Raw genomic sequence first — 57,671 nt, 5'->3', positions numbered from 1 at the left:
ATTTGATCAATTTTACGTTCTTTTGTAATAACTGTTTGTGCAAGTTCAGTATCAAAGTTTGTTAAAGCATTAATTGCATCTTGCAATGTTGAAGTTGTTAGTTCAAGCATTTCATTTAGTTCCGCCATTGCTTCATCTGATAGTGTAACGCGATTAGATATTTGGGTGTCCACAAGCTCTACAACGTTTTCTACATGGTCTCCAACACGTTCGATATCTCCGACAACAGATGCTAAAACAGAATGTTTTTCTGAATCCATTGGTGAAAGTGGTTTTTCAGAAAGTAACACTAAGTAATCAGTAATTTTTCTATCTAAATTGTTAATAGCACTTTCTAATTGAGCTGCCATATCAGCATGTTTCTTTTCTTTTGTATTTAAAAATTGAGTTGCTTCTTTTAGTCCATGTAATGAGAACTCTGCCATACGAATAATCTCTTTTTGTGCCTCTGTTAAAGCAATGGCAGGAGATTGTTCAATAAAGATTGGATTTAAGTGCTGCGGTTTAAAGTCAATAGCAGCATCTTCTCCGCGAATAATTTTTGTTACAATCCATGCTAGAACTGCAATGAATGGGAACTGAATAATTGCATTCGTTACGTTGAATGTTCCGTGAGCAAAAGCAATTGTCATTTCTGGATTTAAGTTGAATGACGTTTGGAAATATTGAATCAAACTTGTAAATGGTACTAATAAAATTGTGAAGATGATCGTACCAACGATGTTAAAGATAACGTGTACTAATGCTGCACGTCTTGCCGCAATAGAAGTACCAATTGCTGCTAATACAGCTGTAATTGTTGTTCCGATATTATCACCAAATAGTACAGGTAGAGCAGCTTTTAAATCGATTGCACCTTGGCCGAATAATTCTTGTAAGATTCCAATTGTTGCACTAGAACTTTGTACAATTAATGTAAATACTGTACCTACAATAACTCCTAGAATGGGACTATTACTCATACTAATCGTTAACTCTTGGAATGATTCTAAAGAGCGTAGTGGTTTCATTCCTGTGCTCATTAATTCTAAACCGAAGAATAACATACCAAATCCAAATACGATTTGTCCGAGAGATTGTACTTTTTTATTTTTAAAGAAGAATAGCAAGATTGCTCCAACTGCCATAATTGGAAGAGCATATTCTCCAATTTTAATTCCGATAATAAATGCTGTAACGGTTGTACCAATGTTAGCACCCATAATCACACCAATTGCTTGTCTTAGTGTCATAAATCCAGCACTTACAAGTCCAACTGTTAAAGCGGTTGTTCCTGAGCTAGATTGAATCAGTACGGTAACTAACATACCTGCTAGTACGCCCATGAGTGGGTTAGTTGTAAAGCGATCGAGAATGTCGCGTAGGCGATCACCAGCTGCTTGTTGCAGTCCGTCTCCCATGTACTTAATCCCGAATAAGAAAATACCTAATCCACCAATAAACTGGAAGATCATGTCTTGAACATTAAATTCCACGCATTTCACTCCTTAAATTTCATGTACGGTGTAATTATTAACTAAAATTTGAGGTACTGTAAACGGTTTGCTGATAAAATTTACACTAAATTTACAAAGTGATAAAAAGTTTACATTTATTTAAAGAGATACTTGGATTTAATTGGTTTTAATGAATTATTTAGGTATTTAATGTAAAGGATAAACAGGGAATAGAGTCCTGTTTATCTTGCTATTTGTGTGCAATAATATGTCCGCCTCAAAATTGCATAAAAGCAAAGAAGACAGGTGGAGAAGAAATCCTCATTTTATATCATTTGAATAAGAATAGAAAATATGCAATGGAATCTAAGGTTTGTTTTTTTATATTTGATGTGAAATGAATTGAAAATGAGAAAAAGCTACTGATTATTATCCAGCAGCTTTTTCTCGTTTTTTATCCAGTTGTTTTTGCTTTCGTACATTTGTAATGTAAATACAAAGAAACGCGATAAGTAACACAGAGGAATAACGATATACAGTTGCATAGTCTGTAAAGTGTGCGATGAATCCGAAGATAATTGCACCTGCTCCAATGCCAAGGTCAAATGCCGAAAAGAATGTTGCAGTAGCAACGCCGCGGCGATGCGGAGCTACACGGTCAATCATCCATGCTTGTAAGGCCGGCTGAATAGCGCCGAATCCACTTCCATAACAGCTTGCTGCAATAATTAAACTTGGTATTGTTGTTGTATACGATAACAGGATAATGCCTGCAAATGTTAAGATAACACCAGGAATAATAACAAATGCATGGCCTTTTACATCGTATAGTCTTCCGGAGAAGGGGCGTGTTACTGCGATGGCAAGGGCATTAAATAAGAAGAAAAGGCTAATATCAGCGATACCAACTTGCGTAGCAAATAACGTGATAAAGCTACCGATCCCCCCGTACATTAATGTAATACATAATATTAATAATGAAGGAAGTAAAGCTTTCTTTTCGATAAATCCATCTAAAAAGGATTCATGTGCTTGATGAATCGGTTGTTCAGTTGCTTGAATTTTGAGTAGTTTTGTTAATATTAATGAAACTACTGTGCAAGATAACGCACATAAAAAAAGAATCGTGAAGTTATATGTTTGCATGAGCCACAGTCCGATAAGAGGACCAAGTGCCATAGCGATCGTTCCAGAGAGACCGAAATACCCCATACCTTCACCACGGCGGGCTGCAGGAATTAAGTAGGAGACTACAGTCCCATATGTTGTGGTTGTAATCCCAAAACCAGCTCCGTGTAAAATCCGAACAGCAAGAAGAAGGAAGATAGTAGAGGCAAATAGGTAGCTGCCCATGGCAAGTAGGCAAATAGCAGTTCCAGTCATTAAAATGAGTTTTTTACTAAATTTTTGTAGTGCATTCCCAGTGAGCGGCCGAATAATTAAAGCTGCTACTGTAAACATTCCAACAACAAATCCAATGTTTGAGCTCGTGCCGCCAATTTCTTTCACGTAAACAGGTAAGGTTGGAATTAACATTTGAAATCCCAAAAACATACATAAGTTTGCAAAAATGAGCGCAATAAATTCTTTTGTCCATAACGGTTCTCGTTTTACGAGTGCTGCTTCTCCCATATATTCATCCCCTAAATATTTTTCTCTGTTCTTTCGAGTATATGTAGTGGTCAATGTAACAGTCAAGAAAGGTGAACTGAAATGATGTAACAATTTTTAGGTGAAAAATTTACAAATTTGTGTAAATGCTACACAAATGCTCTCAAAAAAGGTAAAGTATAGATGTATAGTCTGCTAGTTGTTATGAATGATAGAGGTTATTTTTCTCTAATAAGAAAGCGGATTCAAAAAGTGTAGTTGAAATAGAAGGGGATTTCAGCTATTTCACTACATATGTTTGAAAAGGTTTACAAAATGATGAAGAAAGAGGCGCATACGCATGAGACGATTAGGTATTTCTATTTATCCGGAGCATTCGACAGTAGAGAAAGATAAGGAATATTTAACATTAGCACATCAATATGGTTTTACACGTGTATTTACATGTTTATTATCAGTGGATGGAGAAAAAGAGAAAATTGTTAAAGAGTTTAAGGAAACGATTTCGCATGCGAATGAATTAGGTTTCCAAGTACTTGTTGATATTAGTCCAGCCGTTTTTGAACAGCTAGGTATTTCTTATAACGACCTTTCATTTTTCCACGAATTAGGTGCATATGGTATTCGTTTAGATGTTGGTTTCTCAGGATTAGAAGAGTCTATTATGACGTATAACCCATATGGATTGAAAATTGAGATTAATATGAGTAATGGTACGAAATACGTTGATAATATTATGAGCCATCGTCCGAACCGTGAAAACTTAATTGGTTGTCATAATTTTTATCCACATCGTTATTCTGGTCTTTCTTATGATCATTTTATAAAATGCTCAAAACAATTTAAAGATTACGGCATGAGAACGGCTGCTTTTATTACATCATTTGATGCAACATATGGTCCATGGCCGGTAACGGAAGGACTATGTACGATTGAACAACATCGTGAGTTGCCAATGACAACGCAAGCGAAACATTTATTTGCAACAGAATTAATTGATGATGTAATCATTGCGAATGCATATGCATCAGAAGAAGAATTAAAAGCGCTTGGAGAAGTAAATAAAGAAAAGCAAACGTTTGATGTAGAAATTTATGAAACAACGACAGAGTTAGAAAGAAAAATTGTCTTAGAAGAACCACATTTTTATCGTGGAGATGTGTCTGAATATATGATCCGTTCAACACAAAGTCGTGTGAAATATAAAAAAGAAGAGTTTAAACCTCATCATACAAGACCGATTAAACGCGGTGACCTTCTTATTGATAACGAACAATATGGTCAATATAAAGGAGAATTACAAATCGCTTTAAAAGATATGGTTAACACTGGAAAAACAAATGTAGTTGGCCGTGTTGTAGAAGAAGAAATTTTCTTATTGGATTATTTACAAGCTTGGGATAAATTTGAGTTTGTATTAAAGAAATAATAGGTTGATATGTATGAAGCCATCATGTATACATGATGGCTTTTTTGTCGAGAAAAATCTAGAGGAATGTAAGTAGAATATATGTTAACGGAACAAGATTTTATAGCATTTAATCTGCATTATGCAAAGCATTCTAAAACAGTAAAGCGTTCTTTATTTCTTCAACGTTATATTGTAGCTATTATTTTTTTTTGCTGTTCCACTTAGTGTTTTTTTGATAGGACCGCCGGGGCAGGTATATACGGGGTTACCTGTTATTTTTTTATTGGCAGGTGTTATATGGATCTTATTCTATCCTAAATATTTCTATAATCATATTAAAAGGAACCTTGAGAAGATGCTTCGGGAAGGAAGTTATAGCAATTTACTAGGTAAGCACAAGGTACAAATAACAGATGAGGGAATTATTGAAACAAATAGTGGTGGAGAGACAAAGCGGAAATGGAAAGGGATCGAGAAGGTAGAAGAAAATGAGGCATACATTTTTATTTATGTGAGCTCGATGAGTGCAAATATTGTTCCTAAAACTGCCTTTGCCCGCGAGAATAGTAAGAGTGAGTTTATAAAAAAATTGCAAGCCGGTATGGTATCTTCAATAATATAAAAAAGGTTGCCTTATAATGGGCAACCTTTTCCTATTATTCATATCGTAAGCATTCAATTGGATCCAGTTTCGCAGCTTTGTTAGCTGGTAGTAACCCGAATAGAATACCGATTAACATAGATAATGCTACTGAGATTAAACCTAATTTTACAGAAACAACAAGTGGCCATCCCGCAAAGATTGCGACAATCCAAGCGAAGAAGATACCGAGCATAAACCCGATGAATCCGCCTAATGCTGTTAAAATACAAGATTCAATTAGGAATTGCATTAATACTTTCCCGCGCGTTGCACCAAGTGCTTTACGAATACCAATTTCACGCGTACGCTCTGTTACAGAAACGAGCATGATATTCATAACACCGATACCACCAACTAAAAGGGAAATTGCTGCAATCCCACCGAATACGCTTTTTAGTATACCTGTAAAGCTATCAACTTCTTTTAACATTTCTTGTGGGTCTGGTACTTCGAATTTCCCTGTATGTTCTGGTTTTTTTCCATCATTTAATGATTTTACAACTGCATCTTGCACAGTTTGCTTATCTTGACCTGGAGCAAGTTTGACTGTAATACCATCATAGTTGTTTTTACCGAATAAAACAGGCCAGTTTTCTGCGGAGATAGCACCTTCTTTAAATTCCATGCCACCCATCATTGCTGTTGATTTAGTAGAATATACACCCATTACTTTATAGGGAGTACCCTTTATATCAATATATAAGTTTGGTTCCCATGAAGAGAATAATTTATCAAATGCATCTTTGTGTAACACGATTGTATGCTGAGGTTTATCTAAATCAGTGGCAGTGAACAACCTACCGTGCTCAAGTTTGAAGCGAGATGTATCTTCAAAGTAATCGCCTTTTACACCAGTTATGTCAATATCCAATTCTTTTTTTCCTGCATACACTTTTTCTTTGCCTCTCACATCTGGATACACATCTTGAACACCAGAGATTTTTGAGACGTTGTCATACATGCTTGAAGATATTTTGCCGTCCATATCAGCATAATCTTCTGTTGTATAGTTTACTGTAAATTGATCTTTCTTTTCTTTCCCGATTTGTTCACGGAACTTGGCATTCGTTCCGTCTCCAATAGAGATGATTGTAATAATCGCACTAACCCCAATAATAATCCCTAGCATCGTTAAAACAGAACGCATTTTATGAGCAAAGATAGAGGAAAGGGCCATGCGTATATTTTCACTTGTGTTCAAAATTAACCTCTCCAATCTTGGACAATATTTCCGTCACGAATTACAATTTGGCGTGCTGCCGCTTCCCCAATTTCACGATCATGGGTAATCATAATGATTGTGGAGCCTTGTTTGTTTAATTCGTAAAAGAGGTCCATAATTTGTTTACTTGTTTTTGTATCAAGTGCACCGGTAGGCTCATCGGCCAAAATGAATTTCGGGTTATTTACAATCGCACGGGCAACAGCAACACGCTGTTTTTGACCACCAGATAATTCGTTTGGTAAGTGAGTTGAGCGGTCTGCTAAACCTACTTTTGTTAGTGCAGCTAATGCACGCTCACGTCGTTCTTTCTTATCTACCCCAGCGTAAATAAGGGGGAGTTCTACATTTTGCAGTGCATTAAGGCGAGGGAGCAACATAAAGTTTTGAAATACAAATCCGATTTCTTTATTACGAATATGAGCGAGTTCTGTTTCCGACATATTTGAAATATTTTGTCCGGCTAACGAATAAGTACCGTCTGTCGGTTTGTCTAAGCAACCGATAATATTCATTAATGTTGATTTACCAGAACCAGATGGTCCCATGATAGAAGTGAATTCGCCCTGATTCAGAGTTACATCAATACCGTGTAAGATTTGAACTGTTTCTTCACCGTTTTGAAAGGATTTCGTGATGCCTTTTAAATCGATCATTGGGCATTAACCTCCATGCCATCTTTTAAGTCTTTTTCTGGTTTAGAGATGATTTGGTCACCTTTCTTTACGCCAGAAACTTTCGCTTCGCCATCTGTTTCAAATTCAACAGTAACTGCTTGTTCTTTTGCTTTCCCATCTTTCACGATGAAGACAACATTTTTATCGCCTTTTTTCACAATGCTGCTTTTTGGAACAACTATACCAGTTGCTTCGCCAGACTTGCTTGTTACGTATACGTGGAATCCAGTTTGTAGTTCTTCATTATTATCTAATGTAACAATAAATTGATAGTTAGAAACTGTCTTGTTTTCATCCATGCTTTTTATTGGTGTTGTACCGATTTCTGTGACTTTTCCAGTCCATGTTTTTCCTGGTACAGTTTTTGATGTGACAGTTACTTCTTGCCCAACTTTTACGTTAGCTAGTTCATATTCTGATAGCTGTCCTTTTACTTTTAATGGACCAGCGTGACGAATAGTAATACCGCTCATACCTGTTTTTTCGTCTGCATTTTTTGTAATATCATCAATTACGCCATCAACAGGGCTTGTTACAGAAAGAGTAGTTAATTTCTCTTTGCTTGTTTGAATCATTTGATCAGCTTTTTCAACCTCAAATTTTTTCATTTCAAGCTGTGATTCAAGCTGTGCGATTTCAGTTTCTGTTGCTTTTAGCATTTCAGCAGGCGCACCAGCGTTTTTATCTTTTTGTAATTTTTGTTTTGCTGCATTTAGTTGTTTGTTTAATAATTCTACTTCTTTATTCGCAAGTTTTTTTTGCATTTCTGCTTCCGTTACACCTAATTTCATAGTAGGGTCATTGTATTTAAAGAGTAGCTGTCCTTTTTTGACTTCATCGCCTTTTTTTACAGCTAGTTCATATGTTCCTTTTGATGGATCAAATACGATTGTTTCAATTCCATTTGGAATGACTTCACCGCCAAATTTTTGTGCATTTTCAATTTGTTTTTCTGTTACTTTATAACTGCTGTATGCCATAGCTACATCAGAACCGCCACCAGCAAAAGCAAAATATGAACCTGCTGCAATCCCAATTGCTACTACACTCGTAATTAACACTTTATTTTTCTTCTTCATCTATTTATCACCTTTTCGTTCGTTTTTGGTATCTGTTTTTAGTATAGAAGAGAAGGAAAATGTGACAAATCGTTTTAGCTTACAATAACATTACAGTTTTGTAAGGTTGGCGTATTGAGATAAATGGGATTGAGATTTGTATATATGAGGTCTTTTCATTTAGGGGAAGGGTAGATTGGTTGACGAGCCTTTTTGTTCTTACAATAATATAAAGTTTATCCCCCTATTTTAGGTCAGTAAGACCACCACCTCAAGATTCAGAGAAAAACGAGGAGGAGTCTTGAATATAGATGGAATTCTTGAAAGGTTTACATACCGATTTGGTCACGACATCTTTTCCTTTTTATATTATTACAGATTACCTATTGATTTTTCGGTATAGAAAATATTTACAATTCTGAAAATTATTTATAAAATAAAGCAGAGTATAAATAGAATGGAAATTTGTATAGAGAGAAGGGGAAAAATGGCAAGAAAGGTGATTTCAAATGGAATAGAGATTACAGTGCAATTTATTCTTTCCATCATTGGTATTATTTGTTTAGGCGCTCTTCCAAAACTATTCGAAGACTTACATATTAATTTTTCGCAGTATGTACAGGCTTTAAAGATGTTAGTTATGAAGCTGATAGATGTTCCAAACTTAACGTATGGGATGAATCGGCCGTTATTTCCGCAACTATTTATTCATTACAAAGAAACGATGATTATTTTTTTAGCTTCATTTTTTATCTCATTATGTATAGCTTTTTGCATTGTGTATATGATGATGAGAAGTCGCCCGCACATACAGCGGCGCATTAAAACATTTCTGCTTTTTCTTGAGTCCATTCCAGACATTCTACTTATTATTGGATCACAAATTCTTGTCGTATGGTTTTTTCAAAAGACAGGTTTTTTACCTATTAAGATTGCTGCACTAAGAGGAGAGTCTATTCGGGGCTTACCTATTATTTGTTTAAGTATTCCCACTACGATTATGTTTGTAAAGTTATTACTCCTTCGTTTTGAAACTGAATTAGAAAAAGATTATGTGTTATTTGCACGGGCGAAAGGGTTTGATCGCTTTTATATTTTAAATCGCCATGTATTGCGGAATGTGTTGCTTAGTACATTGTTTTTTGCGAAAACAAATATTTGGTTTATGTTATCAAATTTGTATATTATAGAGTGGCTTTTTAACACACATGGTATTTTTGTATTCATTAAAAATTATCAACCGGTTGAAGTTTTTACAGTGAGTATCTTACTTATTTATATCCCGATCTTTATTCTATTTAAGTCGTTTCATTATTTCGTTCCAGATGCGATGAAAGAGAGGGCATAAGAGATGTGGAAATATATAAAGCGCGATAAAAAGTTTTGGTTTAGTATTTTATTTCTTGTTGTGTTAGTTGGACTTAGCATTGGGAATACGTTATGGAATGGAGGACATATTCGCCAAGTTTCAATACAATATGATGCGCAAGGAAATGTAGAAGCTCCACCATTTGCGCCTTCATGGCAATTTTTACTTGGTACAGATCGAAAAGGTTATGATTTGTTAAATCTAGTTATTGAAGGAGCAAAGTGGACCATTGGTATATCCGTTTTTATTGCGATGATGCGGGTGGCTTTAGGTGTCTTTTTTGGTGTTATATTAGGAACCTATGTAAAAAAAGGTTTTTCAAAAATTGAAGCGTTTTTTGATAGCTTTACAGTTATTCCCACTGTTATGATTGCGTATTTTTTTCTTCAGTTTGCAACTAGTTTTGTGAATGGCGAAGCGACGACCAGTTTTTTTGAGAGGGCATCATTTCAGGTCATATTGCTTATTGTCCTGGCAGTTCCGACAATTTCTCTTTATGTTGCAAATGAAGTGCGGAAATTACGAAAGGAAGAGTTTATAGATGCTGCTCGTATATTAGGCGGAAGTAGACGGCGTATTATTGTGAAACATTTATTTCCGCACTTATATATGACATTTGTACTTGTATTGATGCAGCAGTTTATTCAAACGCTTATTATCTTTCTTCACCTAGGATTGCTTCAAGTGTTTTTTGGAGGGACAGTGAGTTTTGGGCCAATTGAGGTAGATTCTTACACACATGAATGGTCTGGTTTAATTGGCGTATATTTTCGTTCTTTAACAGTGCATCCATGGATTCCGCTCGTACCAATTACTTTTTTTGGACTCACTATCTTCTCAGGAAACATGATTGTAAGAAGTATAGAGGATGCGATAGCAAAAGTGAGATTAGGAGAAATGAAGAAAGACGAGGAAGTAGAAGAAGTGAAGTCTATTTCACTTCCTAAAGAAGAGTTATTTACATTTAAACATACGATGTAAAGAGCCTAGGAAACTAGGCTCTTTCTTCATTTTCTCATTACAAGATTGTAAGAATCATGTAATGAAAATCGATAGGGGGAATGTCATATTTTCGGTACACTGTGTATATCGAAATGTACGAGAGCAGGTGAGAATCAAATGGATTTTTTGGAAGTATCGAAGCGAAGTATAAAGAGGAATATTCGTGATTATTTACTATATTTTATATCTTTAGTAGGTAGCATTGTTATTTATTTTACATTTGTCTCAATTAAACAAAATGAAAGTGTAACCGCACTTTTAAAAGAATCAGATAAGATCGAAACGACATTTACGTTTGCACAAATTTTGTTAATGATTTTTTTAACGATTTTTATCTTTTATTGTAACGGATTCTTTTTACGAAAGAAGAAAAAGGAAATTGCTTTATATAGTTTGTTGGGAATCCGAAATAAAGAAATCGCTCAGTTATTATTTTATGAAACGTTGTTACTTGGTATAGGAGCGAGTATTGTCGGCATTATTATCGGTATTTTTGTCGCAAATATTTGTGCTGGACTACTTGTGAAATTAATGGGAAGTGCTTTTACTTTCACGTTTTCAGTTTCATTTTTATCAATAGTAGAGGTACTTGTAACATTAAGTATTATTTTTGTTATTGCATCATGGAAAAGCAAGAAACTTATCTATCAACATCGTTTAGTTGAATTGTTATATGGTGAAAATCAAGAAGAAGAGACACCGACCTTTACAAATAAGAAAGCAAAACAAGCAATTGTATTCCTTGTAGCAGGTTATGTTGTTGCATTATTAACACAGCTGTTTGGATTTAGTGCCGTTTTTATAACAGGACTTATCATTTTTGTATTGATCGTAAAAGGGACATTTTTATTATTTGAACAATATACAGTTAGATTCTTGCACAAAATAAAAGAAGATAAAGGGAAGTATTGGAATGGAATAAATATTTTATCGGTTTCTTCCTTATTTTTCCGTATCAAAGGAAATGTAAAAATGCTTGCGCTTTTGTCTCTCTTAAGTGCGGTGACGTTATGTACGATTGGGATGAGTTCTAGTATGTATTACGGCGCGAAGAAAACAGCAGCAACGATGAATCCGACAAGTTATGAATATGTAACGAATGGAAAGCATTTAAATGAGAGAGTAAAACAGACAATTCAAGACTCTCATTATGATATAAAAGGAGAAACATCAGTAGCACTACTTTCAGCGGAAGGGCGTATCGATGGATCATCAATTTTGACAGGTTACCAAGTTGGCGATGGAAATATACAAATTATAAAGGAATCGGATTATATTAGAACATCTGCCCAATTAAAAAATGAAGCAGTTACACTTCGTTCTGAAAAAGATGCTGTTTTATTAGATCCGTATAAGTCATATAACTTGGAAAATACATCTTTTAAAGGAAGAACAGCATCGATTAATAATGAAACAGTGACATTTGTTGATCATAGAGAAGAGACGATTGTAAGTGCGAAATTAGCTCCAATTGGAATTGTTGTTAAGGATTCATTGTTCAAGAAAGTCCAGCAAGGAAAGGCCGTATCACGCGTAAATGGACTTATCGTGGATGGAAATGGGGATGCAAAGTTAACGGAAATGTTAATAAATATTGTCCCAAAGGAAGCAAAACTCCAGTCATTTGAACAGGCCAGTCAATCTGAACTACAAGATGGAGCGGTACTGTTATTCGCAAGTGTATTTTTAGGAATCGTATTTATCTTAGCAACAGGTTGTATTCTATACTTTAAGCAAATAACAGAAGCGATGGCAGAGCGCCCTGCTTATGAAATGTTAAAGAAGATTGGGTTAACGAAGCAGGCGGCTAAGCAATCTGTAAGAAAACAAGTAGGAGCTATGTTTTTTGCACCATTACTATTAGCAATTTGTCATATGTTCTTTGCCTTTTTAGGTGTAATGGGTTTCAAAGGGATGACGGAATATATGGTGCCGATTTTAAGCAGCATTTTCGCGTATATTGGTATTTACTTCTGCTACTACATGTTAACAGCTCGCTCTTATACAAACATTGTATGGAGTGATAGAAAATAAAAAGAAGCAAGCATTTTATGGAATGCTTGCTTCTTTCATTATTTCGTAGAAACTTCACCTTCTGTTTGTGTTTGCGGGATAAAGTATCCGACAATACCTCCAATGATTGCCGGGATGATCCAACCAATTCCTAATTTGTAAAAAGGAATTGTGCTTACAATAGATGTAATAGCAGCTGGCATCATTCCCACATTATCAAGCGCGTGAATACAGCTAGTGACGAATGCAGCAATCATTGCACCGATGTATACAGATGGTTTACGCTTCGTATATTTATCAATAAATGATACGAAAATTAAAATGATTGTAATTGGATAAAGAATAATTAACACAGGTAATGTAATTTTGATTAATAAGCTTAGTCCTAGATTTGAAATGATAAAGCTGAAAATACAAACATATAATACAAGCTTTTTATAAGAAACATTTGTTAATACATTTGTAAAGTAGTTAGCAAATGCACTAACGACACCAATAGCTGTCGTTAAACAAGCAAATATAATTGCGATGCTTAGCAAAATATTACCGCTTGTCCCAAATAATTGGTACATAATGGTTGCTAATAGCTGACCGCCATTTTCAAATTGTCCAAGGTTTCCGTTTGATGCTCCGATATATCCAAGTAAGAAATAAACGATTGTTAAAAAGAAAGCAGCAATGCTTCCACAAATAATCGTATATTTTGCGATAGATTTTTTTTCTGTGACGCCATTTTGACGGATAGCATTTACGACAATTGTCGATAAAACGAGAGCGCCAATCGCATCTAATGTTAAAAATCCTTCTAAAAACCCTTTGAAAAATGGAATTTCTTTATAGTCGCCGACCGGGGGTGTAAATGATCCAGTTGGTGAAAGGATTGCTTTTGTCGCCATAACAGCAATAATCCCAAGTAAGATTGGTGTTAATATTTTTCCAATATGATCAACTAATTTGGATGGATTTAATGATAAGAAGTAAACAATCGTAAAGAAAATAAAGCTAAATAGTAACATAGAATACCATTGATCCTGAAAAAGTGGTGCGATTCCAATTTCATAAGAAACCGATCCAGTTCGTGGAATAACAAATAGTGGGCCGATTGAAAGATAGATAATGATAGCTAGTACTGCTGCGAATTTTGGATGAACACGGCTCGCTAAGTTTTTAAAACTACCACCTGCAAGGGCGACAGCAACGATTGCTAATAATGATAAACCTACGTCTGTAATGACAAATCCTGAAATAGAAACCCACATGTTTTCTCCTGAAGAAAGTCCAAGAAGGGGCGGGAAAATCATATTACCAGCGCCGAAAAAAACTGCAAATAGCAATAAGCTAATGGAGAGAATTTGCGATGGCTTTAAAGTTGTATGCATGTATAGAAAATCCTCCTATCGATATTTTTGTCGAAAATTCAAATAATTTGTCGAGTAACTGTTATAATTTTAATCGTCTGATGACTAGAAAGCAACAGGGAATTTTAAAAAATTTTAAAAATAATGCGTTAAGTTGGATAATTATACGTTTATACTTTTCTAATCTATGGTGGCATACTACATGTAAAGATGTTTCGGATTAAGAAAGTAAAACTTTAACCAGTAAAGGGTCCTTTTCTTAAATCATGAGGTGAAGGTCTTAATGCCTGCGAATAGCGAGATAAAAATGTGTGAAGTAAAGAAAGGTGAAATAGTATGGATTATGTAGAGATTTTTTTTGAACTACTATTTGGCTATGCTGTGTTGTTTTTAGTCGTTAAAATCCTTGGGAAAACACAAATGAATCAAATTACACCATTTGATTTTATTTCAGCACTCGTCTTAGGAAATTTTTTAGGGAACGCTGTTTATAATAAAGAGGCTCATATAGGAAGGATGATTTTTGTAGTTGTTGTGTGGGGAGCTTTTATACTCATTACAGAGATTATCACCCAAAAATGGAGAAAAGCACGTTTATTTCTTGAAGGAAAACCAGCTATTTTAATTGCAAATGGAAAGCTAGATTGGAACGAAATGAAGAAAAACCGTTTAGATGTTGATCAGCTTCAGCATTTGCTTCGGGCAAAGGATATATTTTCTCTGCAAGATGTAGAATTTGCAATTTTAGAAAATGATGGGTCGATAAGTGTGATGAGAAAATATGATGTAGATATACCAACAAGAAAAGATTTGAAAATAAAGGGGCAGGAAAAGGTATTGCCGGTTGTTCTTATTAGCGATGGGGAGTTCATTACATACAATTTAAAAAAGTTTGGATTACAGGAAGTATGGTTGCGAGAAGAGCTAAAGAAGCAGAGAACAGAATTGAAAGAAGTATGTTATGCAGAGTGGAGTAAAGGAGGGAGCCTTTTTATTCAAAAATATTAGTATTAAACGTGCACATACCGTTTCGGTATGTGCACGAAATATTTAAAAGTATATTTTTCTATCGCGTTCTTCTTTTAAAATTTCAACAGCTTCGCGGAAACGCTGGGAATGAACAATTTCACGCTCGCGTAAAAAGCGTAGACTATCATTTATATCAGGATCATCTGATAGATCGATTAGCCACTGATAAGTTGCTCTTGCTTTTTCTTCTGCAGCAATGTCTTCATATAAATCTGCAATTGGATCACCTTTTGCTTGTATGTATGTGGCTGTAAATGGAACACCGCCTGCATTGTGATAAAATAGTGCACTATCATGATTGGCGTACTGAGCATCTAGTCCAGCTGCTTTCATTTGTTCAGGTGTGGCATCTTTTGTTAATTTATACACCATTGTGGCAATCATCTCAAGATGTGCAAACTCTTCTGTACCGATATCTGTTAATAAACCGACTACTTTATCAGGAATGGTGTAACGCTGATTTAAATAGCGGAGAGCGGCAGCCAATTCGCCATCTGCACCACCATACTGCTCAATTAATAATTTAGCAAGCGCTGGATTACAAGTACTTACTTTCACAGGATACTGCAATTTTTTTTCATAGATCCACATATTTTATCTCCTTTATATTTGCCATGGCCAAGGACCTTTGCTCCATTCCCACGGAGCATTAGAGTAACTATTTCCAAACTGCTGGAGTGGACCATATTTTTCCTCGATTTTTTGCTTTTGCAATCTTCTTTTATAGGAAAAATCATTAAATTGATTGATAGCTGCGGCGTCATCTGGATGGGTATCTAAGTAAAGCGTGAGTTCAACTAATACAAAATCGAGTTCTTGCAACTCTTCTATCCACTTATAATATTCATCTGGCAATGTTTGAGCCACGGATTTCCTCACCTTCCTTTCTTATAGGGGTTTTCATAAAAATCATAGAAAGCAGGCCATAAAGTGCCTTTTCTTAATGCTTCGTTAGGCGGGAATTGAGGCAAGTTTGGTGGTTGGAATCCCATGAATAAATGAGGAGGAGTTGAATAAAATTTCTTTCCAATCGGCGGACAAGGATCGTTTGGACCATGGAAAGGTGTGTAAGATCTCATAAATTTGTCCATCACATAAGCCTCCTTTACAAGTGAAACATTCATCACTACGTATTGTATTCAGACATAATTGTCATTTATGACTCATATAGAAAAACTAGTAGGGTCAAGGAGGAAATATATGTGGAGACGATTACAAATAGCATTGTATTAGAAGTGAGAAATTTAAAGGAAACATTATACTTTTATGAAGGGATTTTAGGATTTAAGCCGAGTAGACATCGGCCACAATTACATGTGCCTGGTGTTTGGTATGATATTGGACCAACGAGAATTTGCTTCGTTTTAAATAGAGGACAAGGCGCGGGAACTAGCGGAGCATTATCCTCTTATATACATTTAGATTTGCCATGTTGTGATATAGAAAAAGTGCGGAAAAAACTAGAATTTTATTGTGTGTCATTTGAAGAATTAAAGGGCTGTAAAACGGAGAAAAGGGGAATTGTTGTACATGATCCAGACCAGTATAGAATTCTAATTGAGTCGAGAGAGTAGCTGAGACTATATGAGGGGGAATCAATCGGATGAATAGCGCATACCAAGAAAGTGCCTTGTTTGAACATAAATTTTGGCTCAAGGTTCTTGGGGATCATGCCCAATTTCTTTTAGATGCTTTAGCTCCAAGTGAAAAAGAAGATATTCAAAAAGCGATGTATTTTGTCCAAACATTTGATAGATTTCTCAATAATATTCATACAGTAAATTTGATTGCATTTGCGAAAGATGCACATGAAGCCGCAGAGGGAATTAGGAAATTTAAGTTAAGTATTATACAAAGGCAGCTAGAAGGAAAAATCAAAATTCATTTTACGCCAACTTTTCTTAACCATATGGTGAACGAAGTGGAAGAGTATATAACAGTACTAGAGTATTTAATGAAAGGGGAAGTGCCACCTATTTTCCATGAATTACATTATCATCTTGCTTGGTTAACAGATGCAGCAGGGCATGCAGGTTCCATTTCAGGTGGGCTAGATCTTGTCGAAAAACGACTGAAAGAGAAGTGTGCGGAATATGAAAAGCACTTTGAACAATTTTACTTGAAAGCTGTGGAAATGACGGGTTACTTACGGACGGAACTACATTCTTTTCCAGCCCTAAAGAAATTTACAAAAGATGTTTCATTAGAACTAACACTATTCTCACGTTTCCTTCACGAATTAGAGGAATTAGAGTTATCTAATCAAGTATTAAGCTTAATATCTGGAAGAATGGCAGACCATATGGCTAGAGAAGAATGTTATTATTTAATGAAATTAGCACAAGCTTCTGGATTAGAGATACCAAAGTGTAATCCGCTTTAAGTCATACTATATAAAAATTCGCAGTGATGTGGATTTTTATATAGTATTTTTGTTTTGTTAGGAGATGCTAGAAAAGAATTATAGAAAGGGGAATAGTAAATGCAATTAGCTACGCATGAATTACGTGACTTAAGTGAATTGATTGCTGGAGATTATAACACGATTAATACAATGTCTACATATATACAACAAGCACAGGATCCTGAGCTGAAACAACTGTTGCAGAGACATTTGCCTTTTCATGTACAAGCGTATAACTTGAAGGTGGAATTTGTGCAAAAGGAATCTCCCCCTAATATTTCAAAGTTTCAGCCATCCAAATTAAATCCAGTGTTACCTTCGTATACAGAGGCACCTTCACAAGAGTACTTGCCAGTTACGCCAAGTATAGCTGCAAAGCCTCCTAATGATCGATCTATTGCACTTGGGTATTTATTGAATCAAAAGTCGTCTGCATTTAATTGTGCAGGTTCTTTATTAGAGTTTGCGAACCCAGAGTTAAGAATGCTTTTAGAAAATACGTTTTTAAATAGTAGTCACCATGCATATGACATTTGGCAGTATATGGTGAAAAAGGGATATTATCAGTTATCGCCAGCACCAAGTTCTGAAATGCAAGCGATAGCAAGTATGTACAAGCCACTTCAACAATAGAAAAGGATTGACAAGTTCTATCAAATATTTTAAGGTGATTTTATAAGATTGCGTATATAAAGGGGAGTAACTTGTCACAATAAAGTCGTCATTACAGGGAGAAACCCTCGGCTTTATTGGCAACAGTTTTGTTGTTAGTGAGACCTTTACCAGCAATGGTAAAGGCCCCTTATTGTCTTTTTTAGGACCTTTACTATATTTGGTAAAGGTCCTTTTTGTATGCAAAAAAGGAGAGGTGAAAAGTGAAAAAGTTTATAAACCGATTTCGATTGATGCTTCACTTTCGTCGATTTGGTCCATTTCTATATGACTTTTTTACGTCGAAAGAAGTCGCTATGCAAAAAAAGGTACTATCCATTGTTTTTTTAATCGGATATGTCGTGTTTCCCTTTGATCTTATCCCTGATTTTCTAATGTTTTTTGGGGTATTAGATGATGTTGCTGTTGCCCTATTTATTTTGCAGCGAATTGTGAAAATGGCACCGAAGCACTTACAAGAAAAATACAATTTAAATAAAGGATAGGAGTGAACAAATGGAGCAGTTTATTTTAGATGTAATTGATTATTTAAAGCAGTTTTCTTATTTTGGTGTCATTCTAGCATTAACATTCGAGTTTATCCCGGCAGAAATCGTTTTACCGCTTGTTGGGTATTGGGTATATGAGGGAGATATGAACTTTTGGCTTGCAGTATTAGCTGGGACGATCGGAGGGACAACGGGTCCATTGACTTTATATGCACTCGGTTATTATGGGGGGCGCCCGTTATTATTGAAATATGGAAAATACTTTTTTATAAAAGAAGAACAGATTCAAAAAGCGGATGACTTCTTTGAAAAATATGGACCAGCAGTGGCGTTTCTTGGACGTTTTATTCCAGGGGTTCGTACACTTATTTCAGTTCCGTGTGGAATTGCCAAAATGAATATTTGGCAATTTAGCATATACACATTTGTGGCGATGTTACCGCTCACGGCGCTATATGTATATATCGGATTGAAGTTAGGCCCTCATTGGAAAAAGGCAGGGGCAATGGTCGAACAATATACGTTACCGATATTAGGAGTTGTTTGTCTCATTGTAATAGGAATATTCATTTTCAAGTTTGTGAAAAAGAAAAATAAAGTGGAGTCGATGTGAAAACGCCTATAAAGGCGTTTTTGCATTGGTAAAATAGAAGAATTATGCATATAGATAAAAGGAATAGAAACAAAAATGGTGTCAAACGCTGTGGAACTTTACAAGAAACTGACGCTATTTTTACAAAGATGTAATATATTTCATGGTTCATTTAAACGAGATTAATATGTGTTAGCTACAATAATCCTTGTACTGAATCAAACATACGAGGAGGATTTACGTGAGCAGGAACATGTTTCAGAAAGTAAGAGGTCTTATAGGTGTATTAGCAGTTTTTATTTTAGCATTTGTATCATTTCCTTGGAACAATTCTGTACAAGCAGAAGAGAAGAAAGAAGAGAGAAAGCCGGAGGAGAAAAAACTTGTCTTTCCGGTTGTAAGTGACGTACATATTAAAAATAGCGGAACGGATGATACGTTTCGTTGGAAGAGAGCGATTGAACAATTTAATACACTTGCGCCAAAACAAGATGCATTTGTTATCGTTGGTGATTTTACAGATTCAGGTTCGAATCAGCAATATGATCGTTTTATGCAAGTGTATAATCAATATGCAAATAAAGATGCAGTAAGAATGAATTCACTTGGAAATCATGATTACTGGAATGGTTTATCAGTAGAAGGTGCACAAAAACGTTTCTTAGAAAAGACAGGCATGGAATCTATTTATTATCATAAGGTAGTGAAAGGATACCACTTCCTTGTTATGTCACCAGAAGATGGGACGACACATGGGTATTATTCTGACAAACAAATTAATTGGTTGAAAGAAGAAATTGCAAAGGCAAAAGCTGATGACCCAGAGAAACCAATCTTTGTGTTCTTGCACCAGCATATTAAAGAAACGGTGTATGGTAGTCATGAATGGGGAACGAAGGACAGTGCGAAAATTAATGAAGTACTAAAAGATTACCCACAAGCAATTACGTTCTCTGGTCATTCGCACTACCCATTAGATGATCCAAGGTCAATTCATCAAAAAGACTTTACATCCGTTGGAACATCTTCAGTAAGTTACATGGAAGTAGAAGGCGGGAAAGTGCAAGGAAACATTCCGCCAGGTGCAAGCGAATTAAGCCAAGGCTTATTAGTAGAAGTCGATGATAAAGAAGTAACAATTAACCGTCGTGATTTCCATACGAATTCTTGGACAGGTGAACCATGGAAGATTCAGTTGCCAGCTAAAAAAGAATCGTTTAAACATGTGGAAAACCGAGATAAAGAAAAACCATCTTACGAGAAAAATGCAAAGTTAAAGGTTTCAAATGTAACTGAGAGCTCAGTAACAGCGACTTTCCAGCAAGCCGTGGATAACCTACTTGTTCATTCTTATCGCCTACAAGCACGAGATAAAGAAACAGGAGAAATCAAAAATAAGCTGTTAGCATTCTCAGAGTTTTATCGTGATCCAGTGCCGAAAGAACTTACGTTTACATTGGCGGGGCTAGATAGCGGAAAAACATACACGTTAGAAGCAGTTGCTATCGATTCATTTGGCAATGAGAGTGAACAGTCATTACAAGCGGAAGTAACAACGAAAAAAGAAATTATTGATCCGAATGTGAAAGTGCCAAAAGCAGATGTATTCGATGTTAACTTTTTAGATGGTACATTTAAAGATAACTCGCCATTTGGAAGTAAAGGCGATGTAAAAGGGAATGTATCAATTGAATACGATAAGGCATTGAAAAAACATGTCATGAAATTAAATGGAAAAGCAAATACATTTGGCTACATCCCGTTTTCAGCAGCACAAAAAGCAAAAGTAACGGATGCATTTACATTAGAAGCTGCATTTTCTATGAATGAAATTCGCGGTCAAGCTATTATGGAAAATACAGAGAGCGGTGGAATTGGATTCGAATCTACTGGAAATGGATATGTGGAATTATGGGCTCATATTGGCGGTAGCTATAAACGTATAGGTACACAATTAGAAGCAAATAAAACATACCACTTAACAGGAACATATAACGGAAATGAAATCGCAATCTATGTAGATGGAAAAAAAGTAAATAGTCAGCCAGCAACAGGAAAAGTGTATCATCCAAATGTACCATTTGCGATTGGAGCAGATCCAACAAGTGATGGTAACGGTGGGGTTCCATTGAACGGACAAGTTGCGCTTGCAAAATTATATAGTAAAGCACTAACTTCATCTGAAGTAGTAGCGACATACAATGAATTCTTAAATCGTACAAAGTTAGAAGAGTTGAATGTTTTATATGAAGAAATCGGTAAGGCAAAAGAAACATTAGCGGGTTCTTATGAATTTGGTGAAAAGCCAGGTCAATATTCACAAGCTGCATTTACAGAATTACAAAAGGGTTATAACAGAGCAAAAGCAACATTTGAAAATATGGCGACTACAGGAGAACAAGCAATTGGGACATATCATAGTTTAAAAACAGCGCATCAAGCATTTGTGCAATCGAAAGTAGTTGAAGAAAAACCAGAGCCAAAACCAGAAACACCGAAAGAAAAATTACAAAAAACAATCGATGCAGCAAAAGCTTTATTAGCGAAAGTTCAAGTAGGACAAGAACCAGGGCAATATCAAGAAGGCACGGTTAAAGCGTTAGAGAAAAAAGTCAAAGTAGCAGAATCTGTAGTAAAAGATAGTAAAGTGAAAGATCAGTATGTAGAAACAATGAATCGTACACTGCAATATGCGGTGCAACTTGTTGAAAAGAGTGTAAATAAGTAAACAAAAAAGAAGCTTGTCATCACAAGCTTCTTTTTTGTTATACTAAAAGTAGAAAGACAGGATAAGGGAGCGAAAAATTTGGAAGAGAAAAAGCTAAAAAGAATTCTTGAATACGTATGGATCGCTGTTGTGCTCCTTGTTGGGTATTATTTTTTGAAAGATAAAAGCATATGGATTCTGTTTTTAATGACTTTTTTATTAGCGGGACTCGGAACGCTGTTTATTAACTTTTTCTTTGATAGTTTAAATGCATGGAAAAAGAACAAGGAAAGAAAAAAATAGTGAAGGAGAATAGATATGCGAAAGTGGCAGCTTGTGTATTAATTGTTTTACAGCTTGCATCAGCATATTTCTCATTCTACAAAAGTTAACGGAGAAACAAACTCGAACGTAAAACAGCTCGCTATATGGCGAGCTGTTTTCTTTATGCTTCTTTTTGTTCATCATTATTTTTTCCGGTCAGTAAGTGGCTATTACGTCTAGAGTAGAAGAAATATACACATAGTCCAATGACTAGCCAAACAGCAAAGCTTTTCCACGTTGTTGCAGAAAGGTTAATCATTAAATAGAGACAACAACAAATTGCAACGATTGGTAATATAGGTACGAATGGGGCACGGAAGCCGCGTTTTAAATTTGGATGTGTTTTACGTAAAATAAGTACAGCAAAGCAAACGAATGTAAAGGCTGTTAGTGTACCGATATTCACTAAGTTTGCAAGTAGGTGTAAATCTAATAATCCTGCCAATAAAGCTGCTGCTATTCCGGTAATCCATGTATTGAATAATGGAATTTTAACTCTTTGATTGATGCGAGATAATGCTTTTGGAAGTAGGCCGTCACGACTCATTGCATAAGAAACGCGAACTTGTCCATACATAACGACTAAAAGAACAGTTGTCATTCCAGTCATGGCACCGACAGCTAATAATCCAGCAATTGTATCTTCCCCAACAAAATGAAGGGCAAAAGCAACTGGATCAGAAACATCTAGTTGTGTGTAAGGTACCATTCCTGTTAACACAAAGGATACAATCATATAAAGTGCCGTACAAATGAGAAGGGAACCGATGATTCCAATTGGTAAATCGCGCTGTGGTTTCTTCGTTTCCTCCGCGGCTGTTGCAATGGCATCAAATCCTAAGAAAGCAAAGAATACAGTTGCTGCACCTGTAATAATTCCATCATATCCAAATGGTAAAAATGGTGTCCAGTTTTCCGGTTTAACGTACTTTGCACCCGCTACGATAAAAGCGATAATAACCGCTAATTTAATTAGTACCATAACATTATTAATGCGAGCACTTTCACGTACACCGAAACTAAGAAGCAGTGTAATTAAAAGTAAAATACATACAGCTGGCAAATCGACTATTCCACCTTTTTCCATTCCGGGGGCCGAGGCGATAACGGCGGGGAGGTGAATATTAAATCCGGAAAGTAACGATTGTAAATACCCGGACCATCCGACGGCTACTGCTGCAACAGCTAACAAGTATTCTAGCATTAAACACCAGCCAACGATAAAGGCAACAACTTCTCCAACTGTCATATATGCATAGGTGTAAACACTTCCTGACATAGGGATAGAAGAAGCAAATTCTGCATAACAGAAGGCCACGCATGCACAGGTAAATGCGGCAATAAGAAAAGATAACATAATACCGGGACCAGAATGTTTGGCCGCAACAATACCTGTTAAGACGAAAATGCCCGTCCCAATTACAGCGCCAATGCCTAAAAAGGTTAAATCTAATGCGGTTAATGTTCTTTGTAATTGCTGTGGTGATTCAGTCGTAAGTGGTTTCTTTCGTAATAATGATTTCACTTGGACTCTCCTCTCATTCTTAGATCTTCACAACTGCATATAGTATGAGCCCATTGTAAAAGAGTATGTAGGTGAATAGAGGCACAGTTGTGTGAGTATAAAAAATATAGAATTGCTGTAGTCATTTTATTACAATTCAGAATATTTTGTCAAATAAAAATATGGCAAATAAAATCGTAGATGTAAGGAAAAACTATCATCAGAAATAGATGTATTTTATAAAGTAGGAGAAGATACTATGCTGTTTTATTTTGAACTTGTCGTGATTTTACTTTGTACGAAGTTGGCCGGCGATATTAGTGTTCGGCTTGGCCAGCCATCGGTATTAGGTAAATTAATTGTTGGAATTATTATTGGACCAGCTGTTTTTGGAATCATTAATAGTTCTGAACTGATCGATGAACTTAGTGAAATTGGTGTTTTATTACTTATGTTTATGGCAGGCTTAGAAACGGATTTAGAAGAATTAAATCGTAATTTAAAATCTTCATTCGCAGTAGCAATGGGAGGGATTATTTTTCCTTTTCTCGGTGGGTATTTGGCGGGACTCGCATTCGGAATGTTGCAATCGCATGCCATTTTCTTAGGGTTATTGCTCTGTGCGACATCGGTGAGTATTTCTGTTCAAACATTACGTGACTTAGGGAAAATGAATACGAGAGAAAGTACAACGATCCTAGGGGCCGCTGTGTTTGATGACGTTATCGTTGTGATTTTATTAGCTTTTGTGATGAGTTTTTTAGGTACGCAAGATGTAAGCATTACACTTGTCATCGCGAAGAAAATCATCTTTTTCGTAAGTATTGTTTTCATTAGCTGGAAAGGTGTACCGTGGATTATGAAAATGTTGGTACCACTCCGTGTATCAGAGGCGTTGATTAGTGCAGCACTTATTATTTGTTTTTCATTTGCGTACTATAGTGAACAAATGGGGATTGCTGGTATCATCGGTGCATTTGCTGCAGGGATTGCTATTTCACAAACAACATATAAACACGAAGTAGAACATAAAATAGAGCCGATTGCCTATGCGATTTTTGTCCCGATCTTTTTTGTGAGTATCGGGATGGAAATTACATTTCAAGGGATTGGAAGCCAAATATGGTTTATTGTAATCATGACTCTCATTGCAATTTTCACAAAATTAGTGGGATCTGGATTAGGTGCAAGGTTAACAGGGTTTAATTTGAAATCCTCGATTAGTATTGGGGCTGGAATGGTATCGCGCGGAGAGGTAGCGCTCATTATTGCGGCGAATGGATTAACAGCGAATTTATTGGCGAAAGAAAATTTCACAGCGATTGTGATTGTCGTTATCCTTACGACGATTATTACGCCGCCTTTGTTGAAGAAGTATTTTGTGTAAAGAGAAAGAGTTTATCCTTTGTGGGTAGACTCTTTTTTATATTCATAAAAAATAGTGCTAGTGTAGCGTGGCGAAGTAATAATTGTGTTAAAATTTATGTGTAATCTAGTATTAGAAGGAGAAAAATGAATGAAGATTACATGGAAAAAAGTCATATGTATAGTTGTACTTCTTTTAATATGCTTACCATTTACATTAGGAAAAGAATCAAAAGTTAAAGATTTTTCTGTTTCTGTTTTCTCTTCTTGTATTGCAGGCGATGATTCGAAGGGGTATAGATATACTTCGTTTTTGCCTGATGCTGCAATTTGGATAAAGGGCTGGGAAAAGAAGTGGTCGGAAGGAGAAAGGACGGTCTATCAAAAAGAGGATCGAACCGTAAATGTTTTTCATCCTCCTGGTGAAGATGCCTTTTATCTTTATGACTCACAGGATATGGAATTAGGATATGAAAAATAAAAGCAACCGGAAAGAATGGAGGTTGAATGGTGAAACCCTCAACACTACTATCTAAAATAGAAAATCATATGAATCAATTTTCACCAGCTGAAAAAAAGGTTGCCGAGTATATCATGAATCATGCAGAAATCGTTCCTAATTTAACGACAAAAGAAGTTTCTAATCATGCAGGATCCAGTGAAGCGAGTGTCGTTCGTTTTTGTAAAACAATTGGAATTGGAAGTTTTAAAGCGTTTAAGTTGGCACTCGTTAGAGAATTAACAATTGCCGACTATAATATTAACGATTTTTCGGTGATGAATACAGAGGATGGACCGTTTGATTTATTTAATAAAGTTACATATGTAAATAAGGCCGCGATTGAAGCGAGCATTACTGCGATTGATAAAAAAGAGTTAGAAAAAGCAGCAGATGCCATTTTAGGGGCAAAAAAACTATTATTTTATGGAGTGGGTGGATCAGCAGCGCCAGCGATGGACGGAGCGTATAAGTTTACTCGTTTAGGCTTTACGGCGATGATGCTATCTGATTTCCACATGATGTTGCCTCTTGTAACCAATCTAGAAGAAGGGGATATTTTTGTCGCCATTTCAACTTCTGGCCGGACGAAAGATGTGCTAGAGATGGCGCAGTATGCCAAGCTGCAAGGGGCAACTGTTATTGCGATTACGACACTCGATCAATCATCTCCATTATATAAAGAATCACATATACGTCTTTGTATGCCAGATGTAGAACAAGACCATCGTATTGCGAGTATTGCTTCAAGAATGACGCAGCTTAATATAATCGATGCTTTGTATGTCATTACCTTTAATAGAATTGGTAATCAAGTATTGGATAAATTTACAACGACGAGAGAAGAAGCAATGCGGTTGCGGAAATTGAAGTAAGTGGAAAGAAGGCACATTTCATGTGTCTTCTTTTTTGGTAGATTTTAGTAATGAGTTAGAATATAATAAAAATAACATTTTCTACCTATTATGGTTTATTTAGTAGAAAAAGGAGGGGTAACATGCATTTGAAATATGGAAAACAAATGAATTATCTAGCTATATTTTTTCTTTTATCATTTTAACCGAGAAGATCCCTTCCTCTAAACGACGGAGTGAAGGTGGGGGATGAATCGGTTCTTTCTTTTTTTAGGAAAAACAAGATTTCGAGTGGAACGTATGTTTTGTTGTATAATTACCTCATCAAATAAAACGAGGTGAGAACAGGTGAAGAAAGCGTATTTTTCGAAACGAATCTATAAAACTATGTTACCGCGCGAAATGTTGGAGGGATTAACAGAAACAATTGAAACATTTAACACGGCGAAACGCTTTGCGTTTCAGACAATTGTAAGAGAAAAACGTTGGGATCGTAAGATGTATACGGATAGTCTTCACCTTGTTCTCAAACGGAAATTCCAATTGAATGATTACTATGCGAATAGCGCAGCGCAAGAAGCAAAAGCGTTGTTTGCTGGTTTAACAGAAGTACAAAAGATGTATGAGAAACAAACACAAGAAAAACTGAAGAAATTAAAAAAGAAACTAAAAACAGAACGTACGAAACTCACGCAATTACGCAAAATCAAACAAAGTTGTATCAAAGGAAAGATTACTTTCCCGAAAAACTCTCGTTTTTTAAAGGAAAATAATATCATAGCTGTATCCCGTAAAAAAGATACTTTGATTTGGTTCAGTGAATATTTGTTTGAGCATCAATATATCGATGTGCAAATCAAATGGACGAAAGCGAAAATTGGTCGTTTGATGCACCGACAATTCCGTTTAGAACAGAAACTCGTATCTTATCAAGCACATATTCCGAGTGTGGTGTTTGGGAGCAAAAAACTGTTCCGTTCTCAATTTACAAAGGATGAAATGATGCAGAACCACGACAAATGGAAAACGTTGTTTTCCCGTGCTCGGAACAAGCAATTGATTGTATCCGGTCGTAAAGATGCGAAACATGGTAACTTTGTATTCCAGTACAGCGCAAAGAATCAAGAGTTGTGGATGACAACAAGTGCAGGGAAACCGATTGTATTCCCTTCCGTTACGTTCCCATATGGGCAAGAAAGAGTCGAAGAAGCTGTTACGAACCAATTGCAATGTAAGAACAAAAAAGTACATGGGAAACCAATTGCGTGGTCCGTGGAAGACCATGGAGATTATTATATTGTGAAGTGTTTAGTCGATGTGCAAGAAAACCCAAATACAAATTACAGTAAGTCGGATGGTGTAATTGGTGTCGATTGCAACCTTGACCATTTTGCATGGGCGAATGTAACAAAGGATGGCAATTATAAAGGGAGTGGTTCTCTTCATTTTTCTGTTCTAGGTAAATCAGCAGGGCAAGTCACAAAGATCATCGAAGCGGAAGCGATTCGCTTAGTGGATTTGGCAATGCAATATGACAAACCGATTGTGATGGAAAAACTCGATACCACGAAATCGAAGACAGGTGATCGTTACGGAAGTAAGAAAGCGAACCGTATGAAGAGTATGTTTGCGTATCAGAAAATGACAAGTGCTATCGTGAACCGTGCGGATAAAATGGGTGTGGCGGTCTTTCAAGTGAACCCTGCTTACACATCTATCTCTGGAAAAATGAAATATATGCGAAAACTAGGTATCTCTATTCACCAGTCCGCGGCACTTACAATTGGCCGCCGGGGATTAGGATTTAAAGAAAAAGTGCCAACGACACTCCATACATATATAAAAAATCAAAACGCACATCATTGGAGCCAATGGCATGAGCTACATAAATTATTAGATATTCGTACACATCTGTTTTACAAATTATTCACTGGAAAACAGATTCATATGGATGAAATGCCAGAATCCGAAGCTAAATTGATCATGAAACTGTCCTAATATATTCCCGGACACTTGTACTATACCCTTATTCACGTCACCAGAGCAGATGGCGGGCTATTGAGCAACAGCCTCTATGTTTAAGGAATAGATGCATTACAACGTGTCTGTTAGGCTCTATTCTATACGAAAGAAAGAGGTTTTCTTTGATAGGTGTGTATGTTTGCTCCTATTCAATGAAGTTCGGTATGAACACTTCTTGATTCTTGTATAGTTAACTCATATCGTTGAACGTATGGGGTTCTTAGGTTTTCGAAAATGATCGAAGATTATAAGAATCCCCCCACTTCAAGCGTCATTAGACGGTAAGTGGGGGTAGTTCAATCGCCTTTTTTGGATACATAAGCTTCGTAACTTGGTTAAGTCGATATGTAAGCCCAAACATATTCACTATATTTAAGAGTTCAATGTGGATTTCTATTGCTCTTGCTATTATTGGGTTTAGACAAGAGAAAAGCACCATAGCGGTAATGCTATTTGGTGTTTGTGCTTTGGTGTTAATTGGGTTATATACCTTTGCGATTCTTAGTTATTTTGAACACCCAATGCCATAAAAAAGATGTAAGTCATAGAAAATTTATTAATATATGGAAATTTAAAAAGGAGATCATCACCTATATAGTAGGTTGTGATCTTCTTTTTACTTTCTGCATGAATAGACACAAAGTTGTTATAAAAAGAAATTACATTTCATAAAATATGATATTAATATTGATTTTTAGTTTCGTATAGATATAATAAAAGTGTGAAATAAAATTTCAAAGAGGGTGAGAATATGCTAGAAAATTTATCAACAGAACACCGAAATGAAAATACGATGAACCTAGATGAGATGAGCATAAAAGAGATTTTACAAACGATGAATCGAGAAGATTATAAAGTGGCTGTAGCGGTCGAAAATGAAATCGATCAAATTGAAAAAATTGTTCGAAGTGTTGTTTCATCCTTTCAAAATGGTGGGCGGTTAGTATATATTGGTGCCGGTACAAGCGGGCGTTTAGGAATTTTAGATGCTGTCGAGTGTCCGCCAACATTTGGAACAGATGAGAAACAGGTACAAGGATTTATCGCAGGTGGATTGAAAGCGTTCACTAAAGCGGTAGAAGGTGCTGAAGATCGAGAGGATCTTGCGGTAGAAGATTTAAAGAGTATTGGGTTAAATGATAAGGACACTGTTATTGGAATTGCTGCAAGTGGCAGAACACCTTATGTAATTGGTGGATTAAAGTATGCAAGTGCTGCCGGAGCAAGTACAGCTAGCATTTCATGTAATAAAGGAGCAGAAATAAGTAAATTTGCAAAAATTAGCGTAGAAGTAGAAACAGGTGCAGAGGTGTTAACAGGTTCTACTCGTTTAAAGGCTGGAACGGCGCAGAAATTAGTGCTGAATATGATTTCAACTGCTTCTATGATTGGCGTAGGAAAGGTTTATAAAAATTTAATGGTTGATGTGCAATCAACAAATGAAAAGTTAGTCGAACGCTCTAAGCGAATTATTATGGAAGCGACAGGGGCGGCGTACAAGGAAGCAGAAGCATATTATGAGAAAGCAGATCGTAATGTAAAAGCTGCGATTGTTATGATACTACTGCAGTGCGAATATGGGGAAGCACTTGGAAAATTAAAAGATGCGAAAGGATTTGTGAAAAAGGCATTGTAAAAAAAATAGGGAGGGGGATTTTGTAATGAAGAAAGAACAGAGGATGGCAAATGAAATTACGGAGCAACTCGGGGGTATAAAAAATATTCTTGGTATTGCTCATTGTATGACGCGTCTACGTTTAACACTTCATGATGACAGTAAAGTGAATATGGAACTTTTGAAAAAAGTAGACGGTGTCATGGGTGTGATTGAAGATGAAACATTGCAAGTTGTAGTTGGGCCAGGAACTGTGAATAAAGTAGCTGCGGAAATGGAAGGCTTAACGGGATTACGAATGGGTGAGGTTGCTGAACAACCTCTTGAAGAGCGTGGTCAAGATATGAAAGCAGCAATTAAGAAGAAAAATAATACGCCTGTTAAAAATCTATTGCGAAAAATCGGTAATATTTTCATTCCATTAATTCCAGGTCTTGTCGCATCAGGAATTATTAATGGTGTTGCCAACTTTGCGAAAAATGCAGGGGCAGATCCCAATGCAACATGGCTACAGATGTTACTGTTAATTGGCGGCGGTATATTTACTTTCTTAGGTATTCTAGTCGGATGGAATACAGCAAAAGAGTTTGGGGGAACTCCAGTACTTGGTGCTATTGCGGGTATTTTAATCTTCAACCCGGCTATGGCAAATGTGAAAATATTTGGTGAAGCAATGGTGCCAGGGCGCGGTGGATTATTTGCTGTCATTTTTGCGGCTTGGCTTATGGTTGTTGTGGAAAGACAAGTGCGAAAAGCAGTACCAAATGCAGTTGATATTATTGTGACTCCGCTTATTACCGTATTAGTTGTAAGTTTAGTAACGATGTTAGCAATTCAGCCAGTGGCTGGTTTATTATCTGACGGAATTACAAATGGTATTAACGCTATTTTAAATGTTGGTGGAGCATTTGCAGGAGCAGTGCTTGCAGGAACATTTTTACCACTTGTTATGGTAGGGCTGCATCATGGTTTAACACCAATTCATATGGAGTTTATTAATCAAACCCATGTAACTCCATTATTAACTGTTTTAGCAATGGCAGGAGCTGGACAAGTAGGCGCAGCTATTGCGATTTTTGTAAAAACAAAAAACAAACGTCTTCGCAATGTAATTAAAGGAGCACTACCGGTTGGGTTCTTAGGAATTGGTGAGCCTTTACTATACGGTGTTACATTACCACTTGGTAAACCATTTATTACAGCTTGCTTAGGAGCAGCTGTTGGCGGGGCATTTCAAGCAATTATGAAAACGGCTTCATTAGGGATTGGTGTATCGGGACTTTCATTACTTCCATTAATTGCTGATAATAAATATTTACTATATTTTCTTGGTCTTGTAATTGCTTATGTATTTGGTTTTATCTTTACGTATTTCTTTGGATTTAAAGAAGAAATGGCGGAGAACATATAAATACGGATTGAAAAACCAACATAAAACCATTCCTTTTAGGTGGTGGAGAGGATCCGCAGATGGATAGAAGCGGTCAGTTCCTTTTTTAGCCCCATGCCATGTGAAAACAGAAGGAGAAAATGAGTGGAAGTCTCTTTTTGGTTTTCATAGCCGCAATTGATATGTTGGAAAATCAAATTGGATTTATATATATAGAGAAAGGGATTCCTTTCTCTTTTTTTATGGAAGGAGAGATAACGATGATCGGAGTTTCTATATATCTTTCAAAAGATCGAATGGAGGAGCAGGAAAAATGGTTGGAGACGGTGAGAGAGTACGGCTTTTCTTCTATTTTCACGTCTCTTCATATTCCAGAAGATGACCCTAGAACGTATAAAGAGTTAATACAAATACTTGGAAAGCAAGCAAAAAAATATGAAATGAAACTGATGGTAGACGTTTCACCAAAGTCACTGCAACATTTAGGGCTTACGTATGAAAATGTAGAACGGTTATTAGAGTGGGGAATAACTGGTTTACGCATGGACTATGGGATAGCTCCGAAACAAATTGCGCACGTATCACATAAAATGAAGATTGCTTTAAATGCGAGTACAATTACTGAATCATTTTGGAATGAGCTTCTTAAGGAACATGTGAAAGTAGAACATGTAGAAGCTTGGCATAATTTTTATCCACGTCCAGAAACAGGGCTAGCTAAATCATTTTTGCAAAAACAAAATCAATTTTTGCATGAATGCAGAATAAAGACAATGGCATTTATTCCAGGTGATTGTGAAAAAAGAGGGCCGCTATATGAAGGACTTCCTACATTAGAAAAGCATCGGTATATGCGTCCACTTGAGGCATATTTGGAACTTGTGCAAGATTGCTTCGTTGATAAAGTGTTAATTGGAGATATAAGTACAGCGGTGTATAGTATAAGTGAGATTTCTAGTGTGAAAGAAGGAATCATTCCGATTCGGTATAAACCGCTTGTAGAAGAGGGCAAGTATTAGAAAAAGTAGAGCGGGTACATACGAACCGGTTCGATCCGGCACGTGATGTCATTCGTTCTGTGGAATCAAGAGAAGAATCCTCTTTAGTTTTACAGCCGATGAATACAGTAGAAAGAAGAGTAGGATCGATTACAATCGATAACGTACTATATGGTCGATATGCCGGAGAGATGCAAATTACAATTAATGATTTACCTGAGGATGAAAAGGTGAACGTAATTGGGAGCGTGATTGAAGAGGATCTGTCATTATTGTCTTATGTAGGAGCGGGGCAGAAGTTTCAACTTATATCTGAAAAATAGTAAAAAATCGTCGATAATATGATATCGACGATTTTTTTGTTAGTGACTACGTGCTAAATTTGTACTCGGTTGTACAATCGCTGTTTTAAAATGAGAAAATAAATAACAACCAGTAACGACAATGACAGTTCCTAAAATTTGTACCCACGTTAACTCTTCGCCTAAGAATAAAAACGCTAAAATAGCGGTGAAAATTGGATTGAAATTTAGGAAGATACCTGACGTGGTTGCCCCTAATTTTTGAACACCAATATTCCAAAATACCATACAAACCACAGTTGAAATTAATCCTGTGTATAGTAGTGAAGTAATAAATGAAGCATTGATATGGGAAACAGTAAAGCTTGGTATGTTAAATGGAAGTAATATGATGACACCGAAAATTCCAGAATATAAAGTGGCCATCATTGGCGAGGCCGTTTTTGTTGCCCATTTACTACAAACAGAATAAATGCCCCAAATGCAAACCGCCGCAATCATCCATAAATCTCCGCTGTTAAAATGTAATGAAAATAAAAGCGCAATATTTCCTTTTGAAAGAACGAGAAGAACGCCGAAAAAAGAAAGAATCATAGAAAGAATTTGAAGTCCATTTATTTTTTCTTTTAAGAATAAAGACGAAAATAATGCGATTGAAATTGCATTTAGTGTAGAAATGAGTCCAACGTTTGTTGCTGATGTGTGTTCTAATGCTAAAAACTGAAAAATGTTAAAGAGAACAACGCCGGTGATTCCCATAAGTAGTAAGGGTAGAATTGCGGCACGCGGCGGGAGAAGTTTCTTTTCTTTAAACCAAACAATTGGTAAGAGGCAAACAATCGCAATCATCCACCTTAAACTTGTAAGCGTCATTGGAGAAGCATGGTCTACAAGTGATTTTCCAACGACAAAGTTTCCTCCCCATAGTAAGCTTGTTAGCAGTAGTAAAAAGATATAAAAATATGGCATAGCTTGTGACTCCTTTTAGTAGTGTGTAAAAACCTCTTTCTTTTTAGATGGGAGAGAGGATCTAGCCGTGCGTAGAAGCGGTCAGATCCTTTTTTGGCCCCATGCCGAGTAAAAACAAAAAGAGAAAACGAGAGCAGGTCCTGTTTTGTTTTCATAGCAGGAATTTATGTGTTGAAAACCCAAAATGGATTTATATTATGTGAATTGTAAATAATTTTAGCATTTTTCTTTGTTATCTAATATATTCTTTTGTATAATGATGAAAATTCAATAAAATATTTTGTTTTAGGTTATAATTCCAAAATTTCATTTGGTTTAACTAGTGTTGTTATGCATTTTTTCGAAGAATCGTCGGTAAGAAAAAGGGGGATTTTTATGGAGTCGTCTGTTATTAAAGTATTAGATGATTTGGACGTACAAATTTTAGATATTTTACAAAAGGAGTCACAAGTGAGTAATGCTGAACTTGCACGTCGGGTTAATTTATCACCGGCTGCGATGCATGCACGAATAAAAAGGCTAGAAGGGGAAGGTTTCATTGATAAACAAGTTGCGATTTTAAATCAAGAAAAGCTTGGATTTGATTTATTATGTTTTATTTTTATGAGTACAAATATTCATCAATCTGAAAAACTTGAAGTGTTAGAACGAGAATTGGAGTCTATGCCTGAAGTATTAGAGTGTCATTGTTTAACAGGGGAGTATGATTACTTGTTAAAGGTCGCAAATAGAGACCGGAAAGAACTTGAGCGTTTTATTAGAAAGTTAAATAAGCTTGGGATTACACGAATACAGACGAGTTTAGCGCTAAGGGAGATTAAATCTTCTACGGTATTGCCGATACGGGAATTGGGGGAATAAGATTTAGAACCATTCTTTTTTGGGGAAGAGAGGGTCCGGCCGAGCATAGAAGCGGTCAGATCTTTTTTAGCCCCATGCCATGTGAAAACAAAAGGAGAAAAAGAGAGGAGGCCCTCCTTTGTTTTCGAGGTTTTTTGTTGTGCATTGTTTAAAATTTCAAACTTCGTATCATAAGAAAAATCGGTCTTTATTTTTATATGAAAAATTCAGAATAATAATTGACGCGATTGCAGAGTGGGTGTATTATTATATAAATTTATGAATTAATATACATTTAAAGTTATAAATATTTAATATAAGGAGACCAATTATGCAAATTTCTAACGCAATTACAAGTGATGTGAAAGATATATATAACTTGATAGAAATATATTCGAAAGAGGGGGTTGTTCTACCGCGTTCACTTTTGTCTCTTTACCAGTACTTACAGTGTTTGTATGTTGTGAAAGAAGAAGAGAAAATTTTAGGAGTCGCTGGTTTGCATGTTTTAGGTAAAGATCTTGCGGAAATACGGTCATTAGTTGTATCGGATACATATGCAGGTAAAGGATTGGGACGCATGTTAGTCAATCATGTAATAAGTGAAGCTTCTAAAATAAATGTGAAAAGGGTCATTTCTTTAACGTATCAAACGACATTTTTTCAAAAATGTGGATTTGATTTTGTTAATAGGGAATCGCTACCTGAAAAGGTGTGGGTTGATTGTCGGCATTGTCCGAAATTTGATTGTTGTGATGAAGTTGCGATGATTAAGTATATTAGTTAAAACTTCTCCTCTAAAGGATGTGAATTTAGAGGAGAAGATTCACTAAGTTGATGGAGTGGGATGAATCCATAACTTCGAAAAATCTGTCCAGCCAAAAGAATCAATGGCTACGTTCTTTAGGGAAGATGGATATATTTTCTTTTTCAAAACATGATAATTAAATAGAATAATATATTCCGCTTGAAGAAACTCTTCAATTTCATACATAAGTTCATAACGCTTTTTTTTATTTTCTTCTGCTAAGAATGTATCTAGTAAACAATCGATCTGTTTTTGATAGTGAGGGTGCATAAAACGATTGATAAAACAGCTTTTATTTTTGAATACATTTAAAAAGGCGATTTCTAAATCAGAATCAAAAACTTCTCCCATTAAAATAATATCGGCGTTTTGATCAATAGAACGATCCGAGTAATTTGAGACTGGGAAAGGGTGTAGTTCCACTTGTATGCCTAAGTCCTGGCAACGTTCTTTTAGCCAAATGGCATCATGAGCACTATCTTTAAAAGAGAAAAAATAAATGTGTATCGTTTCACCTTGATATGGACTCTTTTGCAAGTATTCCTTTGCTTTGCATAAAGAATAGGATTGTTTCATTGTTGCGCGGCTTTGATTTGGAAAGAAACTGGATGCAGTGATAGTTCGCATACCTTTTAAATCACGAATGATAGATTCAACATCATATAGTTCTCTCCAAGCTTTTCGAAAATAAATATCATGATGTGGACCGGGTTTTGTAAAGTTAAATGCAGCATATATACATCCAGTTTCTTCTATTTGTACCTCATGTTCTTTTTCATTTTTATTATTTGGAATTTCACAATGTTTATGTATTTGTGCATGTTCTGGAATACGCCAAAACTCGATACGATCAACTAAAGCGCGTTCTTTAAAATAATCAGGAAATGCTTCTAATATCACTTGATCTTCATCATAACAATGTAATGTAAAAGCTCCTGTACCGATATAATGGTGATTTTGCACTTCTGCATCATGAGGTAGAATGGCTAATTGCATCGAACTTACATAACGCAGGAAAAACAAATTTGGCTTTTGTAAGTGAAAGCGGATTTGTAACGGTGATGGTGTTTCAATCTGTACAATCTCTTTAGTTAGCCAGGCATAGGGAGATTGTACACAGCGTAGTCTTTCAAATGAAAATTGCACATCTTTGGAAGATAAAGTTGTTCCATGATGAAACTGGATTCCTTTTCGTAAATAAAAAGTCCATGTAAGTTGATCCTTACTAACCTCCCATGCATGAGCGAGATGCGGCTCGATTTCTTCTGTGGCGTAGTTGTAATGAACTAATGTATCGAAAATTTGGCGAATGAGATGACTCTCTGTTGTGACAGCTGCAAAGGCTGGATCAAGCGGTAATATTTTTCGTGAACAAGGTATCTTTAGCACGTCATACATATCGTTTAAAGGTTGGTATCCAAATTGTTCTTGTAGTTTGTCTTCTAGTTTTTTTCGAAGAGCAGCAGAAAATGGTTGTTTTAAAAGAAGAAAGACTTCCTTTAACTTATCTTGTTGTAAAAGAGACTCAGCATAAGGAATAACCACTTCTGAAATGGTATGGAGAAAGAGAATCTTACTTTTATTTCCACGTCCTCGTCCTGCTGTCCACGTAATTAATTTTTCTTCAGTCATTTTTCTAAGTAAAATTTTCACGTTTTTTGTACTGCAATATAAAATATCGGCCAATTCTTGTAAGCTATTTTGCATGTACTGTTTTTCTGGAGCATGTAATCGCAGCTGAATATAGTAGTCCATCACTTTCATGTTTAAACGACTCCTTCTTTCTAAAAGGGGAAATTCTTTAGAATATTCTAACCTTTTTCTTCCACTTTTTCAAAGTAAAATGAATACACATAAGGGGGGAGAGAAACAATGGGATTTTGGAGTATGCATCGAAATATAAAAATTAGAATTATAACATCATTTTTAACACGTACGGTATCAACAATGATTTTCCCGTTTATGGCAATTTATTTTTCAGTAAAGCTAGGCAGTGTCCTTGCAGGTGTTTTATTACTAATAAATGTATTGGCAGCACTGATTATTGGCCTTTATGGAGGCTATATTGGAGATCGATTAGGACGAAAAAAGGTCATGATTATAGGGCAAGTGATACAAGTTGTTTCAATTGCTTGTATGGGAATTGCAAATTCAGATTATGTAGATTTACCTTGGTTAACTTTCATTTTTATGTTAACGAATAGTCTTGGTTCAGGACTTATGAACCCAGCAACAGAGGCAATGCTAATTGATGTGAGTACACCTGAGAATCGAAAGGTCATGTATAGTATCAATTATTGGGCAATCAACTTGTCTATTGCGATTGGAGCAATCTTTGGGGGATTATTATTTGAACATTACCGTTTTCAACTATTTGTATTATTAACAGCGGTCGCACTGCTGACATTATATTTGATTACTGTATATATGGAAGAAGTATATGTCACTCGGCAAAAAACAAAACAGAAACATGTGTTAAAAGAAATGGTAGAAAGCTACAAGGTCGTGATGACAGACCGGCCATTTTTGATATTCTGTTTAGCGAGCATATGTACATTATCGTTAGAATTTCAGCTTAATAATTATTTAGGTGTACGTTTGCAAGAGGAATTTGAGACGGTGCAGTTTGCATTTGGAAATCATATCACTTTTAATTTAACCGGTATCCGCATGCTAAGTTGGATTTCTGCGGAGAATACAATTTTGATTGTTTTATTTTCAGCTCTTGTTATTAAAATGACGAAGCGTTTTAATGATTTAAAACTGTTATATGTCGGCTTGTTCATTTATACAATTGGATTTACAATACTTGGAGCAAGCAATAGCTTGTGGATCTTATTATTAGCGGGGCTTTTTCAAACAGTTGGAGAGATGATGTATGTGCCAGTTCGGCAATCTATTATGGCAGACATGGTACCAGATAATGCGAGAAGTTCCTATATGGCGATTAATGGAATGGTCTTTCAAGTGGCAAAAATGAATGGAGCATTAGGGGTTATGCTCGGTTCATTCATTGCATCGTGGGGAATGAGTCTTGTTTATTTCTTGATTGGTGTAAGCAGTATTGTATTATTTATGAAAGCGATCAGAAGGAATGAATATCGTGAAGAAAATATACCTCATATAGGATAAGGAAATATACAAAAAGCGAATCGTTAGTATAATGATTCGCTTTTTATATAGCATTTTTTTTCTAAAAAACATCTTCTTCAGCTAATGTATTGTTAGCGCGAGGATTCATTAAAAGATTTTTCAGTTCACCTACTTCAGAGAGAGCAACAAGGATATAGCCACTAATTAATACAATGAGTCCAATGACCCTTAATGTTTGCAAGCTAATTTCTCTTTTGTTTTCCTCGGAGTGATTTGGGGGCGTTGAAGTTTGCTTGTTGTTCATAGGCGGGCTCCCATCTTTTATATATGTGATCAAACATTTTGTCATACGATCAGGAAGTTACTAGTCATTTTTACTATATGAGAAATGCCTAAAAAAGTGATTAGAAATTAGGAAAAGTGTATTGGATAATAAAAAGAGGACACGATGTTTAGTATGAGGAATGCATCTTTTTTTGCTATTTTAAAAATTTGCAAGTAGTTAAAAATAAACATTGCACTGTGTCATTTAGAAACAATGCAATGTTTATTTAAGTTATAAGCTAGTATTTGATTCACTCATGGTCGAGAGCAAATTTTTATATAGACGCCTTTTTCTATTGTTTGCTTTGCTTGTTCTGTCAACGCCTTGGTACTAGCAGACAAGTTGGATACGGGAACAGGTTGACCTGAAACGATAACAAGTGGGTCAATTAGGCGCTGTTTTGTTGTTTGATGGACGTCAAAACAAGATGGCGTTCCTTTCTCTACTTTACTGTTAAACAACGTATGTAGCATAGCAGCAATGCTACTATCGCCAGAGTCCTTTAACAAGCGAATTACATCCTCATCTTCTTTCAGAAAATCTTCTATAGTTAACACATCTTTTTGCAAAGCGAGCCTTAATGTTTTTGCAAGTTGATCATTTCCAAACATATTAAGCGGGTTCATAAAAAGCCCAATAACCTCTTTATAATATGTGCTCACAAACCATTCCGCCGCTGATTGGTCGCTGCAAACCATTTTTCCGTCTAGAGTCACAAGTTGGTCTAAAAAACGATGCACTTCTTGTAATGTTATATGACCGTAAGCATATAAGTCACGCAATGTATAATCAACACGATCTGCGCATAATTGTGGGGCTGGTTGTTCCAGTAAAGTCCATTGACTATCATCAAGCAAAATGCTTTCCCAGTCCAATCCAGCTTTCGCCAAAATTCCAGGGATTGACGATCGAGCAACGATTTGTTCATAAATCGTTTCGTGGTAATTTTCTTCTTTATGCCCTAGGACATAATCAATAACATGGGAAAATGCTGTATGTGAGACATCATGTAATAAAGCTGCCACTTGCTCTTCCAATGAGCCTCCGAGTTTATTCACAAGTAACATCGTGCCAATGGAATGGTCGTACCTTGTGTTGTCCCAATTTGAATTTACAAGATAGCTAGCTCCTCCTTGGTAAATCCCTTTTAATCGTTGCATTGGTTCGCTACAAATAAGTTCTAACAGGACACCGTCCATCTCAAATTCGCCATAGATGGCATCGTTAAGCTTTAAAGTCATTGTCATTCTCCTTTCGCTATACATATCATGTGTGTAAGCCCAAACCGGTTGGCTAATTGCTTATACTAGGCTAGTTTCATAAGCCTATACATATAAACGTCATTTCTTGTTTGTACAATAATGGAGGCATGTATTACAGCCAATGTTAATCAATACAAGAACAAAGTCGCTCTTGTGCTCATTGACATCCACTGGAGATGTACTCCAATGCCTGCTGCAAATGTCATAGACAGTACCTCATAATAAGATTATACCGCTTTTGATGTTGTTTTTGTTTTTTTGTTCCGTATAGACGCAAGTCCAACAAATAAGGCCGCTAGCACCAGTACGCCACCTGCTACAGCATTCATCTCAACACTGGAATGTTTAATTATAATACCGCCAATTGTTGAACCGAGTGCCATTCCTACATGAGCGGCTGAGTTGTTTAGGCTTTGCTGAATGTCCGATGTATCAGGAGCAGATAGGATAAAATAGCTTTGAATAGCTGGTTGAAGAGCCCAGCTTAGCATGCTCCAAATCACCATAATAATAAGGAAAAGTGGTGTATTGAATGTTGTAAAAGGAAGAATGAAAATTGATACTGCAAATACAGAAATCACACTAATTATTGTTTTCTTAGGACCAATGCGATCAGATAACAATCCACCAGTACCCCCACCGATGATGGCGGCGGTGCCGACAATCAAGTACATTACGCTTATCCAATTCTCCTCATTTAGGTAATAAATAAAAAAATCATTATAAAAATCTTGTCAAGAGCGAATTTATCGCTTAACCATGGCTTTATATTTTTTATATAAATATATAATATTTCTTCGTGCTATACTTCACTCATGAAATGTGCACGTTTCTAAAATATATAACTATAAGAGAATAGAATTGAGGAATAGCTGTATGTATCCAGCCATTTGCGGGCAGTAAGAATCCGTCTAAAAGAAATTAGGTGGGGATGAAGAAATTCTCCATTGCTTAAAGTTTCACTGTATCTTGATAATGACTTGTTTCAATCAGTTACTCAATAACCTTGAAAATAGTGAGGTAAACAATATGAATCAAATGCACAATGGAATTATTTTTACTGTAATACCAGATAAATCGAATCAATATTATCGACCATTTCATGAAGATCTTATTTATTTTAATGAGAACCTAAATGAAAATAAAGCATGTACCGATCAACTTATATCTTTAACTGTTGAAGAACAAGACTTTGATACAAACTTTTTTGAGTATGATGACATTTGGTTGAGAGACGTTGCACCAGTTGTAACCAATCACCTCGTTAAATTTAAATACCAACCAGATTACTTACCTGAAAGTCAAAGTCGATATTTAAATCAACAATTCAATAAATGGCTGAAGAAAAATGACTTTGAATACATTACTTCTCCATTGATACTAGATGGCGGTAATCTCATTTGGAATAAAAAAGATACAATTATACTAACGGATCGTATACTTGACGATAATTATGATTGGACAGAAAAAGAAATTATCGAGCAACTGGAATGGGATTTAGATGTCAGTCGTGTTATTATCATTCCTTCTGAACCAGGAGATGTACTTGCGCATGCAGACGGTATGATTAAATTTATTGATGAACATACCATGTTTATTAGTGACTTTCTAGGAGATTCCGAATTTAGGCATAGCATTCAAGAAATTATTCAAGAACAGATGCCAGAAGCTGAATTTGTAGTTGTTCCTTCTTCCTATACAGAGAAAGGGCAATATGATCAAGAGATAGCATCAGCCAAAGGTTTATATATAAATATATTAGAAACAAGAGATGCTCTCTATGTTCCTAGGTTTGGATTAACTAAAGATCAGGAAGTCTTACAATACATCCAAAAACATACTAATAAACAAGCAATTCCAGTTCATGTAGGAGATATATCAACAATGGGAGGCGCAATGAATTGTTTAACATGGTATTGTCCCATTCATTTGTTACCTCAAAAATTCAAAAGAATGAAAAACCGAGAGGATCAATTTTCCATTTTAGATTTTTTTAATTGGAAGTGACGTTGTTTTTCAGTTATTAAAATGTAACAACAATACGAGTTGACCTTGACACTATGTTAACGTCTATTCTATTTTCAAAAGCAGTTTATCTTAATACAAGGAGCAAAAGTATGAAAAGAATTCCGAAGAAAGCAATAATGGCCATTTGCCTGATTTTTAATATGATATTGATTTCAGCATGTACGCCTGAAGTAGGAGGAGCCAAGCAAAATAGTACTGTCCTTCCTAGCAATTTGCCAGACAATGTAGTATTTAAAAGTGGCGCAATCTATACTTCTAATCAAAAACAAGATATGGCAGAAGCTGTAGCCATTAAAGGTGGTAAAATTACATTCGTTGGTTCCAACAAGGATGTAGAAGAATTTATAGATAAAGATACGAAAGTCATAGATCTACAAGGGCGTTCCGTCCTTCCTGGTTTTGTGGACAATCATAATCATATATTTGAAGCAAAATCACCAGCGGCAGGGGATTGTAGTGTGTCACCGGATGCTTCATTACAAGACCAACGTTCGCATTTAAAGGCTTGCCAAAAAGATGTAAAAGAAGGGGAATGGATAAGCGGATCAGGATTTAGTTTGGAGAGTTTGTTAAAAGATATGGACGAAGAATCAGAAGAGCAAACGCCATTACAACTCCTTGATGAGCTGTTTCCCAATAATCCTGTAGTAATTATGGAAAGAACCGCTCATTCTGTATGGGTTAACTCTAAAGCAATGGAGTTGGCTGGAATGAATAAAGAGACGAAAGATCCGCAAGGGGGAAGAATTATTCGGGACCCGGAAACAGGAGAGCCTTTTGGTATTCTTTATGACTCAGCTGGTGATATTGTGATGGAAAAAGCATGGAGTTCCCAACCAAATCTGTTTGAAAAAAATTACGAAGGTTTGTTGGATGGTTTAGATGAAGTTGCCAAGAATGGTATTACTACAGTTGGTGATGGACGTCTATATTGGAAACGAGGTTGGTTAGATGTCTGGAATAAAGTTTATGATGAGAAAAAGTTAACATCACGAGTAGTACTTCGTCCGTGGGTGTATCCAAATTTAAATGAAGCAGAACAAATTGAGTATTTCAAAAAAATTAAGCGTGATGATTCATCGTCTCGAATGCTTATTAATCAAGTGAAAATGTATAGTGATGGAATTAGCATCAACAGCACAGCTAAAACACTGGAAAAATATAAATTTGAGTGGTTTAAAGGAACTCCATATGGTTTGAACTATATTCCAGAGCAGAAAATGAAATGGTGGTTGACCGAACTCGATAAAATTGGTTATGGTGCACTGATTCATACAATTGGAGACGGTGGAGCAAGAGAGAGTTTAAATGCAATTGAAGCAGCGAAAAAAGAAGGAGCAAAACAGCCTTATACGCTCACGCACGTGGAAATGGTAGAAGATAGTGATATTAACCGTTTTGCGGATTTAGGTATTAGTGCGGATTTTCAAGTAGGGCATGATTTTGCGGAAGATCCTAAGCAAAGCTGGGCAAGTATGTATTTTTCAGATCAACAGATGAAACGAATTATGCCGTTAGGACGAATTTGGGAAACAGGAGCAAATGTATCGCTTAGTAGCGATTGGGATGTAAATGAACTGAATCCACTTGTCACTATTTCGAATTCACTAAGCATTGGTGAAAAAGGTTTACCTGATGTATACGCAGCTATTGATGCTTATACAATTAAGCCTGCCAAATCATTAGGACTTGATCATATAACTGGTTCTATTGAAGTAGGTAAATCTGCTGATATGATTGTACTTGATGAGGATATAACTGAAATGAGTAAGGATAAGATTCCCGATGCAAAAGTTTTAATGACAGTTTTGCAAGGAGAAGTAGTTTACCACAAGGAGAAATAGGTGAAAGGAATAGCTTGTGAAATTGATGCAAGCGAAAGCAGCTGTATACTCTTATTGGAAAGCAATTAATCAATGAGCGGATAAAATTATCTATTGTTACTCATGCAAAGAAAGAGAGCACATTCAAATGCTCTCTTTTAATTTTTAAAATAAAAGAAGTATAAATCATGATTCTAAATGACTAACAAGCTGTTAAGTCCCTAATTTAAATTCCAAAAGAAGAAATTCGTTTTTTTGTTTTTGGAACGATAATAAACTTGATAAGAAGTATGCTCACTATAACAGTTGAAAGAACAGGCAAAAACTCCAGTAGCGAAGCGAATAAAATAGTAGAAAATACCGCTAGCTGAACGATTGCTAATGAAAATACAAGAGTGAGAAATTGGTGTACTCTTTCTTCAAATGAAATCGGATATAATGCTACAATATTATTTCCCAAAAAATATTTCCATAAGGAACGCAATTGCATAGAAGTCATGTATAAGAGACAACAAGTAATAGCGCCCTTTGTAAATACATTTGGTACGAAATATAAAATGAAAGAACCGAGAATAGTTAATCGCACATATATACCAAAATAATCATTTGCACGTAAGAATGATAAAGTGTTCAAATATAAAAAAGTAGATTGTTTTTTATGTAAGATAGGTTCTAGCCAATTTGTAAGCCATTTTCTTTGTTTTACTTGTTTTTTTAGCTGCGGAACATCGGTGAAAAAGTTGGCAAATTGGTAAAAGTGCATGTCCATTTTTTCTTCTTGCTCAATGATATATTCCCATCCAATTCGTTTTGTTGGTTGTTTTACTGTATAAATAAGTATCAAGGCTGGAAGCAAGAGAACAGCACCTAATAGAACGACTGATACGGACTGAAAGAGCATATAAAGAATGAGTGCATTACAAGTCAATCGAATGATCAACCAGATTTGGCCATTATATTGATCACGCCATATCCAATTGATATATAGGTTCCAACCTTTTAGTAACATTAAAATGAAAAAGATCGTACATAAGAATGGAACGGTTGTCTGTAATGTTTGCATTGCCAGCGGTGTAATGATTAGAAACGTAAATAGCAATGGAAATAACTGAATGACATAATTATAGAGAAGAGATTGTCTGAAATAAGATGTTAATTTCTCTTCAAGTGCCAGTAAATAGACAGCGTCAGGTTTTTGGATAAACGTGCGGACCTTACATCGCGTTATCATGATTGTAAGCACAGTTATGATGAGTAATAATGCGATTCCTTTAGAAGGAGATGTTTTAAGAAACTGCGCATAATAATATGCGCCTATGCATGAAATAAAGATGAAGCTATATAATAAACCACTAATCATACGGAAAAAATATGTGAGACTGTTTTGTATATGTTTTTGAAAACGAGTGCTCCATAGTGTTTCAATTGACATGTTTTTCACCTCTATTATCTATTATAAAGGTTTCTTTCTTGTACCAAAATAAAAAACGAGCAAATTGCTTTAAGCAATTTGCTCGTTTTTATTTTCTTTATTTCTTTTTTGATCACGATTCATTAATGGATAAAAGGCAAAGCCAATTACAAATAAGCCAATTCCAAGAAGGAATGTTTTGATATCTGAGGCTCCTGTTTTAATCACCCATAATGCATAGCAAAGAGCAATGACTGCGACAATACCATCTATAATTCGTGAAACCATTTCGTCTTTGTATGTCTCACCAGTTGCGACCAGTTTTAATTGAAAGATCGGTGAAACGAGATAAGGGATTAAGTAAGCTAAAGTTGAGACAGTAATAACGAATGTATAGGCCTCAGCAATTGTCCCTGATAACGTTGAGAATAGGAAGACTTGCGACATAATATTTGTCAGTCTTAATGAATAAATCGGGCTTCCTTTTTTGTTTGTTTTTGCAAAGAAGGAAGGGAAGAATCCTTCTTTTGCCGCTTGATACGGTACTTCTGAACTTAATAAAATCCAGCCTAAGATCGAGCCGAATAGGGAAGTAAGGGCAAGCAAGGCCATTAATTTCCCGCCGCCATGACCCATTGCAGCATTTAATGCATCAGCTAATGGACGTTCAGACGCTTGTAGTTTATCCATATGAAGAACACCCATTGTTAAAATGGTAATTCCTAAATAAATGGCAACAGTTATTAATAAGCCAGCAACAGTTGCATGTTTTACCGTTTTTGGTGATTTCGCACGGTTTGATAAAAGAACGGCTGATTCAATACCGATAAATGCCCAAAGTGTTGTTAGAGCAGCTAAATTTACTTGCGAAAGCAGTCCGTGTGACACGCCTTCTTTATCAATCATTGGTGTGTACCATTGTCCAAATTTTGAAGCTTGAAATGCAAACAAAGTAACAACGATGAATAGAAGGAATCCTGTCACCTTCGTTGTTGTTGCTAAGAAGTTTAATTTTCCAGCTCCGTTTACACCGTTTGTTAAAATCATATGTGTTCCCCATAATAAGAGAGAACAGATAGAGAATGTAATGAGTTTTCCAACTTCCACATCGAAAGTGCCAATTGAAAATAAGAGGCGTGTATCTTTCATAATCGGGAAGAAGAGTGATAAATAACCTGCAAAAGATGTAATAATAGCAACATTACTTGCCCAGTTTGCGACCCAGTAGCCCCAAACCATGCTGAATCCAGCCATTTTTTTCTTTTTTGGTGATGAAAATAAAGCATATGCATGACTTTGTGGTCCTGTTGTTAAATCAGGACGACGAATTGCTAAATTACCGAAAACAAGAGCTAGCATTAAAACACCAAACCCTGTTGTTAACCAAGCTAAAGTAACACCGAGAGGGCTTGCTGTTTGTGCTAATGTACTTGGCACCATGAAAATACCAGCGCCAACCATATTGCCGACAACAAATGCTGTCAGTACCCAAAAGCCCCATTTTTTCTGTTGCATAAAAAATACCTCCAAAGTTAGTATAACCAAGTCAAGCGAGGAGATATGTATGTCTTCCGAAAAGGAAGAAAGGCAAGCTTCATACAAAACAAAAAAAGCACGTGTCATTGTCGCTACGTGCTTTCTATCTTATAGGAAACCCACGACATACCTCTCGATAGCTCTCCACAAACAAATTGTTTGTGACAGTTCTGCATTTATTAAATAGCAGACCCAGCAAGAATGCATGGTGGGCATTACTTACTTCGGCAACCATTCCTTTCCCATTCATTCATCGATGCCACTACATCTCCTGAAATGATACTCTTAATGACTGCAACCTCTACCTCACCGAGATACGAATGAGGATTTATGTATTAAATTAACGTATTTAAGGGTAACAAATGTATTTTTATACGTCAATGGATATAGAAATAATCAGACTATAGTGAAGAATTTGTCATTATAAGAAGAGGGAGCTTTTTCGAAATTTAGGAATGTAATGGATTGGTTAATGAATAGTAGCCCTAAAGCATATGAGATAAGTGAATAGGTGAATGAAAGAATATATATCCAACTTGATTTTCCAACATATATATCCATTTTTATTTTCAAGCACCTAAGTCGTGGTTATGAAAATAAAAGGAAATCTCCACTCGCTTTCTCCTTTTGTTCTCACTTTGCATGAGGCCAAAAAAAGCACTGACCGCTTCTATACATGGCCGGACGCTCTCTTCCCACCTAAAAAGAATGGTTTTTGCCCGGTTTTTCATTTTGTATTTATCCCGCATTAACGGGCAGTAAGACCCCTACCTCAAGATTCAGAGGGAAACGAGGAAGATAGGTGGGGGATCAACTGCCCGTAAAAGCCCGATTGGTGAGGGCTGATAATCAGTGGGGGATGAAGAAAACCCCCACTGATTAAAGTTTCACTTTATATAAAAAGAAGCTAATCTACAGCGGTAGACTAGCTTCTAAAATGTTACATTAAGTTTAATACAGTTACTTTTTCACGTGTCATAGACTCAAGGCTCTTACGAATACCTTGTGCTCCCATACCAGAACCTTTTACGCCGATGAATGGGAAGTGGTCAGGGCCACGCTCTGTACGTCCGTTAATTTGAACAGAACCAGTATCGATTTTATTTGCAATTGCAAATGCTTTATTAATGTCTTTTGTGAAGACACTTGCTTGTAAGCCGAAATCTGATTTGTTCGCAATTTCAATTGCTTGCTCATCAGAAGAAACGCGGATGATTGGAAGGATTGGACCGAATGGCTCTTCCCAAGCAACTTTCATATCTTCTGTTACATTGTCAATTAATGTTGGGTAAATCAAGTTACGCTCGCGCTTGTTACCGATAACGATTGTTGCGCCTTTTTCTACTGCATCGTCAACTAAACCTTGAACGAAATCAGCAGATTTATCATCGATTAATGGCACGATTGTGCTGTCTTGTTCTGGAGAACCAACAGTTAATTCAGCCACTTGATCTTTTAATAAGCTAACAAGCTCGTCTGCTACATTTTCATGCACAAGCACGCGTTTGATTGCAGTACAACGTTGACCAGAGTATGAGAATGCACCGCTTACGATATGTTTTGCTGCTTCCTCTAGGTCAGCATCTTCACGTACGATACCCGGGTCTTTTCCGCCAAGTTCTAATACAAGTGGAATCATAGCAGCTTTTTTCGCTAAGTGAGCACCTGTGTTTGTACCACCTGTGAACGATACCATATTTACGCCAGGATGTTCCACTAAGTAGTCACCGATAACAGAACCGCGTCCAGTTGCTACATTTACAAGTCCTTTTGGAAGACCTGCTTTATGAAGTGCTTCAACCATTTTAATACCGCTAATTGCGCCTTGTGTTGCTGGTTTAAAGATAACAGCGTTACCCATAATAAGAGCTGGTGCAAGTTTTGCAGCAGATAAGTTTACAGGGTAGTTAAATGGTGCGATTGCTAAAATGACACCACGTGGTGCACGTTGAACGATTGCAAGTTTAGATTTAGATCCGCCAGGGAAGCTATCACCCATCATGCTTTCGCCATGCATATGTAATGCTTCGTCTACAGTGTAACGAATAAGATCTGCTGTACGAACAACTTCTTTTTTCGCATCTTTATAACCTTTACCGACTTCTTTCATTACGATATCGGCAATTTCATCTTGCATATTTACAAGCTCATCAGCCCATTTATATAAATATTTTGCACGATCTTGAAGAGATGCTTCAGCCCAGTCCTTTTGAGCTTCTTTTGCTGATGCAATTGCTTCGTCAACTTCCCCGCGAGTAATCGCTTGTACTTGTCCAATTACTTCATGTAAATATGGTGACGGAATATCAATTGTTTGCCCAGAAGAGCTTTCTCTCCATTCACCGTTTAAATAAAATTTGTACGTATTGCTAGTTATCGTTGTCATGATTCGTCCTCCTAAAATAGCAACTTGTAAGAGTGAGTATATGGTGATTGTAGGGGGTTTGAGAATATTTTTCAAACAAAATGTTTATGAAAACGATTTCTTATGTGATTTTAATTTTGTATGCCCTTTCTGAAAGGGGTTTACTGTATTTTTAAGTGAAATATAGGGTTTATAAATAGTATTAATAGATAATTTTTTTCGAGTATGGGAAAGGGAGTATGTATTTTATATTTCTTGTGATAAAAATTTGTTTTATAAAATAATAAAAAAACAATTGACAGAAAAGTTCATAAAGTTATAAAATTAAAAATGGAAAATAAATGAAGGAGGTGTGCGTGATGATTGTAATTGTAAATATGACTGGCTTAGCGGTATTACATGGCGTGGAACATTCATATCATTACGCAACCCGTACGGAAAGATAGTGCTTTTTTGTCTTTAAAAAAGCGTACGTTGCGTATTTCGTAACGTACGCTTTTATGCGTTTTTGCGCATATCGTCAAGCGGCGGTATGCGCTTTTTTGTCTCTATTTTTGGTTGTTTCCATACTTTGTATGGTTTCGATAAAGAAAAATATGGAGGGTGAGAAGGTATGGTGAAACAGTATAGTTGGCTTGGTGTAAAATGGGGGGCTTTTGATAGCGGATAACAGAGATAAACTGAAACAAGATCGAGAAGGGAGAGATTTCATTGTTTTCAGTATTACAAAAGTTAACATGGTTTTTTAAAGAACATTGGAAGCGGTACAGTATCGCAATTGGCGCGCTTTTAATTGTAAATGTAGTAGAGGTAATTCCTCCAAAAGTAATTGGCTTAACAATTGACCATATAAAAATAGGGTCTTTAACAAGCGAAGTAATTATGAAGTATATTTGGATTTTAGTAGTGACGACGATAGTTGGATATATACTCACGTATGTATGGCAACATCAATTATTTGGTGGTTCATTTGTTCTTGAAAAAACGATGCGTTCAAAATTTATGGGGCACTTGCTGAAAATGACACCGACCTTTTATCACAAAAATCGTACTGGTGATTTAATGGCAAGGGCGACAAATGATTTAAAGGCGATTTCTATGACTGCTGGTTTTGGGATTTTGACACTCGTGGATTCTAGTTTATATATGCTAACGATTGTTTTTATGATGGGATTTTCAATTAGTTGGGAACTTACAATTGCGGCACTTCTTCCTTTGCCGATTATGGCATATGCGATGAATATATACGGGAAGAGGTTACATGAACGCTTTACAATTGCTCAAGATGCGTTTGGAGATATGAATGACAAAGTGCTTGAATCGATTGCAGGCGTGCGTGTGATTCGTGCATATGTACAGGAAAAAGCGGATGAAGAAAGGTTTCATAGGTTAGGAACAGATGTATATGAAAAAAATATGAAAGTAGCAAGAATTGATGCGCTGTTTCAGCCAACTGTGAAGATGCTAGTTGGTCTTAGTTATTTGATTGGTCTTGTATATGGAGCATTTTTAGTATTCCAATCAAAGCTGACGCTTGGTGAACTTGTTTCCTTTAACGTTTACCTTGGGATGATGATTTGGCCGATGTTTGCGATTGGTGAATTAATCAATGTTATGCAGCGTGGAAATGCTTCGCTAGATCGTGTTAATGAAACATTAGCGTATGAGCCAGACGTGAAGAACGTGAGAAAGCCAACGCGTGTACACGAACCAGAGTATATCGACTTTGATAAAGTTTCCTTTTCGTATCCGGCTTCACCAGATATGAATTTGAAACATATTTCTTTTTCATTAAAACAAGGAGAAACGCTTGGTGTTGTTGGGAAAACAGGGAGTGGTAAAACGACTCTTATTCGTCAGCTTCTTCGCCAGTATCCGCTTGGAGAAGGGGATATTACAGTGTCTGATGTTACGTTTGGTAAAATTTCGACTGAAAACGTAAGAGGCTGGATTGGGTATGTACCACAAGAGCATATTCTATTTTCAAAAACAGCAAGGGAAAATATTTTGTTTGGAAATAGGGAAGCAAGCGAGGAGGAACTTGAAAAGGCTATTGAAATTGCAGCATTCAAAAAAGATTTAGAGTTCCTTCCAGAAGGGTTAGAGACGCTTGTTGGAGAAAAAGGTGTTTCTTTATCTGGTGGACAAAAACAACGGATTTCGATTGCACGAGCAGTGATTCAAAATCCAGAAATTTTAATTTTAGATGATTCGTTATCAGCTGTAGATGCCAGGACGGAAGCGGCGATTATTGAAAATATACGAAGAGAAAGAAGCGGGAAAACAACCATTATAACAACGCACCGGTTATCAGCTGTGCAGCATGCGGATTGGATCCTCGTTATGGATAATGGTGAAATCATTGAAGAAGGAACGCATGATAGGCTCGTGTTGAATGACGGCTGGTATGCGGAGCAGTTTGAAAGACAGCAGGGCGAAAAGGCCGAGGGTGAGGTGAAAATATGAATGTAGGAAAGAGGTTATTTAGGTATGCTATGAAAGTTAAGGGGCCCATTTTCACGGCACTAGCAATGTTATTTATTTTCGTTATTGCAGAGCTGGCAGGTCCATTTGTAGCAAAGATAATGATTGATGATCATATTGTCGGGATTGAGAAGCCGTGGCATGAAACAGTGCAAGGTGAGGATGCCGTACTTTATAACGGAGCTTGGTATAAACGAAGCGACCGTTTTGAACAAGGGGAACAAAAAGGGAAAGAAGTTCGTATTATACAGGTCGGTTTCACTTATTATTTTGTACCTAATAAAGTTGCAGCAGAAGGAACACGTTCTGTAAAGGGAGATATGATTACAGTTCAAAGCGGGAAAGCAACGCAAGTGTATAAAGCGAAAATGTTAACAGGTAAAGAAGTATATTCGTTTTATGAACCTGAGATGAAACGATTACTGTTACTTGGCGGAGGGTATTTTGCACTATTGTTAGTTGTATCTTTATTTGCATATGGTAAACAGTTTTTCTTACAGAAAGCGTCTAATAAAATCATTCAAATTATGCGTGAAGATGTCTTTTCTCATATTCAAACATTACCGATTCGTTATTTCGACCATTTACCAGCAGGAAAAATTGTATCGCGTGTAACGAATGATACGGAGGCAATTCGGGAGTTATATGTAACAGTTTTAGCGACATTTGTTTCTAGTTTTATTTACATTATCGGAATTTTTATTGCGTTATTTTTACTGGATATTCAATTAGCACTTTTATGCCTAATCATCATACCAATTTTAATTGTTTGGGCTGTTGTGTATAGAAAATATGCCTCTGTGTACAATCATAAGATGCGCTCACGACTATCAGATATTAATGGAACAGTGAATGAATCCATCCAAGGAATGCCGATTATTCAGGCATTTCGTCAAGAGCGTACAACGAAGAAAGAATTTGAAGAGTTAAATGAAGACTACTTTAAGTATCAAAATAAAATTTTAAATTTAAATGCAGCGACATCACATAATTTAGTAGGTGTGTTGCGCAACATTGCCTTTACGGGAGTTATTTGGTACTTTGGCGGCGCCTCTTTGAGTGCGACAGGGATTATCTCTTTAGGGGTGCTGTATGCATTTGTCGATTATTTAACAAGGCTCTTCTCACCAATTACCAATATGGTGAATCAGCTTGCGAATTTAGAGCAAGCGCGCGTTGCATCGGAACGTGTATTTGAACTGTTAGATGAAAAGGGAGAAGTAGTTGAAGAGGAACGTATCCCGCGTCTAAATGGAAATGTTCGATTTGATGATGTTTCATTTTCTTATAATGGGAAAGATGAAGTGTTAAAAAATATTTCTTTCGAGGCGAAAAAAGGAGAGACGGTTGCCCTCGTTGGTCATACTGGATCGGGGAAAAGTTCCATTATGAATGTACTTTTCCAATTTTATGAGTTTCAAAAAGGAAAACTTACAATCGATGGGCATGACGTGAAAGATATACCAAAGCAAGCACTCCGAGAACATATGGGGATTGTACTGCAAGATCCATTTTTATTTAGTGGCACAGTTGCATCGAATGTAAGCTTAGAACATCCGAGGATTTCAAAGGCTAAAATTGTAAAAGCACTGCACGATGTAGGGGCAGAGCGATTTGCTAATAATATAGAAGAACAAATTACGGAAAAAGGAAGTACGTTATCAACCGGGGAGCGTCAACTTATATCTTTTGCACGTGCGTTAGCATTTGATCCGGCCATTTTAGTGTTAGATGAAGCGACTTCAAGTATTGATACAGAGACTGAAGCGATGATTCAAAAAGCATTAGAAGTCGTTAAGAAAGGAAGAACAACCTTTATCATTGCGCATCGCCTTTCAACAATTAAGAGCGCAGATCAAATTATTGTGCTTGACCGGGGTACGATTCTTGAAAAGGGATCTCACGAAGAATTAATGGCGAAAAAGGGTCGTTATTATGACATGTACAAAACACAAATGGAAGGAAGCCAAAGTGCGTAACTTTCACGAAATGTTCAGAAAACTTTAAAGCAATGTTTACAAATGCTTCCGTCCCTCTCCTTATCCATGTGATATGTTGGAGGAAAGGGGGAGATAGGGATGGAAGAATTATCCGTGACATTTAACATTGCTTTCTTTTTATTATTGTGCGGGATGATTGGATATTGTGTATTAGAATCTTAAAGGAGCTTGCTACTGTAGCAAGCTCTATTTTAGTAGGAATACTTTGTTGGTATTTGTCGATTGATCGATATTCTTTGTCGAACCGCCGATATATTCGAATTTGCGCCGATATATATATTTTTTGAGAAATGGTCGATATATTTGAAAAATCGCTGATAAAATTTCATTTATCAATCATTTAGCAACTCAATCCCGGATATGAAGGACAAAAGAAGATTCCTGCTCATTTTTTTACACGCCCCTGACCGCACCTATGCCTGGCTGGACGCTCGTTTCTCCCTAAAAGAAGGGTTCTATCTCATGCTTTCTAGATTTCTCCACATTAATCACTGCTATGAAGAGAAAAGCAGATCTCCACTTGCTTTCTCCTTTTGTTTTCACAAGGCATGGGGCAGAAAAAGGTCCTGACCGAATCTATGCCTGGCCGGACGCTCTCTCCTACCCAAAAAGGAAGTTTTTTGTTTTACCTTTTCCTCTATAAATGCTATATTTAAACATGTTACTTATTTTTTGTATGTATCGATTTTGTATCATTTTGTTTGATTATGAAGAAAAAGGATACACTAATGACGAACATTTTCATTGAAAAATTGTTCAAGATTGCATACAATCAATATAGTTTTTAAATTCCTATCAGAATACTTGGAGGATTAACATTATGAAAAAAATATTTTCAGTGCTTGCAGTAGCTACACTAGCAGTCGGTATTGTGGCGGGCTGTGGCAAAGAAGAGAAAAAAGATACAGCTAGTCAAGACGCATTACAACAAATTAAGAAAAATGGTGAAATCGTTGTCGGTACAGAAGGTACATACCCGCCGTTTACATTCCACGATGGAAGTGGAAAATTAACTGGATTTGATGTTGAGTTAACAGAAGAAGTTGCAAAACGTCTAGGTGTGAAGCCAGTATTTAAAGAAACGCAATGGGACAGTTTACTTGCTGGACTAGATGCAAAACGTTTCGATATGGTTGCGAATGAAGTGGGAATTCGTGAAGATCGTCAAAAGAAATATGACTTCTCTAAACCATATATTTCTTCTTCAGCAGCACTTGTTGTTGCAAAAGATAAAGATAAACCAGCTTCATTTACAGATATTAAAGGTTTGAAAGCAGCTCAGTCTTTAACAAGTAACTATGCGGACATCGCAAAGAAAAATGGCGCGGAAATCCAGGGTGTAGAAGGATTTAGCCAAGCGGTAGAACTAATTAGTTCAGGACGCGTTGATTTCACAATCAATGATAAATTATCAGTGTTAAACTATTTAGAAACGAAAAAAGATGCAAACATTAAAATTGCAGCAACAGAAAAAGAAGCGTCACAAAGTGGGTTCTTATTCCGTAAAGGTAGCGATACATTAGTACAAGAAGTAGATAAAGCGTTAGAAGATATGAAAAAAGATGGAACGTATGACAAAATAACGAAAAAATGGTTTGGTGAAAATGTATCTAAGTAGTGCACTCGTTACAGATCGATTGTCTACATGGATAGATATCATGCAAGCATCCTTCATGCCTATGCTGGAGGGTGCTCTTTTCACGACAATTCCATTAACGCTTATCACATTTGTGATCGGTATTATATTGGCGACATTGACAGCTTTAGCTCGTATTTCAAATAGTCGTTTGCTGCAATGGATTGCTCGTATCTATGTATCTATTATTCGCGGAACACCACTTCTTGTACAATTATTTATCATTTTTTATGGACTTCCAACTTTAAAAATTGAGATTGATCCATATCCAGCAGCTATTATTGGATTTTCATTAAATGTTGGTGCGTATGCATCTGAAATTATTCGTGCATCCATTTTATCTATTCCAAAAGGGCAATGGGAAGCAGCGTATACAATTGGAATGACATATCCACAAGCGCTAAAACGTATTATTTTACCACAAGCAACACGTGTATCGATTCCGCCGCTTTCAAACACGTTTATTAGCTTAGTGAAGGATACTTCATTAGCATCGTTAATTTTAGTAACAGAGATGTTCCGAAAAGCACAGGAAATCGCATCGATGAACTATGAGTTTTTAATTGTTTATTTTGAAGCAGGCCTTATGTATTGGGTGATTTGTTTCCTACTATCTATTGTGCAACAAATATTAGAAAAACGTTCAGAACGTTACACTCTAAAATAATCCTTTCATAAAAGGAGTTTTTGTTTTTATGATTTCAATTCAACATTTACAAAAAAGTTTCGGTGATAATATCGTATTAAAACATATAGATTTATCCGTTGAAAAAGGTGAAGTAGTTGTAATTATAGGGCCATCTGGTTCTGGTAAAACAACATTTTTACGTTGCCTAAATGTATTAGAAACGCCAAATGCAGGTATTGTTCGCATTGGTGATAAAGAGCTAGATTTCTCTAAAAAAGTAACGAAGAATGATATTGTAAATCTTCGCACACAAACGGGTATGGTGTTCCAGCACCATAATTTATTCCCGCACTTAACAGCAATCCAAAATGTAATGGAAGGGCTTGTTACAGTGAAAAAGATGGGGAAAGAAGACGCGAAGAAAAAAGCGACGTATTTCCTTGAAAAAGTTGGACTTGGTGACAAGATGGATTTATATCCTTTCCAGTTATCTGGTGGCCAGCAACAACGCGTAGGGATTGCCCGTGCGCTTGCGATGGAACCAGAGGTTTTATTATTTGATGAACCAACGTCAGCATTAGACCCAGAACTTGTGCAAGAGGTCCTAAAAGTTATGAAAGAACTTGCAAAAGAAGGAATGACGATGGTGATTGTAACGCATGAAATGCGCTTTGCTCATCAAATTGCGAATCGTGTTATTTTTATGGATGGTGGCGTTGTTGTGGAACAAGGAACACCGGAAGAAGTATTTACTACTCCGAAAGAAGAACGAACAAAGAAATTCTTGCAAATGCTTCAGTAAATAGAAAGGTCTCAGGGCGAATGCCCTGAGACCTTTTTTTGCCATATATATTTATTTTTGGTATCCGCCAAGGCTTTGCTCAGCCATTGCTACTAAACGTTTTGTGATTTCTCCACCAACAGATCCATTTGCACGAGCTGTAGAATCTGCTCCTAATTGTACACCAAATTCTTGAGCGATTTCGTATTTCATTTGATCGATTGCAGCTGTTGCACCTGGTACTACTAATGGATTTGAAGAATTTTGGTTTGCCATAGGAATAAATCCTCCTTAGAGTATAAAAGTTTTTTGGTTGGATTAGCTGGAGTTGAACCAGATTATCGCCCCGCTTGGCGCCAATCCATCGTTTGTGTTGATTGTACTCATAGTATGGATGTTACCTAGAAAGATATGCGAAATAATAATTTGTAAATTTTGTAAAAACATAAATTGGTTTTAGTTTTTTGATATAAGTCACGGCTATGGAAGAAAAAGCAGGTTTCCACTCGCTTTCTCTTTTTGTTTTCACATGGCATGGGGCGAAAAAAGGAACTGACCGCTTCTATGCATGGGCGGATACTCTTTCCCACCTAAAAAGAAGGTTTTTTAATTTGTATTTTTCTAAAAGAAGGTCACACTAATCGTAAATATGAAACCTCTCTGATTGGAGGAGTTGTAATGGAAATATGTCCACTTTGTAATGCGTTAGAGGCTCAAACATATTCTTGTCAAACTTGTACAAATGTACTCCAAGATTATGGGAAAGTTGTGGACTATATAGATGATTATAGTGCATACATGGATCAAGATTTGTTAACAGCAGTAGACGGTTTAACAGGGGAGAATTCGGAGGAATATTGTGTTCATGTTTTTTATTGCGGGACGTGTGGTACACAAACGGAACAAATGGTGAAACTGGTGTAATGAAAAAACTTCCACCTATCATAAGGCGGAAGTTTCATCTTCTCGTAATCGCTGTTTCGGGCGTGGGAAAGAGTGTTCTGTTAAATGGAGGGCATATTCGTAAAATAACTGCTTCGTCAGCTCACTATGTTCTTGTAATTTCTCGGACTGAAAGACAGTTCTTCCAGGTTTGGAATTGGCTTCAAATAGCCAA

Annotated in this window: 50 protein-coding genes, 1 pseudogene and 1 riboswitch (2 of these 52 cut by a window edge); of the genes and pseudogenes, 31 read left to right on the top strand and 20 right to left on the bottom strand. The window is 36.3% G+C overall.

The features are described 5' to 3' along the window. Both AAIE21_RS16100 and AAIE21_RS16095 read right to left on the bottom strand, forming a co-directional pair. Nucleotides 1-1,475, bottom strand: the 5' portion of a protein-coding gene (locus tag AAIE21_RS16100) for a Na/Pi cotransporter family protein (protein ID WP_343267698.1). Its footprint begins 181 nt before the window's first position; the window shows 1,475 of its 1,656 coding nt (coding positions 1-1,475); its start codon is at nt 1,473-1,475; its stop codon lies off the left edge, out of view. 390 nt (nt 1,476-1,865) lie between these two features. After that, nucleotides 1,866-3,068, bottom strand: coding sequence for an MFS transporter (locus tag AAIE21_RS16095; RefSeq protein WP_343267697.1), 1,203 nt, complete (start codon nt 3,066-3,068; stop codon nt 1,866-1,868). 319 nt (nt 3,069-3,387) lie between these two features. Between AAIE21_RS16095 and AAIE21_RS16090 the strand changes: the two genes are divergently transcribed. Together AAIE21_RS16090 and AAIE21_RS16085 are read left to right on the top strand one after the other, a co-directional pair. After that, complete coding sequence (locus AAIE21_RS16090) at nt 3,388-4,476, top strand: DUF871 domain-containing protein (RefSeq protein WP_343267696.1); 1,089 nt, start codon at nt 3,388-3,390, stop codon at nt 4,474-4,476. A gap of 337 nt (nt 4,477-4,813) precedes the next feature. Beyond that, on the top strand, nt 4,814-5,080 hold the full coding sequence (locus AAIE21_RS16085) for a YcxB family protein (RefSeq protein ID WP_343267695.1): 267 nt from the start codon (nt 4,814-4,816) through the stop codon (nt 5,078-5,080). A 34-nt stretch (nt 5,081-5,114) separates the two neighbouring features. On the opposite strand, the gene AAIE21_RS16080 is transcribed toward AAIE21_RS16085, so the two are convergent. The 3 genes from AAIE21_RS16080 to AAIE21_RS16070 are packed head-to-tail and all read right to left on the bottom strand — an operon-like array spanning nt 5,115 to nt 8,079. Continuing rightward, the gene (locus AAIE21_RS16080) at nt 5,115-6,302 is read right to left on the bottom strand and encodes an ABC transporter permease (protein ID WP_343267694.1); all 1,188 of its coding nucleotides are present in this window, start codon (nt 6,300-6,302) and stop codon (nt 5,115-5,117) included. Between the two features lie 2 nt (nt 6,303-6,304). After that, nucleotides 6,305-6,979, bottom strand: a complete 675-nt coding sequence (locus tag AAIE21_RS16075; protein ID WP_343267693.1) for an ABC transporter ATP-binding protein — start codon at nt 6,977-6,979, stop codon at nt 6,305-6,307. Then, entirely contained in the window at nt 6,976-8,079 is a 1,104-nt protein-coding gene (locus AAIE21_RS16070; RefSeq protein ID WP_343267692.1) for an efflux RND transporter periplasmic adaptor subunit, read from the bottom strand. Before AAIE21_RS16070 ends, AAIE21_RS16075 begins: the two co-directional genes overlap by 4 nt. 466 nt (nt 8,080-8,545) lie before the next feature. Here AAIE21_RS16070 and AAIE21_RS16065 point away from each other — a divergent pair, with 466 nt between their 5' ends. The 3 genes from AAIE21_RS16065 to AAIE21_RS16055 all read left to right on the top strand — a co-directional run bounded on the left by AAIE21_RS16065 (nt 8,546) and on the right by AAIE21_RS16055 (nt 12,463). Then, a complete protein-coding gene (locus tag AAIE21_RS16065) occupies nt 8,546-9,406 on the top strand; it encodes an ABC transporter permease subunit (protein ID WP_343267691.1) in 861 nt (286 codons plus the stop codon). A 3-nt stretch (nt 9,407-9,409) separates the two neighbouring features. After that, nucleotides 9,410-10,408 (top strand): ABC transporter permease, encoded by a 999-nt coding sequence (locus tag AAIE21_RS16060; protein ID WP_343267690.1) that lies wholly within the window; start codon nt 9,410-9,412, stop codon nt 10,406-10,408. Between the two features lie 138 nt (nt 10,409-10,546). Then, nucleotides 10,547-12,463 carry an ABC transporter permease gene (locus AAIE21_RS16055; RefSeq protein WP_343267689.1) on the top strand — a complete coding sequence of 639 codons (1,917 nt, stop codon included), beginning with the start codon at nt 10,547-10,549 and terminating at the stop codon, nt 12,461-12,463. Nucleotides 12,464-12,501: 38 nt separating this feature from the next. On the opposite strand, the gene brnQ2 is transcribed toward AAIE21_RS16055, so the two are convergent. Further along, a complete protein-coding gene (brnQ2, locus tag AAIE21_RS16050) occupies nt 12,502-13,821 on the bottom strand; it encodes a branched-chain amino acid transport system II carrier protein BrnQ2 (protein ID WP_343267688.1) in 1,320 nt (439 codons plus the stop codon). Nucleotides 13,822-14,136: 315 nt separating this feature from the next. On the opposite strand from brnQ2, the gene AAIE21_RS16045 reads away from it, so the two are divergent. Further along, a complete protein-coding gene (locus tag AAIE21_RS16045; protein WP_343267687.1) occupies nt 14,137-14,808 on the top strand; it encodes a DUF421 domain-containing protein in 672 nt (223 codons plus the stop codon). A gap of 42 nt (nt 14,809-14,850) precedes the next feature. Here the strand turns inward: AAIE21_RS16045 and cotJC are convergent, their stop codons facing one another. From cotJC to AAIE21_RS16030, 3 genes are read right to left on the bottom strand one after another with little or no spacing between them, the layout of a single operon-like run. Further along, on the bottom strand, nt 14,851-15,420 hold the full coding sequence (cotJC, locus tag AAIE21_RS16040; RefSeq protein WP_174101906.1) for a spore coat protein CotJC: 570 nt from the start codon (nt 15,418-15,420) through the stop codon (nt 14,851-14,853). A gap of 12 nt (nt 15,421-15,432) precedes the next feature. After that, nucleotides 15,433-15,696 carry a spore coat protein CotJB gene (locus tag AAIE21_RS16035; RefSeq protein WP_343267686.1) on the bottom strand — a complete coding sequence of 88 codons (264 nt, stop codon included), beginning with the start codon at nt 15,694-15,696 and terminating at the stop codon, nt 15,433-15,435. Between the two features lie 8 nt (nt 15,697-15,704). Continuing rightward, nucleotides 15,705-15,920 carry a spore coat associated protein CotJA gene (locus AAIE21_RS16030; RefSeq protein ID WP_174101910.1) on the bottom strand — a complete coding sequence of 72 codons (216 nt, stop codon included), beginning with the start codon at nt 15,918-15,920 and terminating at the stop codon, nt 15,705-15,707. A gap of 111 nt (nt 15,921-16,031) precedes the next feature. Between AAIE21_RS16030 and AAIE21_RS16025 the strand changes: the two genes are divergently transcribed. The 7 genes from AAIE21_RS16025 to AAIE21_RS15995 all read left to right on the top strand — a co-directional run bounded on the left by AAIE21_RS16025 (nt 16,032) and on the right by AAIE21_RS15995 (nt 21,995). Further along, on the top strand, nt 16,032-16,403 hold the full coding sequence (locus AAIE21_RS16025; RefSeq protein ID WP_343267685.1) for a VOC family protein: 372 nt from the start codon (nt 16,032-16,034) through the stop codon (nt 16,401-16,403). A 29-nt stretch (nt 16,404-16,432) separates the two neighbouring features. Next, nucleotides 16,433-17,212, top strand: coding sequence for a DUF2935 domain-containing protein (locus tag AAIE21_RS16020; protein WP_343267684.1), 780 nt, complete (start codon nt 16,433-16,435; stop codon nt 17,210-17,212). A 99-nt stretch (nt 17,213-17,311) separates the two neighbouring features. Next, nucleotides 17,312-17,866 carry a spore coat protein gene (locus AAIE21_RS16015; protein ID WP_343267683.1) on the top strand — a complete coding sequence of 185 codons (555 nt, stop codon included), beginning with the start codon at nt 17,312-17,314 and terminating at the stop codon, nt 17,864-17,866. Between the two features lie 242 nt (nt 17,867-18,108). Continuing rightward, nucleotides 18,109-18,390, top strand: coding sequence for a YkvA family protein (locus tag AAIE21_RS16010; RefSeq protein WP_343267682.1), 282 nt, complete (start codon nt 18,109-18,111; stop codon nt 18,388-18,390). Between the two features lie 10 nt (nt 18,391-18,400). After that, complete coding sequence (locus AAIE21_RS16005; protein WP_343267681.1) at nt 18,401-19,006, top strand: DedA family protein; 606 nt, start codon at nt 18,401-18,403, stop codon at nt 19,004-19,006. A gap of 232 nt (nt 19,007-19,238) precedes the next feature. Further along, nucleotides 19,239-21,713, top strand: coding sequence for a LamG-like jellyroll fold domain-containing protein (locus AAIE21_RS16000; RefSeq protein ID WP_343267764.1), 2,475 nt, complete (start codon nt 19,239-19,241; stop codon nt 21,711-21,713). A 78-nt stretch (nt 21,714-21,791) separates the two neighbouring features. Next, a complete protein-coding gene (locus tag AAIE21_RS15995; protein WP_343267680.1) occupies nt 21,792-21,995 on the top strand; it encodes a hypothetical protein in 204 nt (67 codons plus the stop codon). 142 nt (nt 21,996-22,137) lie between these two features. Here AAIE21_RS15995 and bcaP read toward each other — a convergent pair whose 3' ends face one another. Continuing rightward, nucleotides 22,138-23,541: a branched-chain amino acid transporter BcaP gene (gene bcaP, locus AAIE21_RS15990; RefSeq protein WP_343267679.1), complete on the bottom strand. Its 1,404-nt coding sequence runs from the start codon at nt 23,539-23,541 to the stop codon at nt 22,138-22,140. A 238-nt stretch (nt 23,542-23,779) separates the two neighbouring features. Between bcaP and AAIE21_RS15985 the strand changes: the two genes are divergently transcribed. The 7 genes and pseudogenes from AAIE21_RS15985 to AAIE21_RS15955 all read left to right on the top strand — a co-directional run bounded on the left by AAIE21_RS15985 (nt 23,780) and on the right by AAIE21_RS15955 (nt 32,586). After that, a complete protein-coding gene (locus AAIE21_RS15985; protein ID WP_343267678.1) occupies nt 23,780-24,907 on the top strand; it encodes a cation:proton antiporter in 1,128 nt (375 codons plus the stop codon). A 129-nt stretch (nt 24,908-25,036) separates the two neighbouring features. After that, on the top strand, nt 25,037-25,366 hold the full coding sequence (locus AAIE21_RS15980) for an outer surface protein (protein ID WP_343267677.1): 330 nt from the start codon (nt 25,037-25,039) through the stop codon (nt 25,364-25,366). 29 nt (nt 25,367-25,395) lie between these two features. Beyond that, a complete protein-coding gene (locus AAIE21_RS15975) occupies nt 25,396-26,259 on the top strand; it encodes a MurR/RpiR family transcriptional regulator (protein ID WP_343267676.1) in 864 nt (287 codons plus the stop codon). Between the two features lie 327 nt (nt 26,260-26,586). Continuing rightward, a complete protein-coding gene (locus tag AAIE21_RS15970) occupies nt 26,587-28,236 on the top strand; it encodes an IS200/IS605 family accessory protein TnpB-related protein (RefSeq protein WP_343267675.1) in 1,650 nt (549 codons plus the stop codon). 775 nt (nt 28,237-29,011) lie between these two features. Then, nucleotides 29,012-29,896 carry an N-acetylmuramic acid 6-phosphate etherase gene (gene murQ, locus AAIE21_RS15965; protein WP_343267674.1) on the top strand — a complete coding sequence of 295 codons (885 nt, stop codon included), beginning with the start codon at nt 29,012-29,014 and terminating at the stop codon, nt 29,894-29,896. Nucleotides 29,897-29,921: 25 nt separating this feature from the next. Then, nucleotides 29,922-31,286, top strand: a complete 1,365-nt coding sequence (locus AAIE21_RS15960; protein WP_343267673.1) for a PTS transporter subunit EIIC — start codon at nt 29,922-29,924, stop codon at nt 31,284-31,286. Between the two features lie 239 nt (nt 31,287-31,525). Further along, nucleotides 31,526-32,586: pseudogene (locus AAIE21_RS15955) on the top strand (DUF871 domain-containing protein). 39 nt (nt 32,587-32,625) lie between these two features. Here AAIE21_RS15955 and AAIE21_RS15950 read toward each other — a convergent pair. Further along, complete coding sequence (locus tag AAIE21_RS15950; RefSeq protein WP_343267672.1) at nt 32,626-33,534, bottom strand: DMT family transporter; 909 nt, start codon at nt 33,532-33,534, stop codon at nt 32,626-32,628. A 375-nt stretch (nt 33,535-33,909) separates the two neighbouring features. Here AAIE21_RS15950 and AAIE21_RS15945 point away from each other — a divergent pair, with 375 nt between their 5' ends. Together AAIE21_RS15945 and AAIE21_RS15940 are read left to right on the top strand one after the other, a co-directional pair. Further along, nucleotides 33,910-34,395: an Lrp/AsnC family transcriptional regulator gene (locus tag AAIE21_RS15945; protein ID WP_343267671.1), complete on the top strand. Its 486-nt coding sequence runs from the start codon at nt 33,910-33,912 to the stop codon at nt 34,393-34,395. 310 nt (nt 34,396-34,705) lie between these two features. Continuing rightward, nucleotides 34,706-35,161, top strand: coding sequence for an N-acetyltransferase (locus tag AAIE21_RS15940; RefSeq protein ID WP_343267670.1), 456 nt, complete (start codon nt 34,706-34,708; stop codon nt 35,159-35,161). A 42-nt stretch (nt 35,162-35,203) separates the two neighbouring features. On the opposite strand, the gene AAIE21_RS15935 is transcribed toward AAIE21_RS15940, so the two are convergent. After that, complete coding sequence (locus AAIE21_RS15935; RefSeq protein WP_343267669.1) at nt 35,204-36,946, bottom strand: SgrR family transcriptional regulator; 1,743 nt, start codon at nt 36,944-36,946, stop codon at nt 35,204-35,206. 108 nt (nt 36,947-37,054) lie between these two features. Here AAIE21_RS15935 and AAIE21_RS15930 point away from each other — a divergent pair, with 108 nt between their 5' ends. Then, nucleotides 37,055-38,314: an MDR family MFS transporter gene (locus AAIE21_RS15930; RefSeq protein WP_343267668.1), complete on the top strand. Its 1,260-nt coding sequence runs from the start codon at nt 37,055-37,057 to the stop codon at nt 38,312-38,314. 61 nt (nt 38,315-38,375) lie between these two features. Here the strand turns inward: AAIE21_RS15930 and AAIE21_RS15925 are convergent, their stop codons facing one another. From AAIE21_RS15925 to AAIE21_RS15915, 3 genes are all read right to left on the bottom strand, one after another. Then, nucleotides 38,376-38,579 carry a hypothetical protein gene (locus tag AAIE21_RS15925; RefSeq protein WP_343267667.1) on the bottom strand — a complete coding sequence of 68 codons (204 nt, stop codon included), beginning with the start codon at nt 38,577-38,579 and terminating at the stop codon, nt 38,376-38,378. A 275-nt stretch (nt 38,580-38,854) separates the two neighbouring features. Next, entirely contained in the window at nt 38,855-39,841 is a 987-nt protein-coding gene (locus AAIE21_RS15920; protein WP_343267666.1) for an HD domain-containing protein, read from the bottom strand. A 248-nt stretch (nt 39,842-40,089) separates the two neighbouring features. Continuing rightward, the gene (locus AAIE21_RS15915; RefSeq protein WP_343267665.1) at nt 40,090-40,536 is read right to left on the bottom strand and encodes an MFS transporter; all 447 of its coding nucleotides are present in this window, start codon (nt 40,534-40,536) and stop codon (nt 40,090-40,092) included. A 355-nt stretch (nt 40,537-40,891) separates the two neighbouring features. Between AAIE21_RS15915 and AAIE21_RS15910 the strand changes: the two genes are divergently transcribed. Both AAIE21_RS15910 and AAIE21_RS15905 read left to right on the top strand, forming a co-directional pair. Beyond that, complete coding sequence (locus tag AAIE21_RS15910; RefSeq protein ID WP_343267664.1) at nt 40,892-41,869, top strand: agmatine deiminase family protein; 978 nt, start codon at nt 40,892-40,894, stop codon at nt 41,867-41,869. Between the two features lie 110 nt (nt 41,870-41,979). After that, complete coding sequence (locus tag AAIE21_RS15905; RefSeq protein ID WP_343267663.1) at nt 41,980-43,734, top strand: amidohydrolase; 1,755 nt, start codon at nt 41,980-41,982, stop codon at nt 43,732-43,734. A gap of 205 nt (nt 43,735-43,939) precedes the next feature. Here the strand turns inward: AAIE21_RS15905 and AAIE21_RS15900 are convergent, their stop codons facing one another. The 3 genes from AAIE21_RS15900 to AAIE21_RS15890 form a co-directional block, all read right to left on the bottom strand. Then, nucleotides 43,940-45,145, bottom strand: a complete 1,206-nt coding sequence (locus tag AAIE21_RS15900; protein WP_343267662.1) for an ABC transporter permease — start codon at nt 45,143-45,145, stop codon at nt 43,940-43,942. 69 nt (nt 45,146-45,214) lie between these two features. Continuing rightward, entirely contained in the window at nt 45,215-46,639 is a 1,425-nt protein-coding gene (locus tag AAIE21_RS15895) for an amino acid permease (RefSeq protein WP_343267661.1), read from the bottom strand. A 150-nt stretch (nt 46,640-46,789) separates the two neighbouring features. Then, nucleotides 46,790-46,972: riboswitch (Lysine riboswitch) on the bottom strand. 628 nt (nt 46,973-47,600) lie between these two features. After that, a complete protein-coding gene (locus AAIE21_RS15890; protein ID WP_343267660.1) occupies nt 47,601-49,046 on the bottom strand; it encodes an NADP-dependent glyceraldehyde-3-phosphate dehydrogenase in 1,446 nt (481 codons plus the stop codon). A 690-nt stretch (nt 49,047-49,736) separates the two neighbouring features. Here AAIE21_RS15890 and AAIE21_RS15885 point away from each other — a divergent pair. The 5 genes from AAIE21_RS15885 (at nt 49,737) to AAIE21_RS15865 (ending at nt 56,575) form a co-directional block, all read left to right on the top strand. Beyond that, nucleotides 49,737-51,491 (top strand): ABC transporter ATP-binding protein, encoded by a 1,755-nt coding sequence (locus AAIE21_RS15885; protein ID WP_343267659.1) that lies wholly within the window; start codon nt 49,737-49,739, stop codon nt 51,489-51,491. Continuing rightward, complete coding sequence (locus AAIE21_RS15880; RefSeq protein WP_343267658.1) at nt 51,488-53,488, top strand: ABC transporter ATP-binding protein; 2,001 nt, start codon at nt 51,488-51,490, stop codon at nt 53,486-53,488. Before AAIE21_RS15885 ends, AAIE21_RS15880 begins: the two co-directional genes overlap by 4 nt. A gap of 841 nt (nt 53,489-54,329) precedes the next feature. Then, nucleotides 54,330-55,127 (top strand): amino acid ABC transporter substrate-binding protein, encoded by a 798-nt coding sequence (locus AAIE21_RS15875; RefSeq protein ID WP_343267657.1) that lies wholly within the window; start codon nt 54,330-54,332, stop codon nt 55,125-55,127. After that, complete coding sequence (locus AAIE21_RS15870) at nt 55,114-55,812, top strand: amino acid ABC transporter permease (RefSeq protein WP_343267656.1); 699 nt, start codon at nt 55,114-55,116, stop codon at nt 55,810-55,812. Before AAIE21_RS15875 ends, AAIE21_RS15870 begins: the two co-directional genes overlap by 14 nt. A gap of 28 nt (nt 55,813-55,840) precedes the next feature. Then, entirely contained in the window at nt 55,841-56,575 is a 735-nt protein-coding gene (locus tag AAIE21_RS15865) for an amino acid ABC transporter ATP-binding protein (RefSeq protein ID WP_343267655.1), read from the top strand. Nucleotides 56,576-56,626: 51 nt separating this feature from the next. Here the strand turns inward: AAIE21_RS15865 and sasP are convergent, their stop codons facing one another. Continuing rightward, nucleotides 56,627-56,830 (bottom strand): small acid-soluble spore protein, SasP family, encoded by a 204-nt coding sequence (sasP, locus tag AAIE21_RS15860; protein WP_343267654.1) that lies wholly within the window; start codon nt 56,828-56,830, stop codon nt 56,627-56,629. A gap of 402 nt (nt 56,831-57,232) precedes the next feature. Here sasP and AAIE21_RS15855 point away from each other — a divergent pair, with 402 nt between their 5' ends. Next, entirely contained in the window at nt 57,233-57,478 is a 246-nt protein-coding gene (locus tag AAIE21_RS15855) for a hypothetical protein (RefSeq protein ID WP_343267653.1), read from the top strand. 18 nt (nt 57,479-57,496) lie between these two features. Here AAIE21_RS15855 and AAIE21_RS15850 read toward each other — a convergent pair whose 3' ends face one another. After that, on the bottom strand, nt 57,497-57,671 hold the 3' end of the coding sequence (locus AAIE21_RS15850) for a YheC/YheD family endospore coat-associated protein (protein WP_343267652.1). 1,214 nt of this gene lie beyond the right edge of the window; only the last 175 of its 1,389 coding nucleotides appear in the window; its start codon lies beyond the right edge, outside the window; it ends in the stop codon at nt 57,497-57,499.

Origin of the sequence: Paenibacillus sp. 102 (genome assembly GCF_039549175.1) — a bacterium.
GTDB lineage: Bacteria > Bacillota > Bacilli > Bacillales > Bacillaceae_G > Bacillus_A.
Note: the sequence above shows the minus strand (reverse complement) of the source record. Positions and strands in the feature narration are given on the sequence as shown.

Excerpts from the sequence above, each read along its gene's own strand:
- AAIE21_RS16055 (WP_343267689.1), top strand. The coding sequence starts at position 10,547 with ATGGATTTTTTGGAAGTATCGAAGCGAAGTATAAAGAGGAATATTCGT.
- AAIE21_RS15940 (WP_343267670.1), top strand. The coding sequence starts at position 34,706 with ATGCAAATTTCTAACGCAATTACAAGTGATGTGAAAGATATATATAAC.
- AAIE21_RS16005 (WP_343267681.1), top strand. The coding sequence starts at position 18,401 with ATGGAGCAGTTTATTTTAGATGTAATTGATTATTTAAAGCAGTTTTCT.
- AAIE21_RS15980 (WP_343267677.1), top strand. The coding sequence starts at position 25,037 with ATGAAGATTACATGGAAAAAAGTCATATGTATAGTTGTACTTCTTTTA.
- AAIE21_RS15915 (WP_343267665.1), bottom strand. The coding sequence starts at position 40,536 with ATGTACTTGATTGTCGGCACCGCCGCCATCATCGGTGGGGGTACTGGT.
- AAIE21_RS15985 (WP_343267678.1), top strand. The coding sequence starts at position 23,780 with ATGCTGTTTTATTTTGAACTTGTCGTGATTTTACTTTGTACGAAGTTG.
- AAIE21_RS15910 (WP_343267664.1), top strand. The coding sequence starts at position 40,892 with ATGAATCAAATGCACAATGGAATTATTTTTACTGTAATACCAGATAAA.
- AAIE21_RS16060 (WP_343267690.1), top strand. The coding sequence starts at position 9,410 with ATGTGGAAATATATAAAGCGCGATAAAAAGTTTTGGTTTAGTATTTTA.
- AAIE21_RS16020 (WP_343267684.1), top strand. The coding sequence starts at position 16,433 with ATGAATAGCGCATACCAAGAAAGTGCCTTGTTTGAACATAAATTTTGG.
- cotJC (WP_174101906.1), bottom strand. The coding sequence starts at position 15,420 with ATGTGGATCTATGAAAAAAAATTGCAGTATCCTGTGAAAGTAAGTACT.
- AAIE21_RS15855 (WP_343267653.1), top strand. The coding sequence starts at position 57,233 with ATGGAAATATGTCCACTTTGTAATGCGTTAGAGGCTCAAACATATTCT.
- AAIE21_RS15920 (WP_343267666.1), bottom strand. The coding sequence starts at position 39,841 with ATGACTTTAAAGCTTAACGATGCCATCTATGGCGAATTTGAGATGGAC.
- AAIE21_RS15900 (WP_343267662.1), bottom strand. The coding sequence starts at position 45,145 with ATGTCAATTGAAACACTATGGAGCACTCGTTTTCAAAAACATATACAA.
- AAIE21_RS15875 (WP_343267657.1), top strand. The coding sequence starts at position 54,330 with ATGAAAAAAATATTTTCAGTGCTTGCAGTAGCTACACTAGCAGTCGGT.
- AAIE21_RS16015 (WP_343267683.1), top strand. The coding sequence starts at position 17,312 with ATGCAATTAGCTACGCATGAATTACGTGACTTAAGTGAATTGATTGCT.
- AAIE21_RS15935 (WP_343267669.1), bottom strand. The coding sequence starts at position 36,946 with ATGAAAGTGATGGACTACTATATTCAGCTGCGATTACATGCTCCAGAA.
- AAIE21_RS15960 (WP_343267673.1), top strand. The coding sequence starts at position 29,922 with ATGAAGAAAGAACAGAGGATGGCAAATGAAATTACGGAGCAACTCGGG.
- brnQ2 (WP_343267688.1), bottom strand. The coding sequence starts at position 13,821 with ATGCATACAACTTTAAAGCCATCGCAAATTCTCTCCATTAGCTTATTG.
- AAIE21_RS15945 (WP_343267671.1), top strand. The coding sequence starts at position 33,910 with ATGGAGTCGTCTGTTATTAAAGTATTAGATGATTTGGACGTACAAATT.
- AAIE21_RS16095 (WP_343267697.1), bottom strand. The coding sequence starts at position 3,068 with ATGGGAGAAGCAGCACTCGTAAAACGAGAACCGTTATGGACAAAAGAA.
- AAIE21_RS16090 (WP_343267696.1), top strand. The coding sequence starts at position 3,388 with ATGAGACGATTAGGTATTTCTATTTATCCGGAGCATTCGACAGTAGAG.
- AAIE21_RS15880 (WP_343267658.1), top strand. The coding sequence starts at position 51,488 with ATGAATGTAGGAAAGAGGTTATTTAGGTATGCTATGAAAGTTAAGGGG.
- AAIE21_RS15890 (WP_343267660.1), bottom strand. The coding sequence starts at position 49,046 with ATGACAACGATAACTAGCAATACGTACAAATTTTATTTAAACGGTGAA.
- AAIE21_RS15865 (WP_343267655.1), top strand. The coding sequence starts at position 55,841 with ATGATTTCAATTCAACATTTACAAAAAAGTTTCGGTGATAATATCGTA.
- AAIE21_RS16030 (WP_174101910.1), bottom strand. The coding sequence starts at position 15,920 with ATGGACAAATTTATGAGATCTTACACACCTTTCCATGGTCCAAACGAT.
- AAIE21_RS15950 (WP_343267672.1), bottom strand. The coding sequence starts at position 33,534 with ATGCCATATTTTTATATCTTTTTACTACTGCTAACAAGCTTACTATGG.
- AAIE21_RS16075 (WP_343267693.1), bottom strand. The coding sequence starts at position 6,979 with ATGATCGATTTAAAAGGCATCACGAAATCCTTTCAAAACGGTGAAGAA.
- AAIE21_RS16065 (WP_343267691.1), top strand. The coding sequence starts at position 8,546 with ATGGCAAGAAAGGTGATTTCAAATGGAATAGAGATTACAGTGCAATTT.
- AAIE21_RS16045 (WP_343267687.1), top strand. The coding sequence starts at position 14,137 with ATGGATTATGTAGAGATTTTTTTTGAACTACTATTTGGCTATGCTGTG.
- murQ (WP_343267674.1), top strand. The coding sequence starts at position 29,012 with ATGCTAGAAAATTTATCAACAGAACACCGAAATGAAAATACGATGAAC.
- AAIE21_RS15895 (WP_343267661.1), bottom strand. The coding sequence starts at position 46,639 with ATGCAACAGAAAAAATGGGGCTTTTGGGTACTGACAGCATTTGTTGTC.
- sasP (WP_343267654.1), bottom strand. The coding sequence starts at position 56,830 with ATGGCAAACCAAAATTCTTCAAATCCATTAGTAGTACCAGGTGCAACA.
- AAIE21_RS16070 (WP_343267692.1), bottom strand. The coding sequence starts at position 8,079 with ATGAAGAAGAAAAATAAAGTGTTAATTACGAGTGTAGTAGCAATTGGG.
- AAIE21_RS15930 (WP_343267668.1), top strand. The coding sequence starts at position 37,055 with ATGGGATTTTGGAGTATGCATCGAAATATAAAAATTAGAATTATAACA.
- AAIE21_RS15925 (WP_343267667.1), bottom strand. The coding sequence starts at position 38,579 with ATGAACAACAAGCAAACTTCAACGCCCCCAAATCACTCCGAGGAAAAC.
- AAIE21_RS16085 (WP_343267695.1), top strand. The coding sequence starts at position 4,814 with ATGCTTCGGGAAGGAAGTTATAGCAATTTACTAGGTAAGCACAAGGTA.
- AAIE21_RS15905 (WP_343267663.1), top strand. The coding sequence starts at position 41,980 with ATGAAAAGAATTCCGAAGAAAGCAATAATGGCCATTTGCCTGATTTTT.
- AAIE21_RS15870 (WP_343267656.1), top strand. The coding sequence starts at position 55,114 with ATGTATCTAAGTAGTGCACTCGTTACAGATCGATTGTCTACATGGATA.
- AAIE21_RS16000 (WP_343267764.1), top strand. The coding sequence starts at position 19,239 with ATGTTTCAGAAAGTAAGAGGTCTTATAGGTGTATTAGCAGTTTTTATT.